Here is a 57671-nt window from a genome sequence, read left to right as displayed (position 1 = left end):
AGGAACCTGCCAGCAGCCCGGCCAAGAAACAGGCGACGGAAAGGACAGCTACAACGGGAATCGACACCCGTTTTTGAAATAGCGGCTGTGTTGGTTTGGCGGCTTGCGGCCCCGCAAGATCTTGTGCTGCGGCCACCGAGGCCGGGAAACTTTCTGCGGCAACGCCTGGCGCGCCTATTGCCGGCAAGGACGTGTCGCGGCGTGCAGGTGGGGACGCCACTTGCTGGAGTTCCTCCACTGCCGGCATCAGAAGATCTTCAACCGCAGACCTGTCATTGTCATCCAGGGTCTCATTGATGCCCGTGTCCGGTGCGGCTGCTAAATTCTCTGGGCTTTCAGGATCCACCGAGACTTTGAAAGCTGGCGCGTAGCTGCCTTTCGGTATTGAAATCCTGACGCTGTCGGATGCGCCCGAGCCCCCATAGTATTTGGCGAGGCGTCGGCGAAGGCGGGCGGCTTCCACGCGCACGATCGGATCGGTCACAGGATTAAAGTCTTCTCCACGTCCGAGCGCTTCAACCGCGATCGTGTAGCCTTTGATTTTTTCGTGCTGGTCTTCAAGCGATGCCCGCACCACGAATTCAAGGAAGGCCCGCAGTTGCGGCGCGGATCCGAACTCCGGGCTTTTGAGCGCGTTGACAAGCGCGGATGTTATTTGTTCATCCGTGCATTTCGGCATAGCGCAGCCGTTCGCGTTACCGGAGCTACCGGCTCCAGCGCCTGACGTGTCTGCTGATTGAAAGGTCGAACGGAGATCCGTTCGTTCGTCATGGGTCCTTTTTGGTGACGTATTCCGACCCGTGTGTACGGCCGCGTGCATGCCAGTCCCCTTATGGTAACCGGTTCTCTACGCACCACGACACATGCCCTAACGTGATCTTAACCAAGTCACAGGTGATTGCAAATGACAAAAGTTACAGCTCCACCGCTGTTTGGCGCTACGAGTGTGAATGGTCGAGCACAGGACACCAAAAGATCGGAATTCACCTGGTAAATGGAAAAACATCGGGTTTGGCGATGCTTAGTCGGGGACAAGTGACGCAATTCACGCCTGAATCGAGCTTGCGGATTCGGAGGCTGCTGTTTCTTAAGGCATGATTGACCGGTAATTTTGATTCGGGTCGGAACTTTCAGACGCCATGGGCCGAACGGGGACCATATTTGTAGCGATATGTATGGCGATCATCGCAGCGTCGTCGGCAACCGTGCTGATTTTTCAGTTCGCACGGCCCTTCGGTGAAGCGGTATCGCTTTCGCTGGCGCTGATGTGCACCATGATACTCATCCATCTTTTGATCGGCCGGGCGCGCGACCGGGGCGCTGTCAGCGAGGCTGTTGATCGCCTTGAGGACCGGATGGCTGATCTGGATGAGGACGTCGGCAATCTCGAAGGGCGTTTGACGGGAATGGAGCACACGATGCCTCGCCGGACCCGTGCTGAAATTGATCCTCTATTTGCCGAAGTCGAAGTTCTGGGTACACTGGTCAAGCAAATGGCGGAAGCCATGTCGGATCTGGAAACCAGGGTCGAGGATCAGCAGGCGCTGGCACCGCCATCACATGCGGGTGCTTTGCCGCATTATGGACAGGCACCCCCGCAGCCGCTCACCGACAGACCCGCGGCCTTGCACCCGCCTCAGATGGCGCCCGCAGGTGCGGTGCCGTTGAACGCAATGCCGGTTGAAGTCAATGCGCCTCGCCACGAGCCGCCGGTACCTCAAGAGTTCCGGCAGGCGTCCGAAGCGGCCGTCAATCCGTTCGTGAACCGGCAGGCAAGTCCGCAGCCACAGGAGAGTGCGGGTCGAGGTGACATGGCTGAGTGGGACCGGAGATATGGTGTTACACCGCCGCGGCCCGCCGTGAACCAGCCGCCGGTACCGGACGGCCCGCCTGTGCCGGAGCATCAGTTCGGCCAGACACTATCGTCCGTGGATGAGTTTCCGCTTGAAGATGACGGACTTATGCAGCCGGAGCCTTCCGGCCCTGAACGTCCGCAACCGAATCTGGCGATGCGGGACCTGATAACGTCTGCACTGAATGCAAACAGGGTCGAACTGCACTTGCAGCCGATTGTCACGCTTCCCCAAAGACAGGTGAAGTACTACGAAGCCTTCACGCGGCTGCGTGATGCCGACGGCAATGCGGTTGAAGCGGCGGTTTTTCTGCCTGAGGCGGTTTTGTCCGGACAGATCGCCCGTATCGACAATCTTTTGCTGTTCCGCTCCATTCAGGTGATAAAGCGGCTGACGTCTCGAAACCGCAACGCAATGCTGTTTTGTAACATTTCGTCAGTTTCGCTTGTCGACGAAACGTTTTTTCCCGGTTTCCTTGAATTTGTGAAGTCCAACCAGACTTACTCGGATGTTCTCATATTCGAGTTTTCGCAAAGCGATGTTGCCAGCATGGGGGCAATGGAGCTTGAAAGCCTGAATGCACTCTACGATGCCGGTTTCCGTTTCTCCATCGACCGCATCTCTGACATGAAGATGGATTTCAATTCTCTCGCAGGCCGGGGCTTCAAATTCGGCAAGCTTCACGCCGACTATCTCATTGGGCGCCGCGAAGCAAACCATGGTCACATTCATCCATCTGATTTTGGTGATTTGCTTCACCGATACGGCATGGAACTGATCACCGATCATGTCGAAACAGAATCGCAGGTTCTGGAACTTCTCGATTATGATGTGAATCTGGCTCAGGGAAATCTGTTCTCGCCACCCCGTCCTGTAAGGGCCGAGGTGCTGCAAGGCGCGCCGGCTCCCGGACCTGGAGCCAGAAAAACGGCGACGGGATAATTCGGCCTCTGTATCTGGGGGTGTTTGTACTCCGGTCTCACTGTGAAGTGCGCTCAGCTTCGGATGAACGCCTCCGTGGTGCGGCTATGAGGCCCTTTTGAAGCTGGAATTCGCAGATCTGGAGAGCGCGAAACTGGTTGCTGTTCCGAAGAGCAGGGCCCAGACAGGCGCGCCGATGCCGAGGAAAGAAACAGCTGAAACCGTAGTCATGAAAGTCACGAGCGCCGCTTCGCGGTCATCGGAACGAAGCAATGCGGCGTTGAGACTTGTGCCGATTGTGTTTAGGAGCGCGAGACCGGCGACCGTAATGACCAATGCCTTGGGCGCCAGCAGAAACAGACCGATGACCGCAGCTCCCAGCAAGCCGAAACCGCAGTAAAACATGCCGGCGACAACGGCCGCCTTGTATCGTGTTTTCGGATTTTCGTCGGCTTCCGGTCCGGCACAAATCGCGGCCGTGATTGCCGCGAAGTTAAAGGTGAAGCCACCGAATGGGGCGAGCAACAGGGTTGCCAGGCCTGTGACGGTCATGCTTGCGGAAACCGGAGGCTTGTAACCGGCAGACTTCAAGGCAACGACGCCCGGCATGTTTTGCGAAGTCATTGTAACGACGTAGAGCGGCAGACCGATACTGATGAGCGCAATCAGTGAAAATTCCGGCACAATGAACTCGGGCTGTGCAACTGAAAACGAAAAAGCCGCGACGGTCTGGAAGGTGCCGGTGATCCAGCAATAGAGAATACCTGACGCGAGCAGCGACAAGATGGCATATCGCGCAAACCATCTTTTCCCCGCCAGGTAAGTGACGCACATGACCGCTACGAGCAGAAAGTCCTCTTCCATGGAGGAAAAGACACCCAGTCCAAAACGAAACAGGATACCAGCCAGAACAGCACTGGCGATCGCGTCGGGAATGAGCCGCGCAAGCTTTTCGAACCAGCCGGTCAGGCCGGTCACGGTCAACAGGGCACCGCAAAACAGAAAAGCACCGATGGCTTCGCTCATCGGGACACCGTCAGCCGAAATGACCAGCAAAGCTGCCCCTGGTGTCGACCACGCCGTCAGGATCGGCATCCGGTAGTACAGCGACAACAGAAGACCGCTCAATCCGGTGCCGAGCCCGAGAGCCAGCATCCAGCTGTTGGCTTGCGCCTGAGTGGCGCCAAGGGTGTCTATGGCCTGAAAAATGATTGCTACGCTGCCGGTATAGCCGACCAGAACGGCGATGAACCCCGAGACAAGGTGTGAAAGTTTCAAACCCGCAATCATATCGATCGTGCCTTTGCCGTTCTGGAAAGCTAAGCTTGATTTGAACAACCAGGCTCGGCAGTTTGTTCGTTATAACGTACGTTCGTTATAACGAACAAGAGATTCAGGCAAATGACGGAAAAGAAAATTCAAATCAAGCTCAGGGATGTCAGGCAAAACGCAGGGCTGAGCCTGTCACAGACTGCCGAATTGACCGGTGTCAGCAAGGCGATGCTCCATCAAATCGAGCGCGGCGACTCCAGTCCCACCATCGCGACCTTATGGAAGCTGGCAAAGGGCTTTCACCTGCCTCTCACCGCTTTCATCGACGACCTGATCCCGCCGAAAGAAACCTTTACCCCTGCTCAGGGCGACCTTATCCGCTTCCCGGGAAGCGTCGGCTTTCACACCATATTTCCGTTCGACCCGGTATTCGGTTCGGAAACCTTTCTTGTCACGCTTGAAGCCGGACAGACCCATACCTCAAATCCGCATGACGCAGGTGTGGTGGAGGATGTGTATGTGACAAAGGGAGAAATGGAAGTTTTGTCGGAAGGTCAATGGAAGCGATGCAGGCGTGGAGATGGCATCAGATTTCGGGCAGATCAGCCTCACGGTTACCGTAATCCGACCAATGAACTGACCCAGTTTCACAACACGCTGCACTATCCGAAGACAACGCCGCCCGGACCTGGAAGCGAAAAGTGAACGGCCAACTGACATTGGCCTCAATTCATTCTGTATTGAAATGAGGTCTGTCGGTCTGCAGAAAGGGTTGAATGGCAATGCTTCGGCCGTCGCGCATGTTATTGCGTTGCAAGTGACACGATACGCGACCGGTTAGTTTCTATCGTTGAAGGACCTTTTTATGACGAGTTCTTCGTCGTTGGCCTTGGGTTCAACCAGATACATTCCAACGACGATGATCGCGAATGCCCCCCAAGCGAGGAATGAAAGCTCCTCGCTCAACAACAGCATGCCCCACACTACCCCCGCGATCGTCATCGCATAGGCACTTTGGCTGTAAAAGACAGCACCTGCGGTCGCTATCAGGTGGAACGCCAGAAGCAGCGAAGACGCCGCAACGATCCCCATAAGCACAACAAGGAACTCAAGTCGGCCAACTTGCGGTCCAAGACTGAGAAGGTCGCCGCTGAAATAGGCCCAAGGCGTGAGCATGATCGCTGAAAATGCCATCATGAGCCCGACTGAAGCGAAGATATCGATGTTTTCGGGCCGTTTTCCTGCCAACACGATTGCCTCAACTGCAAACAGCAGCGGTAAAAGCAAGGCAAAGAGTAGCCAGGCATTCTGGGCACCGTTAGTGCCGTCGAAACGCGTATAGAGAACAAGTGAAACACCGACCAATCCGACAATAAGGCCGATGAGCCGGCGCGGTGACGCTCTTTCCATTCCCGTTATCGCAGCGAAGGCGAACACCATGAAACCCTGTAATGTGACGACAAGAGACAACATCGCCGCTTCCACATGCTCAGTTGCCACGAATGTCGTCATGCGTTGCAGGATGCCGGCGATAATTGCCCAGTAGACAAAGAACATGAATTCTTTGAAGTTTAAGCGCGGAATCTTACCACGATAGGCAGCAATGCTGAGGCAAAATACAGCTGCTATTCCATTCACCCAGATCGCGAGGCCAAGAGGTTGGGATCCAAGTCCTGATGCCATACGAGACAATGCTGGTGTCAAACCCCACACCAGGCCAACGGCAAGCACAAGAAATGTGCCTTGAAGTGTTTGAATTGCTCGCTTGAGCTTGAGCTCCCGCTGATAGATCTCGGCAGCCATCCCCCGAAAGACTGCCGCCAGGCGGCCTAGGGGGTCGTTTTTTTGAGCAAGGTCTTCCAGATCAAGACTTTCGGGATTGAAACGGCCACTTTCCAGAATCTCGGCAGCCACGGTCAATCGCTCTATTCGCCCAAAGTATTCTTTCTCCTGATCGCGAAAGCGCTTCTTCGTCAAAGAGGCACCGACACGCGCGCGCAGGAGAACAGGATCAAAACTCTTGGGCAGGAAATCTTCGGCACCCAACTCTATCGCTTTGACGACACTTTCGGTTTCATCATCGAGGGCGGAGATGACAATGACAGGAACATCACGCATCTCGTCATGTTTTTTCATCTCTGCCAGGACGTCAAAGCCGTCCATCTCCGGCATTATTATGTCGAGCAGGACGACATCGTACGGAGTGGAATTCAGTGCCTCGAGTGCTTCAACACCGTTCTCCGCGACATCGACACGATGTCCCAGATGCTGAACGGCCTTGCGCATTTTCATGCGATTCAAGCGATCGTCGTCGACCACCAGAATGCGCGCCGACGATACTGTTTCCGTCGTCTCCGACAAGTTTACGGTCGAGTCATTCATGCTCTTTTGAAACAATCGCCAATGCACTTCGGGCGCGATCAAGCTCAACGGCGATGGCAGCGACCCGCTTCACAGGGTCATCCACTGTTCCGTCCCGACAGTCATATTCCAGCGCCTCGCATAGCTGTGCGAGCGCGGTTGCTCCAAAATCCCGTCCATTGGATTTCAAGCTATGGGTAGAGATACGCAGCGCATCCAGATCACCTGAGCCTGCGGCCGCCTCCATCTTTTGGAGCGTTTTTGGTGTGGCGTCCTCGAACTCCTCCAAAAGCTCGGCGAGGTCTTCAGGATCTCCGCCAATTACGTCTAGAAGCCGTTGAAGTGCTGCACGGTCAATAACAAATTCACTCGTCAATTCCTGTCCCTTTGGAGTTCGGCGCACTCTACCCGTTGGGGGTGGTCGCGGCTCTTTTGTTTTTCCAATCATTCGCCGAAACGAGACTTTCAGATAAGGCCTCAATGTCGATCGGCTTGCTCAGGTAATCGTCCATTCCCGATTTCAGGTAAGTTTCGCGTTCGGAATTCATTGCATTTGCCGTCAACGCCACGATGAACGGCATTCGTTGAGTTGGCAGGATGGACCGAATGCGACCGGTGGCTGCGATGCCGTCCATGTCCGGCATTTCAATGTCCATCAATACGACATCGAAATCCTGGGCCTGACAGGCTTCAATCGCCTCTTCGCCCGAGCTCACAACCACTGCGTCATAGCCCATACGCTTCAATATCTTGCGACCGACCTTTTGATTTATCGAATTGTCGTCAACGAGCAGAATTTGAAGGTCGATCTCGCTAGACTGCGTATTTCCCGATACGGCTTGCGAATTTTTCCCGGCCAACTCGGCGTCCGGCGCAATTGTTTTGACAAGGGCGCCCAACAGTTGACCCGACTTTGCCGGTTTCGTGAGTGAGGCGGCATAATCCATCTTCGCCACGGAGTCGCGAAACTGTTCTTCCAGCGGTGAAATCGAGCTGAACAGGATCATAGGCGGCGCGTCCGCCCCCAGATGCTCGCGAACGGCGGATGTGAATTCGAAGCCGTTCATCCCGGGCATTTTGTAATCGACGATTATCACGTCGAATACCTCTCCGTTCTTCAACAGATCGAGTGCTTCCTCGGGTTCGCCGCTTGCCCGCGGTTGGAGTTCCCAGCTTCTGAACTTTTCACTCAAGATGAGCCGATTGGTCCGATTGTCGTCGACGATAAGAACGCGCGCACCCGAGATGAGAGCCAATTGTGAGTCGCGCGTGGCCCGCTGCGGCAGTTGCGCAACTTCACCCGGCAGTGTGAACGAGAACGTTGTTCCAACCCCGAGTTGGCTTTCGACCGAGATTTCTCCCCCCATGAGTTCGACGAGCCGTTTTGTTATGACCAGACCCAATCCGGTGCCACCGTACCGCCGGGTTGTTGACGCATCCACCTGACTGAATGACTTGAAAAGCCGATCCATCCGGTCTTCGGGAATTCCGATGCCGGTGTCCCGTACGGAAAAAGTCAACAGCGAGGTCTGACCTGGTTGGGTTGATGCATCCGGCATCATTGTCGAGACGGTCAGAACCACTTCGCCGGTTTCAGTGAATTTCACGGCGTTGTTCAACAGGTTCATCAAGATTTGCTTCAGACGTACCGGATCACCGACAAGAGCTGTCGGGACGTCGGGATTTATCCTGCAGGCAAGCTCAATTCCTTTTTCCGCTGCTTTCGAGGCGACAAGTTCGACCGAAGATTCGATCGTGTCGACAAGATCCATGGGAGTGCGTTCAAGTTCCAGCGCACCAGCCTCGACCTTGGAAAAATCCAGGATGTCGCTGATGATCGTAAGAAGCGTATCTGCGGCAGTCGCGATCGTATCGCTGAAATCCCGCTGCTCTTCGTTGAGTTCGGTTCCGTTCAGGAGCGTGCTCATTCCGATAATGCCATTCAAAGGCGTACGGATTTCGTGGCTCATCGTGGCCAGGAATGCGCTCTTGGCTTCATTGGCCGCCTCCGCTGTGTCCTTGGCCCGTTTCAACTCGTCCGATATGCGCTTGATTTCGGTAATGTCAGAGTGGACGGCGACAGTTCCGCCCTGATCCGTGCGCCGGTTGCTGACCTGCTGCCATTGATTTCCCGCCATCTCCTGAATGTAGGGGGTGCCAGTCGCCTGGTGGCGACCGATCTGACGCTCAATCCAGACAGACTGATCTTCTTTCGCGTTGGGAAAGCGCCCTGTTTCCGCAGCTCTTTTAAGCAGGACCGTATACTCCGTGCCATCCAGAAGTTCGGCATCCGCGTCGCCCAGCATGATCTCGCGGTATCTGCGATTTGCAACGATCAGGCTGTTTTCCTTGTCATAAAGCGCAAATCCTTCGGAGATACTTTCAATCGCATCCGTCAACTGACTGCGTGCTTCACGCGCCGTTGCTTCTGCGCCGACCAGTTCAACTGTTCGTTCCTGTACACGAAGCTCGAGTTCATCATTTGCAGAACGCAGCTGTTGTTCATAAGCAGCCTGCCGATCCTGCATCTCGTTGAATGCCGCCACCACACGGCCAATCTCGTCGTTGCTTGACCATTCGACCCGCCGGCTCGTTGCCCCCGAGCGCTTCTGGTTGATCGACTCCATCATGAGGTTCAGCGGCCGTCCGATAATCCGGCGGTTTGCAGTCAGGGTGGCGCCAATTACCGCAGCCAGAAAGATGCTGGCAAGGATGATAACAAGGGTTAGACGCTCGCGCGCCAGTGCGCCCAGGCGGGTTTCCGTAAGCGCGATACGGAGTGACCCAATTCGTATTTCTTGGTCACCCTCGTCGTAAAGAATGTCGCTTCGTGACGAAAAGCGTGTGCTATCGAACTGATCCGTCTTGCCGGCTTCCGCGACCAGACGGTCTCGTTCGTCGTACACTGCCGCAGCAAGCACATCGGGGTCGGTCAAAAGCGCCGACAGGATCAGTTTGATCTGATTGTCGGCAACATTCCATAGAGATTCGGCAACGACGGCACTTTGTATCTCTACAAGCTTTTCAAGCTTCGTCTGAAGCTGAGTCTCAGCCGAGCGGCGGGCATTCCATTCAAACAGTCCAAAGACGACCATTGTCGACACCAGGACCAGCGGCACGACATAAAGCAGAAACTTGGTTTGTACAGAACGTGCGAGGCCAGTGCGTGTTCGCCGGTCAGTTTTTTGACCCTGGCCCAATGTGTCGGCCATTAGAATTCGTCTTTGAAATAGCTATCGATAATTGTCTCGACATCCACCTGCGCAAGGCCGCTGTTGAACTTGTCCCGCAAGGCCCGCCCGGCTTCATCGTCGTTGAAGCACAGGTAGAGTGTTTTGTCTTCCAGCGGTTTTTCGTTGAACGCGAGTGTTTCCGACAGGCCATCCAGCGACGGTTCCGTTGCAAGAAGATAGGACAGAACCAGCTTGTCAATTACGGCCATGTCGATGCGTTCTCTCGCGAGTTTACGCAAATTGGTCACGTCATCGGGAGCGGGAATGGCCCTGATCCATCCTGTCCCCGCCTTTTCATCAAATTCATCCGTGTTGGCGTAGCCCAACACCGTTCCGACCTTGAGTTTTTGCTTCCCGATATCGTCGACACTTTGCCAGTCGATGGGAGCGTTGACGTTCTGGGCGAACCCCAGCGGACCGTTCCCAATGGGGTCTGACGCAACAAAACCATTCACATGACGGCAATGATATCCAGGATAGTAGGCAACGACGGTATCAGTGTCCTTTGCCATCGAGATCGCTCGTTTCCATGGCAGGATCGTGACGTCTACATCCATGCCGGCAGCCTCGAACGCTTGTTTGACAACTGCCGTAGTCGCTCCCCCTTTGGGAAGATCTCCAGATGTATACGGTGGCCATTCCAGGGTGGAAACCGAAAGTGTTTCAGCAATTGACGCTTGAATAGCCGAAAGGCCTATTACGCCGGCGCAAATCGCCGTCAACAATTGCCTCATGTGACCTCCCCAAAGTCATTAAAAAATAAGTTTAGTCTGCCCAAACGGAAATTGGCAAGCTACTTCAAATTTCGAGCTATTTTCTCATTAGTATGTAGGTAATACAAGTCGTACACGCGTAACAATTTGTCTTGGTTTGGCTCGATTGAGCCCCGGTTGGTCCGATTGTCTGGCAAAACTGGAGTTCGGGCTCAGTTGACGCGGTTGACCGTATGGTTTCCGGAATTCAAATTTGAAAATAAAAGAACGACCCCGCAAGCGAGCAAGCCTTTTGGCCAGACTTTCGCCGCGGGTATCCTGTGCTCAAAACCGGCTGGATTCAGCCTTGTTCCTGACCGACCGTGATGATTGTCGGCTTGTTTTCCGCCAGCAGTCTTTTTGCCACGCGCTGTACATCTTCCAGCGTGACGGCGTTGATTTCGCTGTTGCGGCGGTCGAAATAGTCAATTCCAAGGCCTGCATTTTGCAGGGCGACCAGCTGCCGCGCGATTTTGCCGGAACTGTCAAAGCGAAGCGCGTAAGACCCGGTTATGAAACGTTTGGCCGCATCCAACTCTGCGTTGGAGGGGCCGGTCGTTGCCATGCGCTTGAGCTGATCAAGCATCACTCCAACCGTCTCCGCGGCCCGCGCAGATTGTGTCGCCGCCGACCCGATAAGCAGCCCCGTGTGCCGATAGGGCGAAAGTGATGTGCTTGCGCCGTAGGAAAGTCCCCGTTTTTCACGCACTTCCTGATACATCCAGGAAGTAAAGGTTCCGCCGCCGAGAATGTGGTTCATGACGTACGCCGCCTGATAATCCGGATCGTCTCGCATGAGACCCGGCACAGCGAGAAGAATGGTCGTCTGCGGAACAGTGAGTTCGCGATGGATAGTCTCTCCCGATAGCGGCGCCAGATCCGAAACTGTGGCCAGGTCTGTTTGCTCGGGAAGGCTTGAAAAAACCTTGTCGAGAATTGGGGCGAGCGTTTCAGCGTCAATGGCACCCACAACACCGATGGTCAGGCCCTGCTTCGAAAGGAGCTTTCCGTGTTGCTTCTGAAGGTCCGCTTTTTCAAGTGCCGCGAGGGTTTTGGCAGTCCCCAGAGTTGGCCTGGCATAACGATGATCGCCGAACATGGCGCCCGCAAGCGAACGGCCGGCGATTGCGTTCGGGTCGCTTTCATTGCGTTTGATCTGCGTCTTCAGTTGCGTTTTCATTCGATCGACGGGAGCTTCGTCGAAACGCGGTTCGTTGACTGCAAGCGCAAGAAGATCCGACGCCTCGGCGAGGGTCGGGCTGAGCGTTCTGAGACTGCCGTAGAAGCGATCCCGGCCGGTGTTGAAGCCGATGCTGACGGCAAGTTCTTCCATTCTGCCTTGAAACTCTTCCGAAGACAGGTCGCCGGCTCCCTCATCAAGAGACGCTGCCAGAAGCCGCGTCAGACCTTCTTTTCCGATCGGATCCTGCGTGGAGCCGCCGTCGAAAGAAAAGTTCATCGCGATGATGGGAACCGTATGATCTTCCACGAGCCAGGCTTCGATGCCTTCGGGGCTGACAACCTTTTGGACTTCGACGGCCTGTGCGAGGCGTGACAGTGCGAAAAGCGTAACCAGCGCGGCAGCGGCTACGAGAGCGCTTTTGTAGAAAGGGGATCTCTGGGCCATGGGTCAGGACTTGTCGTTTGTTTTTGCTGCATTTGTCAGGGCGGCTTCGGGCTCGGTCGGTTGTTCGAACCGCAATTCGCCAAAAACCGGCGTCCCGGTAAGATAAGCCCGGGCCGCTTCGAGTACGTCTTGTGTTGTCACTGCATTGATCTGTGCGGGCCAGCTTTGCACATCTTCGATTGTTTGACCGGTTGTCAGTGCTCCTCCGAACAGGCGGGCGAGACCGGACTGGCTGTCCTGCGCGTAGATTGCGCTTGCAATCATGGTGTTCTTTGCCCGCGTGACTTCCTCTTCCGTGACGCCCGTTTCCAGCAGTTTCTTAAGCTCTTTCGAAATCAGGCGCTCCATATCCATCAATGTACGGCCCGGACGCGGCGCGGCATAGACGCCGAAGCGTCCGTCATCAAGCGCCTGGCTCTGGTAATAGGCGCCTGCACCAATGGCGGCTTCCTGGTCCAGGACAAGAGACTTGTGAAGCCGGCTCGAGGGGCCTTCGCCAAGAATATAAGACAAGACATCAAGTGCTTCCGGTGTCCGGCCCCCTCCATTCGACCGGCTGGGAACGACCCAGGTCTGGGAAATCGTTTCCTGCCGGACACGGGGGTCAGATACGGCAATGCGGCGTTCGCCGGAAAGGGGAGGTTCCGTAGGGCGAACGCGCTCCCCGGGCTCAGCGCGTCTCGCTACCTGGCCATAGGTTTCTGCGGCGATCTTTCTGATCTCGTCCACTTCGACATCGCCTGCGATCACCACGACCGCGTTGTTCGGCGTGTAGAAGCGGTCGTAAAACGCGATTGCCGCTTCCTTGTTGAGCGCTTCTATTTCGCTTTGCCAGCCGATGACGGGTGAGCCGTAGGGGTGGTTGACGAATGTGATGGCGTTCATTGCTTCGCGCAGGCGCGAACCGGGTTCGCTGTCGACGCGGCTTCGGCGTTCCTCCAGGACGACGTCGCGCTCAGGTGCGACAATCTCATCCGTCAGAACCAGATTTTCCATCCGGTCAGCCTCGAGCATCATCATGAGGGGAAGATGCTCCTTTGCGACCTTTTGAAAGTAGGCAGTGTAATCAAGACTTGTGAAGGCGTTTTCCTGGCCGCCGCGTTCCGCAATCATTTTCGAAAACGCGCCGTCGGGATAGTTTTCCGTGCCTTTGAACATCAGGTGTTCAAGGAAGTGGGCAACGCCCGACTGACCTTCCGGTTCGTCGGCCGACCCGACCTTGTACCAGATCATGTGTGTGGCCACGGGTGCGCGCCTGTCTGGAATGACGATCACCTGCAATCCGTTTTCAAGCGTGAAACTCTCAAGGTTGGGTGCGATCGTGAGGCCGCTTGAACCGGTTGTCTGGACTTCAGCGCCGGCAACCTGCGCCATGGTGGCTGTTCCAACGAGGACGACGGGCAACACAATAAACCGAACTAATCTGCGCAGCGGGGAAGAAATGGTTTGGCGAAGCGTTTTAGGGCTAAGGTTCACGTAAATCTCCCGTTATGGCCTGAAAACAAAAAACCTCCGGACAAGACCATCCATATAGGAAGGTTAGTCCGAAGGTCCCATTACAATTTCGTCATCCACGATTAATCGTGAAGTGTTTCAGTTACAATATTGATTTTGCCCTTCAAGGCACCGCGGGTCGACCGGCGTGCTGCTGTAGGGATCGTAATTGGTTGCTTTTCTTTGGTTGGCCTTCTTGATGACGTCCGGCATGGGCGCATCGGGAGACGGTGTGCTGTAGGATGTCGGCGGCTCTGTCAGGAAGCGTCGTGTTGCCAGGCCGCTCTCTTCATACCCTGCCTGCTGTGCTCTGATCTGCTGGAGCCTTTCCCACTCTGCGCGCTGTTCGTCGCGCGTCAGCACTTCACCTTCTGTGATGTCGTTCTCGCGCCGTTCCGCGTCAAGGTCCCGGGTTGCCTGACCCGTGACGCCAGTGATCTTGAATCCACGCATCTGCTCAGGCGTCAACGGCTCCTTGTTCAGGCCGCCCGTGCCCGCGTAAACTTCCTTAAGTTCTTGGAATTGTGTGTTTTCTTCCTGCTTCGGCCAATTCGCGGCATCCGTGCCGGCGACGTCGGTTTCAGGTTCAGGAAGTTTTCCGGGTTCAGCCGGCATGGCAAGGGGCGCCCTTGGCTTGTAGTCGATCGGCTTTTCATTGGGGTCGACTGCTCCCAGGCCCTTCATGAAGGAATTCACCAATGCGACGTCCGGCGCCTGAGAAGTCCCGTCAGCCGCCTGACAGGCCGTCAATGCCCCCAGAAGAACGAATAGCGCGCTCTTTTTGACCCAGCTAAGTTTCGTCCGCACCACAGCAGACTCCCCGATATCCTGTTGAAAGAGTGGGATCAAATATCCCCACCGTGCATCCTGTTCAGCCTTAAACCTTCATTTTGCGGCTGAATTAGGACCATTTCCGAAACTGTCATACAGGAGTGCAGCCACGCCTGCAACGATCCAAACATCAGCAAGATTGAACACATACCATGAGAAGCTGCCCACATGGAAATGGACGAAATCGACCACGGCACCGTAGACGATTCGGTCAATTCCATTTCCGATCGCACCTCCGATGATCATTGCGAGCGCAAAGGCGATCAACCTGGACTGAACGCGCGCTGACCAGATCCATAGCCCGACAGTTATGAGCACCGTGAGCGCTACGAGCAGCCAGCGCCCCAAATCGCTGTTTTGCTGGAAAAGCCCGTAAGACACGCCACGATTCCAGACGAGCACGATGTCAAGAAAGGGAAGCAGCGCAACGGGGCCGTTGGTTCCCAGATCGAATACGAATAGTAGCCATAACTTGCTTGCCTGATCCAGCAAAAGTCCGACAAGAGCAATGCTGAGGACAAAAGTGCTCAAGCGGCCCCAAAGCAGGGGCCGCTTGTCAGATGCCGGCACATTTTGAAGTGGCTCGTTCATGCGTTCTTTCGCGATCAGCCTATGCGGCGGCGTGGGCGGCATCCCACTCGCGCAAAGCCTCTGCGTCGCGCAATGTCACTTCGGGATAGTCCGGATCAGAGCCGACTTCCGGCAGGATCTTCCAGGACCTAGCGCATTTTTGCCCCTCGGCCAGGGCCGGAATGACGGCAACGCCCTTGGTATCGTCGAGCGTGAAGGCGCTGTCTGGCGCCGGATCCGACGACAGCGTCAAGCCGCTTGTAATGGCAATATCGGCCATATTCTGCCCTTCCAGGGCAGCCATCAGGTCCGGATCGGTGACATGAACGATCGGATGCGCTTCCAGAGAGGAGCCAATGCGCTTCTCCCGCCGCTCGATCTCAAGCGCGCCCGTGATCACACGGCGCACTGTCCTGATCTTGGCCCATTTTTTGGCGAGATCTTCGTCCTTCCACGCAGCGGGTACGATCGGGAATTGTTCAAGGTGCACGGACGTCTCCTCGCCGTAGCGGGTCACCCAGGTCTCGTCCATGGTGAACGGCATGATCGGGGCCATCCAAGTCACCAGGCAGTTGAACAGTTTGTCGATGACATAGAGCGAGGCCTTGCGCCGTGTTGAGGACGCCGCATCGCAGTAAAGCGCATCCTTGCGGATATCGAAGTAAAAGGCCGACAGTTCGACAGTCATGAACGTGAAGAGCTGATGGGCGACCTTCTTGTAGTCAAATTCCCAATAGGCCTCGCGAACAAGTTCGTCCAGTTCTGCAAGGCGGTGCAGCATCAGTCTTTCAAGTTCGGGCATCTCCGAAAGAGCGACGTCTTCGCCTGTGGCGTGGGCAAGTGATCCAAGCATCCAACGGAGCGTGTTCCGAAGCTTGCGGTAGCTGTCGACGTTGGTCTTGATGATTTCCTGGCCCAGGCGCTGGTCTTCCCAATAATCCGTCGAAGCTGCCCAAAGGCGCAGAATATCAGCGCCGTACTGCTTGATGATGTCTTGCGGAAACACCTGGTTGTTCAGAGACTTGGACATCTTGCGCCCATCCTCGGCCATGGTGAAGCCGTGTGTCAGGACAGCATCGTAGGGCGCCGTGCCACGTGTTCCACAGCTTTCCAGCAGCGAGGAATGGAACCAGCCGCGGTGCTGGTCGGATCCTTCCAGATAGAGCACGTAGTCATTGCCGCCGTCTTTTTTGCGCTTGGGCTTGAGATCGTCCCGCTGCTCCAGAACAAAGGCATGCGTGGAACCGGAATCGAACCAGACGTCGAGAATGTCTGTCACCATGTCCCAGTCGTCGGCATTATGGTCGTTGCCAAGGAAACGCTCCTTGGCACCATCCGCATACCAGGCATCAGCGCCTTCCTCGCAGAAAGCGTCGTAAATGCGGGAATTGACGGCCTCGTCCTTCAGGATCTCCGCCGTATCCTTGTGAATGAATACCGTGATCGGCACACCCCACGCCCTCTGGCGGGAGAGAACCCAGTCCGGCCTGTTCTCGATCATCGAGCGCAGACGGTTCTGGCCACTTCCGGGCACAAAGCGGGTCGCGTCGATTGCATCTAGCGCCCGCGTGCGCAGCGTGTCGCCTTCTCCCGAGAGTGCCTTGTCCATATAGACGAACCACTGTGGCGTGTTGCGGAAGATCACCGGTTTCTTGGACCGCCAGGAATGCGGATAGGAGTGGGAAAGCCGGCCAAGGCCGATCAGGTTGCCGCTCTCCTTGAGCTTTTCGATGACCGCCTTGTTGGCCTTGCCCTTCTCGCCCTTGTGCGTGATGACCTCGTAGCCCTCAAATCCGGGCGCGTCTTTTGTGTAAAATCCGTCATCGGCGACGGTGAAGGGGATCGCGGTATTGATGCCGCGCGCATCCAGGTCGGCCCGTTTCGCCATCCAGATTTCAAAGTCATCCGCGCCATGGCCCGGCGCGGTGTGCACGAAGCCGGTGCCCGCATCGTCGGTAACGTGATCACCGTCGAGAACAGGGACATCGAATTCGTACCCGCCAAGGCCAAGTTCGGCCAGCGGATGCGCACAGGTGATCGTCTCCAATTCGTCGCCGGTAACCGCGCGAACGCGCTTGAAGTCCGATATCCGGGCATTCTTGAAAACGTCTTCCGCCAGCGCGTCGGCGAGGATCAGGAGATCGCCCTTCTGCACCCAGTTCTCGTCCGGCAGTCCATCCTGGGTCACTTCATAAAGGCTGTATTCAATACGCGAGGAAAAGCAGATCGCCCGGTTGCCAGGGATGGTCCAGGGTGTGGTTGTCCAAATGACGAGAGCCGCGTCCAGCAACTGCTCGACCGCGTCCTGGTCACTGCCACCGGCGGTTTCGACCGGAAACTTTACCCAGATCATGTCGGACTTGTGGTCCTGGTACTCGATCTCCGCCTCGGCCAGCGCCGTCTTTTCAACGACCGACCACATAACCGGTTTGGAACCGCGGTAAAGCTGACCGGATGTGGCAAACTTCATCAGTTCCCGGGCGATGATCGCCTCGCTGTCGAACCGCATTGTGAGGTACGGGTTATCCCAGTCGCCCTCGATGCCGAGGCGCTTGAACTCCTGACGCTGAACGTCGATCCAGTGTTCGGCAAACTCGCGGCACTCCCGGCGGAATTCGTTGATCGGAACCTCGTCCTTGTTTTTGCCCTTGGCCCTGTACTGCTCCTCGATCTTCCATTCGATGGGCAAACCGTGACAGTCCCATCCGGGGACGTAATTGCTCTCATAACCCATCATCTGCATCGACCGCGTGACGATGTCTTTCAGGGTCTTGTTGAGCGCATGCCCGATATGGATGTTGCCGTTCGCGTAGGGAGGGCCATCGTGCAACACGAACTTGTCGCGCGTTTTGCCCTGTTCGCGGAGCTTCTGGTAGACGTCAAGCTTCTCCCAGCGTGCAAGGATCTCCGGCTCCTTCTTGGGAAGGCCGGCGCGCATCGGAAAATCCGTCTGCGGTAGGTTGAGCGTTTCGGAATAGTCGCGTTTGTCTGTCTCGGTCATCGTCAATTCGATCCGGTCGTTCGGGAACGTCGCCCGTCAAATTTGCAGGGTGTTGCGCACCTGTGGTCAGGCAGCAAGAACAGGAATATCCCGGACCCTGGCGCCGCGTATGTCGCGTCAGCCGAAGGCCGGGCAAGTAATTCGCGTGATCGCGATCATCTCAAGGCCGATGAATATGAGGTTCTTGTCGTGCATCGCATGGGACATAGCAGCACTTGCCGGGCGAATAAAGAGGTCTGCGGCAATTCGAGGTCTGCCCCTGTCAAAATTGCAGGCTTTCTTTAACGGCTAACGGCTAATGATGGGGCAGTGTTGATCGTGAGGATGGAATGGCCGCCTATTTTTCAGAAGGGCGCTGGGCGACGACGGACCGCCTGATACCCGCCGGGCTGATGGCAATGGCGGCTTACCTGGCCGTGTTGAGCTATTTCTTCGCCCCGTCCGGTCCTGCCGTGACGCCGCAGGGCGTGCCGATCAACGACTTCCTGTGTTTCTGGCTGGCGGGATCGGAGGTCATGCACGGGACGCCTTACGTTGCTTATGACAACGAGGCGTTTCTGGCCTTGCAACGGCCCTATCTGGAGCCTGGTGCGTTCTACCCGTTCTTCTATCCACCGACATTCCTGCTTGTTTTAGCTCCGCTGGGTGCGTTGGCTGCCATCCCCGCCTACGTGGCGTCGCAGGCCGTCAGTCTCGCCTTTGCCGGGGCTGTCGGCGCCCGGATCCTGCGCAGCTGGCTCGGAATGCTGCTGGTTGCCGCGATGCCGGCAACCTTCAATTCGCTGTTTCATGGGCAAAACGCCCTGTTATGTGCAGCGCTCCTGGGTGCGGCCCTCGTCGCTCTTTCCGAGCGCCGCGAGATTCTCGCCGGGGTTTTCATCGGATTGCTGACCATCAAACCGCAGATGGGTGTTTTGATCCCGTTCGCATTGCTGGCGGCCGGATACTACAGAACTTTCTGTTCCGCTTCGCTCACAGCGATCGCTTTTGCGGGCATCAGCTGGTTCGTGCTCGGGTCGGAAACCTGGATGGCGTTTCTGGAGCAGGCCGCATTCACCGGTCAGGCAACTGATGAGGGTATGGCAGGTTTCCACAAAATGGCCTCAGTCTATGCCTCGGCACGCCTGCTTGGATTCACTGCACCGCTTGCCTATACGGTTCAGGCCATTGCGGCTGTGGCGGCGATCTGGCTGGTCTGGAAGGTGTGGCGCACTGGTGCTGCCTTCGGTCTGAAGGCGGCTGTTCTGGTGTCCGCTGGTTTCTTCGCAACGCCCTACGTGCTGCCTTACGATCTTGCCGCATTGGCGATCGCCATCGCGTTTTTGATGCACGCCACAAACGGAAAACAGGGCTTTTCCTACATGTGGACCCTGGTCGCGGTTGCGGTGCTGGTGTCTGCGTCCTCGCGCTACATCGGCGCGGTTTCCGGCATGCCGCTCGGCTTGCTTGCGCCGGCAATCGTCCTTTTCGTTAGCGTGCGTCTTGTCCATCAGGTTCCAACCGGCCACGAACGGGCAGTTGCATGACCAGTCGAAAGCTCACAACAGTGTTTTGGGAAAAAGGTATCCGCGACGGGGCCTGGCTGACGTGGGACCGGATCGGCTTTGCATGTCTGTGTTCGGCGATCGGTCTCAGTCTCGGCCTGGCCTGGCTTCTGCTGGTTCCGAACGCATTTGCTTCTCCGAACGGCACCGTGCTGATGGACTATTTCAGTTTCTGGTTGGCGGGCCGGCAGGTGCTGTTGGGCGCACCGGAAATCGTCTACAACCCGGTTGAATTTTCCGCGCTCCAAGCCGAGATATCCGGCTCCGAAACAGTCTTCGGTTTCTTCTATCCGCCCACCTTCCAGGTCCTGCTGTCGGTGTTTGCCGCGCTTCCCTACAAGGCCGCCTTTGCCGGGTTCGTTCTTTCGACGACAGCATTGCTGTGCCTGTCCTGCAGGCTGATTACCGGAAACTGGTTGCTTGCCGCGTGCCTCATAATCGTTCCCGCTTGCGCGAACAATGCTTTCCACGGTCAGAATGCAGCGTTGACCGCGGCACTTTACGGGTTCTTCCTGGTCGGCATCGAGCGGCAAAGACTGTGGCTGGCGGGCATCGCGCTCGGAATTTTGACGATTAAACCGCAACTCGGGATACTTGTGCCGGTTGCCCTGATCGCAAGCCTCAATTGGCGTACATTTGTCAGCGCGTCCGTCACGACACTTGCCTTTCTGCTGGTCAGTGTCGCGGTCCTGGGATTTGGCGTATGGCAGATCTTCTGGGCACAGGCGCCCGTCGCCTCGGCAATGATGGAAATCGGCGGTGTTGAATGGGGCAAGATGATCTCGGTCTACGGCAGCTTGCGCCAGCTCGGACTTGGCCACATAGCGTCGATGGCGGTCCAGGCGGTGGCAGGGATTGGTGCGCTCGCGTGCGTCTGGAATGTGTGGCGCACATCTGACGACATGGCCGTCAGGTCGGCCGTTTTGGTGGGCGGCACGCTGCTCGTGACACCCTTTGCGCTCTCCTATGACCTGACGCTTCTGGTCATCCCCTGCGCGTTTTTGATCCGTGAGGGGCTCAGGGACGGTTTTCCGCCCTATGAGAAGGTCTTGCTTGCGGTGGTGATCGGCCTGTCTGCTTCAACCCCGCCATTAGCAATCCTCTTGGGGCTGCCCGTTGCGCCGCTACTGCCATTGATCATTCTGTATCTCGGCATGAGGCGCATGCTGTCGGGCAAAGCCGGGCGGCACGAAACCGGTGAACCGGATCACATCTCGGGGACAGTCTCCGCCTGAATTTCCGTTTTTCGCTTGCGTTCACGATGGGCAATATAGAGCCCGCTAGCAATGATGAGAGCAATTCCGACCCAGGTCGGCCCATCCGGAAAGTCCGAAAAGACCAGATATCCGAACAGCGTCGCACTCACGATTTCAACATATTGAAGGGGTGCAAGCGTACTGGCGCTGCCCCTTTGAAACGCGGCGACGACAAGCCCGTGGGCCGCGAAGGATATTAAGCCGATGACCGCGAGCAGCGCGATCTGTGGCCATGAGGGCAAGACAAACCGAAAGCCCTCCAGTTCCGCAAGTGTTCCGGCAAGAAGCGCGGTGCCCAACAAAAGGGCGCCGGAAAGGCCGGCTCCGAACTGGATGGTGAGAAGGTCGTCTTCGACGGGATAAAGCTTGTTGATCAGAAGATAAAAGGAAAACAGAAAAGCGGTCAGGACGGGCAGAAGACTGACCAGGCCGATCTCAGCCAGGTTCGGACGCAGGATCACGATCGCACCAAGCAGTCCCACGAGGATCGCACCGATCCGCCGGATGCCGACTTTCTCTTTCAGGATCAGGGCTGCCAGGATCGTCAGCACCATCGGTTCGATGAAGAAGATCGAAATCGCAGTGGCAACCGACATGTATTTGACCGCAGTGAAGAAGCTCAGGGAGGCCAGCGCGAGCAGAATGCCGCGCACGAAATTGACAATCGGCTGACGCGACTTGAGCCGTGTGGTGCGGCCGGCTGCAAGCGCAATCAGCAGGCAGATCAGAAACTGAAAGAAGAACCGCCCAAAGGTGACCTCAAGTGCCGGGAGCGCAGATGACAGATATTTCGCGATGATATCCATGATGGGCACGATCAGCATGGCTGACGTCATGAGGAAAATCGCGAACATGGGATTTGGGTCGACGGAGGCTCCCGCCGCTGGGGTTGTCACAACGCCAGATCCAGCAGTTTCATGTCGATTTCAGAAAGCGGCTGCAGGGAGTTCAACGCAGCGCGCGCTTCTTCGCTGTCACGGTCCATTTGCGCGATCAGAGCTTCGGCTGACTCAAATTTTTCCTCGCCGCGCAAGTGGGAGACGAGATGGACTCTGAGGGACTGTCCATAAAGATCACCGGTAAAATCGAACAAGAAGACTTCAAACACCACCGCGCCACTGTCAAATGTCGGCCGCCGGCCATAACTTGCAACGCCGTCGAACCAACCGGTTTCGGTCTTCACCTTGACGGCATAGATCCCCTGAAGCAGCGGACAATCATTGCTCATATGAAGATTGGCCGTTGGATAGCCTAGGTCGCGCCCACGCTTGTCGCCGTGTTCCACGGTCGCTTCAAAGAACCAGCGGTACCCGAGCAAGGCGTTGGCCTGGGCAAGATCACCCTCTGCCAGGCTGTCCCGGATCCGGGTGGAGGAAATGACTTCCGCACCCTCGTCCTCTTCGCGCTGCACGATTGTGACGCCGAAGCCATGTTCGGCGCCGGCCATGCGCAAATAGTCGGGTGTTCCCTGCCGGGCCTTGCCGAAATGAAAGTCGTAACCTGTCACGGCATGGGAAATGCCGAGTGTTTCGATCAGGATATTCTGCACGAAGGCGTTGGCTTCGATGCCGGCAAAATCTCTCGTGAACGGCAGGATAAGCGCACCGTCAAGTCCGCAAACTTTCAGCATCTCGACTTTGAGAGGCGGCGGTGTGAGCCGGTAGACCGGCTTCGAAGGATTGAATACCGTTCTCGGATGGGGCTCGAAGCTCATCGCAAAAACCGGGTGATGTGTCCCGTGGCCAAGTCCTAGAGCGGCATCAAGGACCGCTCTGTGTCCCCTGTGGACACCATCGAAATTCCCGATGGCAACAATGCCGCCTTTCAGATCCTCTGGAAATGCGTCCAGATCCTCGACATGCAAGAAACTGGCGGATTGAGACGGGCTCATGCAGCAAACCTTCGCGCTGTGTGTCGGCCGGATCGGCTTCTTGGGAAGTGGCAGTCAGCGCAAGCGCACGCAAGGTGCCCGCAAGCTGACGCTGGCGAGGAACCTGCCGTCTGTGTGCAAAAACGTCAAGGCCGGTCCCTTCGATGAGCGCGGCTGACTGCCTGTTTGATGTCAGGCGAGGGACCTGTCCTCGTCTTTACCGGGAACCTTGACGAGCGCTTCCCCCTCAAGCACCACGGTCTCACCAACGCTGCAGACACATGATAAGCGCGCACGTTTGCCACGCTCCATCAGTTCTTCGACGGTTACGGTCACTTTGACATCATCGCCGATTTTCACGGGTGCTTTGAATTTGAGTGTTTGGGACAGATAGATCGCGCCTGGGCCCGGTAGACGTGTCCCAAGGACCGCCGAAATCAGGCTTGCGGTATAGAGCCCGTGCGCGATCCGCGTCTTGAATGGGGTTCGGGCCGCGAAATGCTCTGAAAGGTGGATTGGATTGCGATCGCCGGAAACTTCGGCAAAGCCGACCACATCGGAAGAACTGACATGTTTGGTCAACTCTTCTCGCATACCGGTTTTCAGGTCTTCAAAATAAAGAGTTTGTAGCTCAAGCATTGTAATTTCCGCCCAGTTTTTCTTGTCACCCGTGGCCGAGGACGCTAGGCGCGCTGCGGTTTTCTGGCAATTATGCTTTCGGCGAAGAAAAAACCTCGCGTTATTAACGGTCTTTTCAGGGGCAGCGCGTAGAGTGTGTCGAGTGTGGGGAGGTGAGGACACGATAACGTGTTGCTCTCCTTCAGAGTCAAATCGCGTTTCCACCGGCCCACGGCCAGGGGCCGCGCTTATTGACAGTATGGAGTAGACAATGGCCCTTGATCTTCAGATGCCGGTCCTCGTGGTCGATGACTACAAAACGATGATTCGCATCATTCGGAACCTGTTGAAACAACTTGGTTTCGAGGACATCGACGACGCCGCGGACGGCACCGAAGCCCTGGAGAAAATGAAGCAGCGCCGCTATGGCCTGGTCATTTCCGACTGGAACATGGAGCCGATGACCGGATACGAACTTCTCAAGCAGGTTCGCTCTGATTCCGGTCTCAGCAAGACCCCGTTCATTATGGTGACCGCGGAATCCAAGACGGAAAACGTCATTGCCGCGAAAAAAGCCGGCGTGAACAACTACATCGTGAAGCCATTCAACGCGCAGACGTTGAAAGGCAAGATCGAGGCTGTCTTCTCCGAATAATTTCCGGCGCTTGTGGAGCCCTGCAAACGGGCTCTTCCACCGGCGCAAACGGAATATCCGGTTCTGGGGCCTGCCGGGTGGGCAGATCCCGGAGTCTTTCCGGAAGAAGAACAGAATGCACGGTTGCCCGGCTGCCGGGACGTGTATTCGGAGGGGCATACATGCGGGGGCCTAAACATAATGGCAAACATGAAGCAGGAAAATGTCGCGCGCGTCATTGACTTCCTGGAACAAAACAAAACCCGTGACGGTGACGTTTCTCTGACGGATGTTATGCATCTCGCAGAGGTCATGTCCGGTTCAATGCACGATTTCCTGTCGACTGTTGAGCCGACAGTGACGGACGAGCTTCGAGCGATCGGCAAGGAAATTTCGCGCATGAAGGAAGAAATCTCCCAGCTGCGCGCGAATGACATGACCGGAAACAAGATACCAGGTGCCGGGCGCGAGCTCGATGCCATCGTGGAGGCGACAGAGGACGCCACAAACACGATCATGGAAGCCGCCGAGGATATCATGGGGGCTGACACTAGCGATCCGGAAGCTTATCAGGAGCTGGTCAGCAACAAGATGATCAGCATCTTCGAAGCTTGCACTTTCCAGGACATCACCGGCCAGCGGATTTCGAAAGTCGTTACGACGCTGAACTACATCGACGAACGCGTATCGTCGTTCATCGAGCATCTGCGTATTCCTGAAGACCTTGAGGCAGATCTGGAAGAAAGCGACGAGGACCGTCGCAAACGCGAGTTGATCCTGCATGGCCCGCAACATGACGGCGAGGGCGTGTCTCAGGACGACATCGATTCAATGCTGATGGACGCTCAGGCCGATATCGACAAGCTGTTCGACTGAACAGGCATCAAAGCTCCAAGACCAAGGCCGCCACTGGCGGCCTTTTTTGTTCTTACCACCAGAGCCTTGACAGCGCCGCACGGGCACGCAGCCCTTCCTCGATCAGGCGTTTGCGGATCAGGTGTTCCTCCGGTGCATCGCTCGGACCAAAATCAGAGGCATGAATGCCGGCGGTGATGAAGAGGACATCGATATCCTGCGAGACCGCCCCCCGAATGTCCGTCGGCAGGCCGTCGCCGATCGCCAGAACGTCTTCCTTGGCGATTGGGGCACCGGAGAGAACCTCCAGCCTTTTCATGGCCGCATGGTAGATCGGTGCATGCGGTTTCCCCAGGATAGCGACTTCACCGCCCAGATCCTCGTATAGGCGGGCAAGTGCGCCCGCGCACCAGACCAGCCGGTCGCCTCGCTCCACGACGATATCCGGATTTGCGCAGATCATCAGGAGGTTCCGGTCGGCCAGTTTCTGGAGCCGGTCCCGGTAGTCGTCAGGCGTTTCCGTCTCATCGTCGACGAGACCGGTGCAGCTGATAGCCTCCGCATCTTCGTCATTTGTCGTGAAGGTTGCTTCCAGGTTCCAGTAGAGCGGCTGATCCCTGTTGGGACCGAGATGCAACAGGGTTTTGCTCCCCTGAGCCTCCAGTATGCTGCGCGTGACATCCCCTGATGTGACGATCTCGTCATATGTTTCTTCGGGAACACCCAGCCGCTCAAGCATTTCGCCGACCTGTTTGGCCGGACGCGGCGCATTCGTGATCAGGACGACCTTGCCGCCGGCCTCCTCACGGTATGTGCGCAGCGCCTTGTGCGCCTCTTCAAACGCTGCTACCCCGTTGTGCAATACCCCCCAGACATCGCACAGGATCCCCTTGTAGAAGGGAGCTACGGCGCGAAGCCCGTCGATCAGAAGTGGTGCAGAAACGGTCATGTCATCTCACTTGGATTGGACTTGATCTGATAAACTTGGGAAAGAATCGAGACAAACTCGGCGCGGACCATATAGGAACAGGGCGCGGTGCGAAACCGAGTAAAGGGAGTTTCATGCAGGTCAGGCAACTAGGCGAACGGGTGATCAACCAGATAGCAGCGGGCGAGGTGATCGAACGGCCCGCCAGCGTTATCAAGGAACTGGTTGAAAATGCCGTCGACGCCGGGGCGAGCCAGATCGAGATTGTAACGGCAGCCGGCGGCAAGACGTTGATGCGCGTCGCCGACGACGGCCACGGTATGCGACGGGAGGATCTTGAACTCGCGATCCGGCGTCATTGCACCTCCAAGATTTCCGACGATGACCTCTTCGATATCCGCACACTCGGCTTTCGCGGAGAGGCCTTGCCGTCCATTGGCTCCGTCGCGCGGCTTGGGATACAGAGCCGACACGCAGATGAAGACCATGCCTGGGCAATCGCGGTCGAAGGCGGCAGGCAGAGCCAATTGGCCCCGGCTGCGCGGGCGAAGGGGACACAGGTCGAAGTGCGCGACCTTTTCTTTGCAACGCCAGCCCGTTTGAAGTTCCTGAAATCGGACCGCGCGGAAGCAGCGGCGATTACCGAAATCGTCAAGCGAATCGCTTTGGCCTATCCTGAAATCGGATTTTCACTGTCGGGTGCCGACCGTCAGCCACAGTCCTGGCCCGCTGCGCGTGGGGATGAACCACAGCTGGCGCGTATTGCGCAGATCCTCGGTCAGGACTTCGTCGAAAATGCCATGGAAATCGATGCGGAACGCGAAGGCGTCCGCCTGACAGGGTTTGCCGGTCTGCCGACCCATCATCGCGGCAACGCCCAGCACCAGTTTTTCTTTGTCAATGGCAGGCCAGTCAAGGACAAGCTACTGCTTTCCGGACTCCGCGGAGCCTATGCAGACGTCCTGGCACGGGACCGGCATCCGGTCGTTGTTCTGTTTATCGAACTCGATCCGGCGCAGGTGGACGTCAACGTACACCCGGCAAAGGCGGATGTGCGCTTCCGCGATTCCCAACTCGTACGCGGGTTGCTGGTCGGTGCGATAAAACACGCACTCGTTCAGGCTGGACATCGGTCTTCAACCTCCAATGCAGCGGTCGCGCTAGATGCCTTGCGCGCGCACGGCGCCAGTCAACAGACGCACAGCCCGTCTTCATTCGGCTCCGGAAACCATCCGTCTGCGGGCAACGCCCGATCGACGGCTTCGGCATTTGCAAGGCAGGTGCCGGAAGCCCGATGGCAGACGGAAGCGTTCAGACCGCTGGAAAGCTCCGAGGTCGTGCCGACCGGATTTTCGGAGGCAGGGCAAAGTCCTTATCAGACACAGAACGGATTTACCGGAATTGCCGTCCCGTCCGCGGATTCAAGAGCGCATCAGGCTCCTGTCGAAACCGAAAAGACCGATCTGCCGTTGGGTGCAGCGCGCGCGCAAGTGCATGAAACATATATCATTTCCCAGACTGAAGACGGCGTTGTGATCGTAGATCAGCACGCGGCGCATGAACGGCTTGTCTACGAGAGGCTCAAGGAAGCACTTGCAAAGAAGGACGTCGCCCGTCAGATCCTGTTGATCCCGGAGATCGTGGAATTGCCGGAAGAGGATGCGATCCGCCTGAATGAAAAGGCAGACGCCCTTGCCGAAGTAGGCCTCGTGCTGGAAGCGTTCGGCCCGGGAGCGATCGCCGTGCGCGAGACACCGGCACTGCTTGGTGACATGGATATCCAGGGGATGGTGCGCAATCTGGCAGATGAGCTCGCTGAATGGGAAACGGCGGACGGGGTTAAGGAAAAACTCGATCACGTTGCTGCGACCATGGCCTGCCACGGGTCCGTCCGTGCCGGCAGGCGCATGCGGCCTGAAGAAATGGACGCACTCTTGCGGGACATGGAAGCAACACCCAAATCTGGGCAATGTAACCATGGACGACCGACTTGGGTTGAACTCAAGTTGACAGATATCGAACGGCTCTTCGGCAGGAAATAAGCCGAAACCTGATCGGTCGCGGTCTGATTGGCGTATGCGAAAAAGACAGAACAAGGAGCAAGCCATGGCGGAGACCGAAACCGGCGGCAATGCAAGCGTACAGGAAAAACCAGCCGGCGCCGGAAGTAAGCTGTTGAGATTTCTCGGAAAACTGATCGTCGTTGTTGTGATCGCCTACACGATGGCTGCCGGTTACATGTATCTCAATCAGCGCAGTTTCGTGTTCGTGCCAAGCGGTGAGTTGGAAACACCAGCCGACAAGGGACTTGATACGGTTTCAACTGAAATCATCGAAATGGCGGATGGCACCAAAATCACTGCCTGGACGGCTGAACCTGCCAAACCTGGAGCCCCGACAGTTATCTATTTTCATGGCAATTCCAGCAATCTCTCGAACCGCTCGCCCCGTTTCAAGCAGATCGTCGACAGCGGCTATGGGCTATACGCACCGACCCACCGCGGCTATGCCGGCAGCGAAGGAAGTCCGTCCGAAGCAGCACTCGTTTCCGACGCGCTGGAACATTACGACCGCGTGGCCGCAGGTGGTACGCCGGTTATCGTCCACGGTGAGAGCCTTGGAACCGGTCTTGCCGCAGCCGTTGGTGCGGAGCGTCCCGATGCCGGGCTTGTCGTGCTGGAAGCACCTTATACGGCACTCGTTGACATGGCGTCGGAAAGCTACCCTTGGCTTCCCGTAAATCTCTTGATGAAAGATCCGATGAAAACCCGTGAGCGGATCGGAAACGTTGCAGCGCCGGTTCTGATACTGCACGGGACGGAAGATGCAGTGATCCCCGTCGAACATGGCAAGCGGCTATTCGACTACGCTAACGACCCGAAGGAGCTTTTGGTCATCGAGGGTGCCGGCCACAGTGACTTGTGGAAGCGTGGTCTTTGGGAAACCGTTCAGGACAAGTGGCAAGCACTGCAGTCATAGAGAAACTGATTTTCGCGTCCCGCAGACCCGGACAATGCGCGCCTGCGGGAACGGCTTTTCCTAGAAAGAACGCTGCATCCGGAAAGTGCCGAACAGCTGATAAGTATCTTCGAGCCCGGATGCATCGCTGAAATCCAGATCACGGTACTGCAGCTCGGGGCCAAGGATAAAGCCAGATACGGGTTCCCAGACCAGGTTGCTGGTTACGCTCCACTGGGTGAAATCGTAGGCGCTGGTGGCGGCATCGACGTTGTGATAGCCGCCTTCGACATTCAGCTCCAGATTGTTCGTCAGGCCTAGGCTCACGCCGCCGAAAACGTTCCAGGTCCTGGTCGTCTCGGTGCTGTTGCCATCCCACACAGCATCGGTGATCAGACTGTTCCAGCCCGTCGATCCATAGGCACTCGCACCATCGGTATAAACGCCCTGAAGCGCTATACTGCCACCGTTCGCCAGTCCGCCGAATTCAATTTCGACACCGGCACCGACTGCCCATCCCAGTTCATCTTCGGAACCGCCGGTTGTGCCGTTGAAGGCAGCTTCCGGATAAACTTGATGCAGGGCGCCCATGATCTGGGCTTCGCCCCAGCCCTGGTTGACGCCGAGTACGCCAATGACGTCAGGCATGCGGGTGCCGCCGTAGCCGAGAACACTTCCGTTGAGTCCGATCCCGGCTTCCCGGTCGGACTGGTCCTCAATGGCTATCGTTGCATTGAAACCGTTTCCGAAAGCATGGGTATAGGCGATCTGATTGAGAGACTGGTCGGAGTAGCTTTCGATCTGGGCGTCGAATGCGTAGCCTGTGAAGAAGTCAAAATTCGAGTTGGTCAGGCCGGCGGTCAGGCCGCCCCACTGGATGTAGGCGTTGTCGATCGAAAAGCCGGCCCTGTCGTTCGTCTGCTGCATGTAGATTTCGAGGAAACCGCGCAGGGTGCCGAATTCGGTCTGCGTGCGGGCGTCTAGATAGAGGTATCCGCGTGAGCGCCACTGGTAACCGTCAGTGTCCCGGTCGCCCCAGGCGTTTTCGGCCTCACCGAAATTGCGGACCCTGAATTCGGTTCTGACGCGCCCGCGAACGCGCAGGCAGGTTTCCGTGCCGGGGATATAGTAGAAGCGCGACCCGTAAGCATCGCAGATGCGCACGTAATCGATCGGTTCCGGCGCAACGGGAAGATCTGCTGCCTGGGCCGAACCGGCAGCGCTCGCAATGCCTGCAAGCAATCCAAGAGCAACAAAACGTGCCATTTTTCTCTCCGTTGCAAATCAGTTGGGGGTGACCGAATTATGAGCGAAGGGCGTGACAGTTAGCTAACGGAAAAGCATCCTGCGAGCGAAACAGTGGGCGAAAAAATAAACTTGTTGCTTCAATGCAACGCAAAATTGTCTCTACCTTTTGGAGGCAAAGAAGTCTTTCAGCAGTGTTGCCGAGCGCGTTTCGCCAATTCCCGAATAGACCTCCGGTGAATGGTGGCAGGTCGGCTGGCAGAAAAACCGCGTTCCATGGTCTACCGCGCCTCCCTTTACGTCTCCGGCGCCGTAGTAGAGACGTCTGATACGGGCAAATGAAAGCGCGCCGGCGCACATCGGGCATGGTTCGAGCGTCACATAGAGATCACAGCCGGCCAGACGTTGCGATTTCAAAAGATCGCACGCCTCACGGATGACAAGGATTTCCGCATGCGCCGTCGGATCGTTCAACTCCAGGGTCCTGTTGCCATTGCGGGCCAGGATTTCACCGTCATTGACAATGACCGCACCGACGGGCACTTCGCCGCGCTTCGCAGCCGCCTCTGCCTCCTCAAGAGCGATGCTCATGAAGGATATCTGGCCGGATTTCGAAGGCGATGCGGTCATAAGGTTCAACTTCAAGGAAACCGTTGTTTGTGCCTCAGTGCGGGAATTGGCCGGTTTTGTCAAAACCGTTTCGACTGCAGGTCGGTATGCGCCATGCGCCAGGAAAAGGGCTCCCTTGCGATTTTGGCAGCCATCAGGCGATTTCCGAAACGCTCAAGCTCTGCTATGACGCATCCATGACGACAAGAAAACCAAATCAGCGGCACCCGCAGCGGCCGAAGGGTCAAGGGTGGACGAAAAGCGCGCAGGCCAAAAAGCAAACGCGGCCTGCCACGCCCAAAAAGATGGACGCAGGATCACAGCGCCTTGAGACCGAAACCCAGGGTGCGCGCGGCGAGCGTATCGCAAAGGTTATGGCCCGGGCCGGATTATGTTCGCGGCGGGAAGCGGAAACCTGGATCGAGGCAGGGCGCGTCGAGCTCAACGGCAAGGTTCTGACGACACCGGCGGTGACGGTCTCAGGAAACGACAAGGTGCTGGTGGACGGGCAGGAACTGCCGACACGCGAACGCACGCGGCTCTGGCTCTATCACAAGCCGAAAGGCCTGGTGACCACCAACAAGGATCCGGAAGGCCGACCGACGGTCTTTGACCGTTTGCCGAAGGATCTGCCGCGTGTCCTGACCGTCGGGCGGCTGGATATCAACACGGAAGGTTTGTTGCTGCTGACAAATGACGGCGGCCTTGCACGTGTGCTTGAACTGCCGTCGACCGGATGGCTGCGCCGGTATCGCGTGCGTGCATTCGGCAAGGTGACACAGGCCGAACTGGATGGGCTGAACGATGGTGTTGCCATTGACGGTGTCCTTTATGGCGCGATCGAAGCGGTGCTCGACAAGGAACAGGGCAACAATGTCTGGATGACCGTCAGCCTGCGCGAAGGCAAGAACCGTGAAGTCAAACGGGTCCTTGAACACCTCGGCCTCACGGTGAACAGGCTGATCAGAGTTTCGTACGGGCCATTTCAATTGATGGACCTGCCCGATGGTGACGTGCGCGAAATCAGGGGCAGGGTTCTGCGGGATCAGCTGGGAGATGCGCTTGCAAGCGAAGCCGGCGCAGATTTTGATGCACCGATCCTGCATCAGCCAAAGCAGGAAACCGCAACGAAGCCATCTGACAAGAAGCGCGCCTCGGGAAGCACCTCCGGGCGTGGAGCCGCGAAGCGTGACCAGAGCCAGGGCAAGTGGCTGACCGCACGGGAGGGAAAGTCGGAGACCGACAAACGCAAGGCTGGAAAAACGGGGGGCTCTGGCCCGAAGCAGTCCAAGCGAGGCAATTCGGGTCCAAGGCAGGAAAAGGTGTCACCGCGCTCTCGATTTCGCATGACGCGGGAACCCGGACCTCGCAAGGATTTCGGCGAGGAGCGTCCTTCGCCCCAAAGGCGCATTTGGAGTGAAGACGGACCTTTGGAAGACAAGCAACAGCAAAAAAGATCAGATCGGTCCGCGGCTGAGCGGCGCGACCCACCCAAGGGCGGCGGCCGTCCGCGTGGAGGCGGGCGTTCGTGAGAATTGTCGCGGGGCGTTTCAAGGGAACCGCGCTTGCAACACCGCGCTCTTCGGCGACACGGCCGACCAGCGACCGGCTGCGCGAGGCAATTTTCAATATTCTGGCACATGGCCTTTCAACGGATCTTGACGATGCGCGCGTGCTGGACATTTTTGCCGGTACGGGCGCACTCGGTTTCGAAGCCATGAGCCGCGGTGCCCGGCATTGCACGTTCATTGAAGAGGCGAGCGAAGCGCGCGGCATAATCCGGCGCAATATGGAAACGCTCGGATTGAACGGTGCCGCGAAAATTTTCCGCCGGGACGCGACACGGCTTGGAAGCGCGGGAACAATTGACCCGTTTGACATCGTTTTTGCAGACCCGCCATACGGCAAGGGACTCGGCGAAGCGGCACTTGTTTCTGCGGCTGGAGGTGGTTGGTTGAAGAAGGGGGCGATTTGTGTCCTTGAGGAAACGGCAACTGCTGAAATCGACGTTCCCACCGGGTTCTCAGGCCTCGACACACGCCGGAGCGGCGACAGTCAGGTGGTTTTTCTGCGTTATCACGCGGACTGATTGAGCGCTTTGGCGATCAGGCGCCACCCGGCATCATGATATAAACGGTTGGTTTTGATGGTAGTGTCGCCCGGCTGGTCACAATCTTGGGCACTTCTGCTCTGACGATCTGGTACCCGGCTTCAAGCGCTCGCTCGGTGAATGCGGGCAGAGCTCCGGCAAAATGGAAATGCATCGGGATGATCATTGAGGGGCCAATACCTTCCAGAACATCCATGAGGCTGTCGAGCCGCAAGGTCGACGAATTGTCGATCGCGGCAAAAACAACATCAATCTGGCCAAGCCGCAGGTAATCGTCCTTTGTCAACCTATGATGCAGATGGCCGAGATGCGCGATACACAGGTCGGCGACCTCGAAGATGAAGATCGAATTTCCAAGGCGCCGTGTCTCCCCATCCCAACTGCGAATATTCGTCTGGATATTCCTGATCCGGACATCCTCGACCGTGATGTCGTGATCCATCGGGCCACCTTCAGGATTCCAGCCATAGAGCAAGTGCTCGATGTTTGGGTCCGGTGAAAGGGAGTAATGCGTCGAATGCGCACCGTTCATCGTCGCGACCGTCGGCGGCAGGAACGGGCGGTGAATATCATTGTAGTCGGTGGCAATGCGTACACCGCCCGGTGTTTCAAGTTCGAAAGTTGAGTGGCCTATGTAGCGGATTTGCACTTCCCCGGCCTCGAGGGCGGCCTGCCAAACCCGCATTTCGCCGGCCTTTGGCGCGCTGACGGGGGCCTGGGCGATAAGCTGGCAGATCGCAAATGCGGGCTGCGCGACCAAAAACAGCGCCAAACCCATGAAAAACGAGGCAATCCGATGCAGCTTCAGACCTCGGCAAAGAGCCAAATCGAAAACGGAAACGCCGAATGCCGCCATGTGCCTCGTCCCAGTTGGTCGCGATCTTCTAAAGAGTAGCGGTCCGGGCGGCTGTGGCAAGGCAGTTTAGACATGGCATGCCCGAGATGATGGTTTCGCAGGCAATTTGTCAGGAAAAGCTCAAAGAAAAGGCAACCGGCCAGCGCGTCAAGGAGCGCGGAGGCGGTTGCCGCAGGTGGGGGCAGGAGGGAGGAAGGAACCCGCCCCGGATGAACTGTCAAACGACGTGAAGGCTGACCGGAGCTTTTCCACCTCTTGGACGGACGCCTGTGTCGAAGTCGTGAACATTGTGCGCTTGGGCTTGAACATGGATAAGTTCACCGGCGTGGCCGGCTTCCATCACCAGAGCTGTTCTGCTGCATAGCGCGGCCAGCGAGAGCCCTAACTGGCGCAAGTGTGATCTGCGATAGCAATAGACCGCCAGGGCGGCCCTTTGATGGTCAGGCAATTGAGACCCGATATCCGATACGACGTGCAGCGTCGCATCAAGCAAGTTCTTGAGAAGATCTTCTGGAACCGGGCAATTTTCCAGATCTGTAGATCCCGATCTGTGCATGTGTCCACCTATATCATTTTTAAGAATACTATCTTACTATCACCTTAAATAAGGATTAATTTGCGCGATATTTACAATAAAAGACGACACAATGGTCAAATATACTTATATCATATTGAAGTAACTCTCGGTACTTCCTCCAACAATTCGGCCAACTTCTCTCGCGTCGTCGCCCGAAGCGATTCTGCATTGTCCAGAATGCGCTCAGCCTTCATGAAATCCAGAACACCCGTCTTGTCATGCGGCGGACGAATCAGGATGTCGGGTTGTTCAAATTTCAGTTTCTGGGCTGTGATTGTCTGCATGAGGATCTGTGCGGAGCCGAACAGCGAATCCAGCATGTTGATGTCCGGCTTGTCGGGGTGCGGGACGGGTGCACCGACAACGTCCACCGCGACGACAATGTCGCAACTGCCGCGCAAGCCGTCAAAGGGCAGCGGATTGACGACACCGCCATCGATCAGGAACCGGCCTTCGTGTCTGACGGGTCGAAAGATGGTGGGAATTGCTATCGACGCCGCCATGGCGGGAAGGAGACGGCCTCTTTCGAAGTCGACTTCTTCGCAGCCGTAGAAGTCTGTTGCGAGCAGGCGCAGCGGGATATCCAACTCTTCGAAGGTCCCCGGCAGGTGCTCCGAAACGAAGACCTCCAGAACACGTACCGGGTCGAACTGGACGAGACCGGGACGGAACATTTCTGAAAAACGTCTGGGCCGCAGCTGCCAGACTTTCGCAAGCACGCTATTGCGATCTGCAAAAGTTTCCAGTGCAATTTCCCTGATTTTTTCGCCGTTGTGGCCGCTTGCGTAGGCTGCACCGATTATGGCCCCTATCGAAGTGCCGGTGATCAGAGTGGGTTTGACGCCCAGGTCGTCGAAAGCTTCTAGAACGGGAATATGCGCAAGGCCGCGCGCACCGCCGCCGCCAAGAGCCAGGCCGATTCGAGGGGCGGTTCGGATAGTCGACGATATTGCGGCCATGCGTTCCGCATTCCTTTCAAGGCAGACTTCCCCGAACATGGGGGTCTTCCCGGAACTTGCCAAGACGTCGACGCATTGAAACTGGTGTTGCTGGCGGAATGGCGAGAAGGCAAGAGCCTTGGTATGTCAGATAACAAAATAAAGGTCGTCGGATGCTTCGGTCATCCATTCGGTCATTTGGTCCAGCGGCATCGGTTCTGCGATCAGGTATCCCTGGATGGAAAAATCGCCCATCATCCGCAGCCGATCGTATTGCGCCTCCGTTTCCACCCCTTCGCAGACGACTGCAATATTCAGTGATCGTGCCAGGTGGATCAGCTGGTTGACGACAGCTTCCTTTCGCGGATCGTCGATCATCTGGTTGGTGAACGATTTATCGATCTTGAGGCCGTTGATCGGCAGATCGGCGACATGTGTAAGCGAAGCGTAACCTGTACCGAAGTCGTCAAGTTCGATATGAACGCCGAGTTCGAACAATTCCCGAAGCGCAGCAATGTGACCTGAGGGATTGTCGCTCAGGAAAACGGATTCAAGAACTTCGGCGGTGATCCGGTCAGGCTCGATCTGGTACCTCTTCATTCCCGCCTTGAAATGATCCACGAGCATGCCGGACGCCAGATGGGCAGGCGATACGTTGACGGAGATGCGCCCGAAATCCAGACCGGAGTCGAGCCAGTATCGAGCGGCCGCGAGCGCCCGGTCGATGATGATTTCACCTATGAGCGGAGCAAGGCTTGTCCGTTCGACGATCGGCAGAAATTCTCCAGGTGACAAGACGCCCCGATCGGGGTGATCCCAGCGTATTAGAGCCTCGATGCCGGTTATGCTTTGAGACCGCAAGTTAACCTGTGGTTGGAAAACCGTGAAAAACTGGTTTTCCTTGACGGCCTTTTGGAGTTCCCGCTCGATCCTTGCCTCTGTTTCGCTCTCCGTCTTCATGCTTTGCCTGAAGAATGTGAAGCGGTCTTTGCCGTTATCCTTTGACTGGTAGAGCGCAAGGTCGGCGTTGAAAAGCAGGTCTTCGAAATTGGTCGAGTCTTCAGGGCAAAGCGCTATTCCCATGCTGACCGTTGGCCAGAAACGATGGCCGTTGAAATCCATCGGCAGGCGCATGAGGCGCCGCGCACGCTCGCACAGCTCATTGGGGTCGGATGTACTGGATTCCGCAATGACGACGAATTCGTCACCGCCCCAACGGTAGGCTGTTGCAAGACCTCGAGAGACTTCCCGCAATCTGCGTCCCGTTTCTTCCAGGCAATAGTCTCCCGCGAGGTGACCGAGCGTGTCGTTCACCCGTTTGAAGTTATCCATATCGACATGAACGATAAACGCCGGCTTGTCGTCTTGTGCAAAGCGATGTTTCGCATCGCGCTGGCATCCGGCGCGGTTGGACAGTTTCGTCAGCTGGTCGAAATAGGCGAGGCGCTCCGCACGTACCCTTGCCTCCCGGGTTTCGGTTTCTCGCATCACGCGCTCCGTCACATCATTTGCAATGATGACGAAGAGCGTATGGTCCTTGTCCTTGAACAATTGCACGCGAAGATCGACGGGATATTCGGACCCGTCTCGGCGCTTGTGAAGGCTCTCTGCGGCAATGCCTTCAAGCTCTCCGCTCAGGAGGGGTCTCACCTGATGCTGGATCGCTTCCTTGTTATAGAGCGGATTCACGTCCCACAGGCGCAGGGACTTGAGTTCGCCGATCTGGTAGCCGAGATTGTTGAGAGCACATTTGTTGGCATGCTCAATGCGGAAGGTTTCCGCCTCGACGATATAAATCTCGTTCAAAGACGATTCCAGAATATCGGCCAGAAGGTTGTTCTTCTGTTCTGCCTGGGTGCGCTCGGTAATGTCATGAACCGTGCCAACGACCCGGGCACCGTTTCCGTCTGGACCAGGTAGCACGTAACCGCGAATGTGGAGCGCGCGGGGCGGTTCGGCACCGGTCACCAGTGAGTGTTCGAAGTCGAATTCGCCGCACGTGTCAATCGCGTTTTGAACCATCAGTTTCGCGGCTTGCGCTTCGTGTTCGGGAATTTGGGAATAGACCCGTTCAATGATTTCGTTCGACGGCAATCCCGACGGAATATTCATGATCCGGAAATACTCTTCCGTCGCACTGACCTCGTTCGTGGCAACGTCGCGTTCCCAGCTTCCTACGGTCGCGATACGTTGAGCCTCCAGAAGCTTTGAGGCATTGTTTTCAAGCTTGTCCGTATAGTCGCGAACTTCTGCTTCCAATCGCTCCCGTGTCACCTGGACGGAGTTCTGCAGCCGCGACAACAACCGGTGAATGACCGCCCACGCGATCAAGGACAGGCCGACACCGACCAGAACGGAAATGATGACACCGTTGAAGAACGCCCAGACATTTCCCGTGATGTCCTTGACCAGCAGCAGTTTGAATTCGTGATCGCTTTGCGCCACGGCAATTGGCAGGTCGCGGACCATGAAGATCCTGCTGTCCTGCAGATAAAACGGATGGATGCGCGCCAGATCCTGTGCGCCGGCTGTAAACGCATCAAGGTTCATGCCCGCGGGTGAAAGGTTTCCAAGGACCTTGAATGTTGTGGAGCTGGTCCTTCCCTTTCCAGGGCCGGTCAATTCGCAAATCTTGACGATTTTCGCGTCCAGTGCCGTGCTTGCAAGCGCCAGGGAATTCTCAATATCGATCGCAATTTTCAAATAGCCTTGCAATTGATCATTGGAAAGCCAAGGCTTGACCACAGTAACCGCAAAGCGATTGCCGGGACCAAGCTCGATGCCGCCGCTTTGGCCGTCCAAAACTGAATTTTTGTCAGCATTGATGGCCGGCCGAGATACAGACTGAGGCGCCGAGCCGGGTGCTTCGGAAAGCTTTGTTCCGTCGGCGGCGAATATGTCCAAAGCCAGGATATTGAGGTCGTCAAAGGTTCCGGTTGTGACGTCGGCGGCAAACTGCTGGATTGTGCCCGTGTCCTTGGCCTGGATTGCCATTTGGAGCTCGGCGTCTTCTTCGATTGCACTGACAATTTCATCAATTGCGTGCGATCCGAGCGCCTTTTGCTGCATCAAAATGCGTTCCGCCGTCGCGACAATTGCGTCCTGCGGTCCCCGCAGATTGCGGTATTCCGAAACGATGATCTGCACCGTGAGAACAAAAACGGTCACCGCCAGGAACGACAGGAAGATTATCCGGAGCGGTTGTTCGAAATTCTGGTCATCCGGACAAAGGCGTTCAACGATACGGTCAAGAAAGGTGACGCGTTCGTTCCTGCGCGGGTGATGCCCCTGCAGCTCGCCGCCTTTCGCCGCCTCTCGATCGCCAAATTCCAGCACAAACACCCCCGGCAGCCGAAGCTGCGAACTCACTGGTCAGGATGCCCACGCTCGGCTGCCGGATGTCTTGTCTCCGCATGCTGATGCAAGCTGTCACTGCCATTTTTATTAATAAAATAAAATAGTTAAATTGCATTGAATGAAATTCTTAAGAGGCATTAAGCGAAAATTCGCCTTTCGAGAGAAGAAATGCAATTTTAGAGGGAAAATAACACGCGTTATTTCGATTTCGGAACAAGTAATTCGAATTTTATTTAAATAAAAACAGATCAATCACTGAAAAAAGCACGAAGCGCCGCCGCCGTTTCCTTGGAGGCTTCTTCGGGAAGAAAATGGCCGCAGGGAAGGGAGCGTCCTTGAACATGCGGGCACCAGGTGCGCCAGACGGCCAAGGGGTCATCCACGCTCATCGCGATGCCTTTGTCACCCCATAGTGCGAGCAAGCTGCCCTGTATCGTCTTGCCGCTTTCTTGATCCGCACGGTCGTGCTCATAGTCGATTGTCGCCCCGGCTCTGTAGTCTTCGCAGCAGGCCGAGATCCGGTCCGGTTCGCAAAACCAGCGCCTTGTGTGCTTGAGGGCTCCCGGTGTGAAGCAGTCGAGATTCTTGCCGGCGGTCCAGCTTGCCAACGTGTGCTCGAGATAGCGGATTGGCGCAGCCGCAATCATCTTCTCCGGAAATGGAAAGGGCTGTGCGAGAAACATCCAGTGATAAACCTTGAGCCCGAAAGCACGGTCAAGGCGGTCCCAGTAGTCGGATGTGGGCAGGATATCGAGTACGGCCAGTCTCGGGACGGTTTCCGGATGGTCAAGTGCGAGCCTGTAGGCAACCCGTCCGCCGCGATCGTGACCGGCCACGAAAAAGTGGTCATGGCCAAGCGTGCGCATCAGTTCACGCATGGCGGATGCCATGACGCGTTTCGAATAAGCTTCGTGAGTAGCAGATACGGCTGGAACGGATGATGACCCGTATCCCGGCAGATCGGGCATCACGAGTGTGAAATGCTCGGCAAGCTCAGGCGCCATCTCGTGCCAGATCACGTGGGATTGCGGATAACCGTGCAGCAGGAGCAACGGCGGGCCGGACCCGCCGACCCGGCAGAACAATCCGGTCTGGTTCGCCTGTACGACCTTTGTTTCAAAGCCGGGGAAGAGATCCGGTAAATCTGATTTCAAATCATTCTCCCGCGCAAACTCCGAAAGCACCCTAACTTCGCGACACGCGGAGGGCAAAGCGCGATTGCCACCCGCCTGGAATGTTCCTGCCGACCCGCCCGTCGGCTTGAAACCTCAGGATTTGAGTTTTGTTTCCCGCTCAATAGCGCGCCAGCCAATGTCGCTGCGGCAAAAACCCTCCGGCCAATCGATCTTCTCGATTGCTGCATAGGCACGCGTCTTGGCCGCGCCTACGGTGCTTCCCAAAGCGGTGACGTTCAGAACCCGGCCGCCAACGGCCAGCAGCCGGTCTTCTTCGCGCTTTGTGCCCGCATGAAAGACTTCGACCGTGTCAGAACCGGCATATTCCAAACCGCGGATTTCCGTGCCTTTTTTGTAGGAAGCCGGATACCCATTAGAGGCCATGACTACTGTCAGGGCGCTGTCCGCATGCCACTCAGCCTGCTGGTCAGACAAGGTTCCATCAACGCTTGCCACAAGGAGATCCAACAGATCGCTCGTCAGGCGCATCACCAGTACCTGGCACTCCGGATCGCCGAAGCGGGTGTTGTACTCAATCAGCTTCGGGCCTGCGGACGTGATCATGAGGCCGGCATAAAGAACGCCTTTGAATGGTGTTCCACGGTCCGCCAGCGTCCTGATAGTCGGGTGGATGATCTCGTCCATCACCTGCGAAATCAGGTCTTGTGTCATTACAGGTGCAGGCGAATAGGCGCCCATACCCCCGGTGTTGGGACCGGTGTCGCCGTCAAGAACCCGTTTGTGGTCCTGCGCCGTCGCAAGCGGCAGAGCGTTGATGCCGTCCGAAAGCACAAAGAAACTTGCCTCTTCGCCTTCGAGGAACTCCTCTATGACCACTTCCGCACCCGCGTCACCGAATGAACCGTCGAAACAGGCCGCAACCGCGTCCTCTGCCTCCTGCTCTGACATGGCGACGACCACGCCTTTTCCGGCAGCAAGGCCATCTGCCTTGACCACAATGGGAGCCCCTTTGGCTTTGATGTAGGCGAGTGCGTCGTCCAGATTGACAAATCGCCCGTATCCGGCCGTCGGAATACCAGCCTCGTCACAAACACCCTTGGTAAAGGCCTTGGAGCCTTCCAGTTGCGCGGCTGCCTTGCTGGGGCCGAAGGCCTTGATACCCGCTCTTTCCAGATCATCGACCAAACCGGCGACCAAGGGCGCTTCAGGACCGACCACGACAAGGTCGATCTGCTCGGTCTGGCAAAACGCGATCACGGCGTCATGATTTTCGACATCCAGCGCAACGAGTTCGGCAACTTCGGCGATACCCGCATTTCCGGGCGCCACAAGGAGTTTTGTGAGTCTGGGAGATTTTGCCAGAGCCCAAGCGAGAGCGTGTTCACGCCCGCCGGAGCCGATAAGCAGGATATTCATAAATCGCAGGTCTCTTGATACGGTCGTTTTAGCTGGCCCGGTACGGAACGGGCCAACGCTTTCACGCGGGGTCTAACACGGCCCCCCCGATTCCTGCAATCGGACGCTCACCGCGCCTAGCGGCCGTCAGCATGGCTCAACGTTCCCGTCCGGTCGGTGATACGCCTTCCAATTCAGTTTCCAACGGTTGTGCGGCAATAAAGAACATTGTCCTTTTCCAGATCAGCACCCCAGATGAGTTTTGCCGACGGAGCCCAGTCGATCCGGTCGTAACCGTCCTTTGGCCTGACTTCTGATTCACGATGGACCACGGCTGCTGGCCACGAGCTGTCGTCGAACCCGGGTTGCATCCAGTCGCTCGGCACCGACGTGAGCGTTTCAGCGCAATTGGGAAGGGACACGTCGGGACTTTCTTCGCGTTCGCAGGACCGGTCGGCGGGTGCGGACTGCACGACCTGACAGCGCCAGTCGGGGCCGCTTGCCGCCAGGAGGTCGCCGCTTGCAAGATCCCGGAACTGAGCGATTGTGCCGCCGTCACCCATCTGTTGACGCCGGGAGCCGATATACTCCAGACCGGTTGTGTTTTCCATGAAATCGCGAAACTCGAACGCGATTGTCATTGGCAGATCCGCCTCGAATTCGAACCTCTCTGCATTGAAGGAGCGCTCCGTCGTGATCGGCACACTGTCTTCGATCAGCTCGTTTCCGTTGATGTAGAGCTTGAACCAATTGTCGACCCAGACTTCCGCACGGATTTTGTGCGTGCCGGTTGTATCCAGAGTGGTTTCGTTGACATCCCTGCCTCCAGGTCGCGGTGGCGGGGCTCCGCCTTCCGGTTCTGGCGGCCTGGCGCTGTCCGCAGGGCGCGGTGGAGGTGGTCCCGAGCCGGGACGCGGTGGCGGCGGGTTTCCGTCTCCAGGTCTGGGGGGCGGCGAAGCGTCGCCTGGACGCGGCGGCGGAGGCGGAGGATCTTGTGCAATGGAAACGGTTGACGCGTTCACAAGACCTAGCGCGATTGCAAAAAAGGCAGTTCCCAGATGTCTGAGTGGAAAGACCACAGTGTACTCCGTCTTGATAGACTTTGTTCAGAAGCGGCAAACGATGCTTTGCACTGCTGCTGAACCCATAACCCACGACGATGACACTATGGCTACTTGCCGCGTGTAATCCATCGCCAATGTCTGTAGAAGGTCCGAATTCGAAGAGGGTGCACAATGTTTTTTTCCACCAAGGACACCGGACCGGTCGCAGATGCGGTCAAGCGGCATTGGGTCGATACGAAACTGCCCGCTGCTCTGCGTCCCTATGCAAGGCTCGCAAGGTGGGAGCGGCCGATCGGTTGGTGGTTGCTTTTGTGGCCTTGCTGGTGGTCCGCGGCGCTTGCCGCCATTGCGGCCGGAAACAGCTTTCCGAATATATGGCATCTTTTCCTGTTTTTTGCCGGTGCCGTTGCAATGCGCGGGGCCGGGTGCACCTATAACGACATTGTCGATGTGAACATCGATGCCCAGGTTGAGCGAACACGATCAAGGCCCATTCCTGCCGGGCAGGTCAGCCGGACGCAGGCCAAGGTTTTTCTGGTCGTACAAGCGCTCATCGGTCTGTTGGTTCTCCTGCAGTTCAACACCTTTTCGATCGTTTTGGGCATCGTTTCACTCGTGCCGGTGGCGATTTACCCGTTCATGAAACGCATCACGAACTGGCCGCAGCTGTTTCTGGGCTTCGCGTTTTCCTGGGGCGCATTCATGGGCTGGGCGGCGGAGTTCGGATCGCTGTCGCTTGCGCCAGTGCTCCTTTATCTCGGCGGAATCTGCTGGACTATCGGATATGACACGATCTACGCCCATCAGGACAAAGAGGATGACGCGCTTGTTGGTGTGAAATCGACGGCGCGTCTATTCGGAACCCGGACGAAACCGGCCCTCATCGCGCTTTATGGACTTGCCACGTTGTTTTTCGCTTCAGCGGCGGTTCTTGCTGATGCGGGGCCTGCTGCTTTTGCCGGAATCCTGGCAGGGATGGTACATCTGGGATGGCAAATAGTTGTTCTGGATATCGACGATGGGGACCAGTGCCTCAAGCTCTTCCGATCCAACGGCACTTACGGCTGGATCCTGTTCGCGGGCTTTGTCGCAGATGCGCTCATCGGCGCCGGTCTTTGAGACAACGTCTTCAACGCGGCCATCGCCGCATAGCTCAAGGTAGTATTGGCTCAGGTGCGCGCGATGATTTCACGCTCATTCGCGAAATTTTCGCGCGAGCGGTTTGTTCGACCCGGTGCCCTCTTGTTGAGGAAACGCGGACGGCGGCCCGTAAGAAGGCGTAACTTGCGGCGCGGGGCCGGTCCGGCAGCCGGTGTGGCGCTGAACGCCTCGATCGGCTTGACCTCGCCGCCGAGATCACACACGAGCATGGGAAGTTTGAGCGTCTCCGCCCAACGGCTCCACAGAACGGCGAGTTCGTCTGAAGTCTCGGTCTCCGCCAGTGTGATCGACAGCGCACTGTCAGGGTGTTTCAGGATCAAGGCCGCGGAGATGTTTCCGGGCGACGATCCTGGAACGATACGAACCATGACACCGTCGAAGGCGCTTGATGGCACGACCACCCTGACGGGGACGCCGGCAACACGCCGCTTGATGATGACCCTGTTCTGGTCAAGGAAGATTTCCGCGGGAAGCGAAGGTGTTCCGGGTCGGGATTCGAGTCTTTGTTCAAATCGGACCGGGAGACAGCCGGGGTGCAGTATTGTTTCTGCATTATCCCCGGCCGTGTTCGGCACCTGTATTTCTGTTTGACGTCTCAAATGACTCTCCGTCGGACCTTTTGGTCTCTTGATGCACGCAAAGCTAGCGCACAAAGGTCGTGAACCACTTAAGATACAAAGTTAAAAAACTCTGATTTCAAAGAGGGTTACCGGAGTGTAAGCGCGATGAGAACGGACTGTTCACGCCTGTGGTTAAATTGGGGCGCGACGGAATTCGGGAACTGGATCAAAGGGTTTCGGGATCACATACGGTTGCGATTTGCCGCAAATTGTTGCGCGGCTCCGAAGCTGGGCGTAAACAACAGCCGGAGTGGGGCTGAAACTAACAAACCCGTTAAGGCGGATTGAATGTCAGAAGTTATTGATCAAAGCGAATTGCAGTCTCGCGCTGTCCGTCTCGTCGAGGCCGCCCGAAAGGCCGGGGCTGATGCCTGTGACGCCGTTGCGGTGACCGGCGTTTCACTGTCGGTGGACGTCAGAGAAGGCAAGGTTGAGGAAACCGAGCGTGCGGAGGGCGACGATGTCACCTTGCGTGTATTTGTCGGCAGGCGCACAGCGGCCGTCTCCGCCAATCAGATGGACGATCCGCAAACGCTTGCCGAACGCGCGATCGCTATGGCCAAGGTGGCTCCGGAAGATCCTTATGCAGGTCTGGCCGACCAGGACCTGCTGGTGAAGCAATTGCCTGACCTGGAGCTTCTCGACAGCCGTGAAATGACGGCTGAATCACTGACGGAAATCGCGCTGGAAGCCGAGGAAGCGGGACTTGCCGTAAATGGTGTGAGCAAATCCGGCGGCGCAGGAGCATCCTGGCGGTTGGCCGGTGTTGTTCTGGCGACAAGCCACGGGTTCCAGGGCGCGTACATGTCCTCCCGGCACGGCATCGCCATGACGGCGGTCGCCGGAGATGGCACCGCGATGGAGCGGGACTACGATTTTGACAGCAGGACTTTCTTTGAAGATCTCGACAGGCCGGCTGAGATCGGCAGGAGAGCGGGCGAACGGGCCGTTCGCCGGCTGAACCCGCAGAAACTGTCGACGCGAACGACCGATGTGATTTACGAGGCACGCGCGGCCAGGAGCATTCTGGGCCATCTGACCGGCGCGATAAACGGCGCTTCGATTGCCCGCAAGACGAGTTTTCTCAAGGACAGAATGGGGGACGCGGTTTTCGCGCCTGGAATTCAGGTTGTTGATGACCCCTTCAAGCGACGCGGTGCTGCCACCAGACCATTTGATGGCGAGGGAACCGCCGCATCTGTATTGAACGTTATTGAAGACGGCGTGCTCAGTCACTGGTTTCTCGACGGTGCCTCGGCCCGCGAACTTGGGCTTAGCCCCAACGGCCGCGCGCATCGCAGCGGCAGCGGAACGTCCCCGGGGGGCACGAATGTCACCTTGATGCCGGGCGAGAAGTCTCTTGAAGAGCTTATGTCAGATGCAGGAAGCGGCTTGCTCGTTTCCGACCTTATCGGCCATGGCGTTAACGGTGTAACGGGGGATTACTCGCGCGGCGCTGCGGGCTTCTGGTTCGAAAACGGCGAAATCGTGGAGCCGGTCAGCGAGATAACCATCGCCGGCAATCTCAACGACATGTTCAAGCGACTGGTCCCAGGAAGCGATCTCGACAACCGGTATTCCGCGGCAACGCCCTCTGTTTTGATCGAAGGAATGGCGCTTGCGGGAAGCTGACCAGAGCATACGCGACAAGGACCTTCAAGCGGATCTTCAACTACTGGAAACGGCGGCCCGTCAGGCTGGCGAACTTGCTCTGAGTTTCTTCGGGCAGGGGCTTGAGACCTGGTACAAGGGAAAGGGTAATGAGTCCCCGGTGTCGGAGGCGGATATCGCCGTCGACCGTTTTCTTGCCGACAGACTGACCTCTGCCCGACCAGACTATGGCTGGTTGTCTGAGGAGACCGCGGATGACAAGGCGCGCCTTTCCTGCAGCCGCGTATTCATCGTCGACCCGATAGACGGCACGCGGGCATTCCTGGCCGGAGGCGACGAATGGACAATCTCGCTTGCCGTTGTCGAAGACGGACGCCCGATCGCAGGCAGCGTATTTTGTCCCTGTCGCAATGAGATGTTCCTGGCGTGCAGAGGTGGTGGCGCATGGCTGAACGGCACTGAAATCAAGGTATCTGAAAAGAAAGAGATTGCCGGCGCGACTTTGACCGGAACGCATTCGATTGTCTCGAACACGGACGTGATTGCGGCGGGATTTGAGAAAGCGGAAATCCTGAGATCCCTGGCCTACAGGCTCGTGATGGTGGCTGCCGGCCGCATCGATGTCGGCGCGGCGCGTGGCGGGCCAAGCGACTGGGATCTTGCTGCGGCGGACCTTCTGGTCGAGGAAGCCGGTGGCTCTGTCATGGGCCTTTCCGGACAGCCATTGACCTATAATCGTGCCCGGACGGGTCACCCGGCATTGATCGCAGCATCAACCACGCTTATAGGACCAGTGTGCGCGGTGCTTAAGGACATAATCCGATAAGCAGCCGTGATGCCCGGATGAACTCAGCGAGGACGCTTATGAGCGAGACTGACGCTCCCAAACAGCTTTTGCACCTGGTTTTCGGCGGTGAACTGGAAACACCGGAAGGGCTGACGTTCCGGGATCTGGACGAGCTGGATATCGTCGGCATCTATCCGAACTATGCGGAAGCTTATGCAGCCTGGAAGGCGAAAGCCCAGGCGACCGTGGACAACGCCCACATGCGGTACTTTATCGTTCACATGCACCGTCTGCTGGATCCGGAAACGGCAACATAGACACGTAAACGCAGGCGATAACAAAAATGATCAAACGCCTTGGCCGCCAACCCTGGGTACTTTCGTGTGTGGGCTCCGCTCTCGCGGGTTACCTGAAGCTGGTCTACCATACCAACCGTTTTGTTGTTGTACCGGAAGGCGTACACGACGAGACCGAAAAGCAACTGCCCGTTATCGTGGCAATGTGGCACGGTCAGCACTTCATGGTCCCTTTCGCGAAACCGGCACACTGGCCCGCCAAAGTCATGATTTCCAGATCTGCAGACGGCGAAGTCAATGCCATTGCGGCAAGCAAGTTCGGGCTCGGTCTGATCAGGGCCTCCGGTGGAAAAAACGCGCGCCAGATCAAGAAACGCGGCGGAATGCGTGGTTTCATCGAAGCTGTAAGAGCGTTGAAGGACGGCTACAGCATTGCCATGACCGCCGATGTCCCCAAAGGGCCGGCGCGTGTCGCGGGCGAAGGCATCGTACAGTTGGCGAAACACTCTGGACGTCCGATATTGCCAGTTGCCGTTGCCACCAGCAGAAGCATTGAGCTTAACAGCTGGGACAAGGCAAGCGTAAACTTACCCTTCGGAAAAGGCAGCATTGCAGTCGGCGACATGATCTGGGTCCCAGGCGACACTGAGGATGAAGCGCTCGAGAGCTATCGAAAGCAGGTCGAAGACGGTTTGAATGCGGCAACCAGGCATGCCTACCAACTCGTCGGCAGGGCGAATGGCTGAGCAAAGACCCATCCTGCTCAGTCTCTACCTTGCGGCCGCACAGGCACTGTCGCCGCTGTTTCATATACTCTTCTGGACAAGAAGCCGATCGGGCAAGGAAATTCCGGAACGCAAACAGGAGCGTTTCGGCAGATCGTCGATTGCGCGCCCGAACGGAAGCCTGATCTGGATCCATGCGGCGAGCGTCGGCGAGACGACGTCAGCCCTGGCACTTATAGAAACACTGACCGCCGAGGGGCACACGGTTTTGCTGACGACCGTAACCGTGACCGCTTCCGAGTTGGCCGCAAAGCGCCTCCCGGACGGGGCAATGCACCAGTTTGTACCCTATGATGCTCCAGCTCCCCTGAAGCGTTTTCTCGATCACTGGTCTCCCGATCTGGCAATGGTTGTCGAATCGGAAATCTGGCCGTGCCTGTTCGATGAATTGAATCGCCGTGCGGTGCCTTTCGTCCTGCTGAATGGCCGGCTGTCTGACGGGTCGCTCAGGAATTGGTCGCGTGTTCCCAAGACGTCCCGGTTCATCTTCGATTGTCTCGACATGGTCCTTGCTCAAAGTCAGGAAGACGCGGCCCGGTTCAGGAAACTGGGATGTAAAAACGTGCAGGTGCCGGGCAACCTGAAATTCGATGCGTCCGAGCTGGCCGCAGACGAAGCAACGCTCCTGCAGCTAAAGACGCAGATCAGCAAGCGTGCCATCTGGCTGGCGGCCCTGACGCATCCCGGGGAAGACGAAATCGTTTTTGACGCCTTTTCGCAATTGCTGCGCGAAATGCCGGACTTGCTTCTGATTCTTGTTCCCAGGCATCCCGCGCGGGCAGAGGAAATCAGAAAGGAAGCTGAATCACGCGGCTTTTCACTGGTGACACGCAGCTCCCGGAATTCAATTACGCCTGAAACCCAGGTTTTTCTCGGTGATACGCTTGGCGAAATGGGGCTCTTCTACCGCTTGGCGCCCGTTACCTTCCTGGGGGGATCGTTCATTGACGTCGGCGGACACAATCCCGTTGAAGCCGCACTGGCAGGATCCGCTCTTGTTACGGGACCCAAAGTCGCAAACGCACGCGCGGTCTACAAGGATTTCTGGAGCGGCGGGGCGGCAGTCAGGGTAAGCGAACCTTCAATGCTTGCCGGACAGATTGGAGTGCTTCTGAAGGACGCAGGCCTTGCGCGAACCCAGGCTCAAACGGCGAAAACGCTGGTCGAAGCTGGGCGAGGTGCGCTCGGCAAGTCTCGTGAATTGCTGCGCCCCTATTTGAACAAAGAGAATTTGCGACAGTCTTCGGAGGCTTCCAATGAAGAAGGCTCCTGATTTCTGGTGGCAGCCCTCAGGCTCAATCCTTTCGTCTTTACTCATGCCGGCCGGTTGGATTTATGGTCTGGTGTCCGGCCGGAGAATGTTGTCGAAACCCAGGGCCAAAAGCCGTCTTCCTGTGATCTGTATTGGAAATTTCGTTGTCGGGGGCACCGGCAAGACACCATTTGCGATCGAACTTTCGCACCTCTTGCGTGAAGAGGGCCACAATCCGGCATTCCTGTTGCGGGGGTATGGCGGCCGGGAAAAAGGTCCGGTTCTGGTCGACACGGCGCTGCATGGCAGCGAAGACGTCGGCGATGAAGCACTGCTTCTGGCAGAGCATGGGCCGACCATCGTGTCTTCCGACAGGGCGGCGGGGGCACGGCTTGCGGAGAACCAGCCGGTCGACATCCTTGTCATGGATGACGGCTTTCAGAACCCGTCGCTCGCCAAGGACCTGAGTGTCGTTCTGGTGGATTGTGCAACCGGTTTCGGCAACGGTTCCTGCATTCCGGCAGGTCCTTTACGGGCACCGGCACATCAGCAGATTATCCGGACCGACTGTCTTGTTCTTGTAGGCAAAGGTGAGGCTGCAGACGAGGCTATCCACTTGGCCGGGCGCAAGGGACTGCCGATTTTGCACGCTCATCTTCGCGCGCAGGCCAACAGTAACCTGGAAGGGGTGAATCTCTTCGCATTTGCTGGCATCGGCCGTCCGCAGAAATTCTTCAATGCTTTGAAGGAGCTTGGCTACAGGGTCAAGAAAACACAGACCTTTTCCGACCATCACCGATACACCGAAGCCGATGTAAGCAGCTTGTTGACCGACGCTGAAAATCAAGGTCTGCAACTGGTGACGACTTCCAAGGACATGGTCCGGCTGGCGACCTTGAATGGCGAGCTTTTCCGGTGGATCGCAGCCCGGGCCGAAGTTCTTGATGTGGCAATGGAAATAGAGGCTCCTGAACGGCTAATGGCGTTGATCCAGGAGAGGTTGCGTGCAAGGGCGTTCGTAAACTAGACGCGTATCAGCGCGTTTCCAGATACCGTTTCATCGACGCTTTGGCATCGACATAGGCTTCCTGGTGCTCCACTGACCAGTATTTGAGCTCATCCAGCGGAATGGCGGCACCAGTCACCGCGCAGCGGACAAAGGTTCCGGGCGTTTCAACCTGATAGTCGCCATCCAGGTAACGGACACGGGCTTCACTCGGTATGCGCGGGTTTTCGTAACGGTTCATTGTCGCCGGTATACTGTCTGTTGCACTGGTTCTCGCCGTCTTTTACGGTAGTTTGCACCTTCCCGGCAAGTCGCCAGACGAATAAACAATAAGACAACTTAGAATGCAGGTGCACCGCGGCGGTCTTTGCCGATGAGATACCTGCAGCGCGACATGACGACGACGGGTTCCGGCAATGCCCGCTTCACCCGGTACATTTCCGCAGCCCTGTCTTGACGGCAGGTCTCGACATCAGTCCAGCGTTTGGAATTCACCGACATGTCCTGGCAGATCAGAAGGTCCGGCTGACAGGCAACGAGGTGCATTGCAACAAGAACGGCATTCATCTGGTGGCTTCTTTCTGATCGTCGCGGGACGACGGCAACTTGCCAAACTGCACAGGAATGACGTTTGCGCTGTTCGTCTCGCTGTCGGCCAGCGGCCCCGAAACGGAGCCGGTTTTCGCCAGGGCTTCAAGAAGAAACGGATGAAGTCCTTCGCCGCGCTGCGCGGCAAGCTCCTGAAACAAATTGATGCTGCCCGAGGCAGGCACCCCCTTTGATGCTGACATGCGAATACACTCTCCTCACGCGGTCAAGCGTGACGGTTCGGTTGAATTTTCTTGGATGTTGGCTCGGCCCTGAAACGGGCGGGGCTATTGAGTACTTCTCTTTGGAGGAGAAGATAACATGAGTTTTATATTCAGGTTAAAATAGCCGCAAGTGGATTTTTGGGCTTTTGAAGTGAAAAAAGGACGCAAGGCACCTATGTTCGTTACAAACAATCAATTCGCTGCCTGAAAAAGCGCGCATATGGACGTCTTCTTTTTCGAAGACGAAGACAGGATACAGAAATGACCCTTTCGACAACGGATCTCATCGAAACGTCCGGCCTCGGGCTGGACGCTGCAAAACGGATTACCAAAGACGCTCTGGCAGGTGCAGATGATGGTGAGCTTTTTGTCGAGTACCGGCAAACGGAAGGCCTCGTTTTTGACAACGGGCGGCTCAAGGGCGCGAATTACGATACGGCTCAAGGGTTCGGTCTGAGAGCTGTGGCGGGCGAAGCGGCGGGATATGCCCATGCCGGTGACATTTCGGAACAAGCGCTCAAGCGCGCAGCCGAAGCTGTCAGCGCTGTCAAGAAAGGCTACTCGGGAACCTACGCCGCCCCACCAGCGCGCACAAACCACTCGCTTTACACCGACGCAAACCCGCTTGGTGGTCCGAGTTTCGAGGAGAAGGTCAAGCTTCTCCAGGAGATCGACGCCTATGCGAGAGCAAAAGACCCGCGCGTCAGACAGGTCACGGCCTCCGTCGCAGGTTCTTGGCAGGTCGTGGAAATCCTGCGCGCCGACGGACATCTGGTACGCGATGTTCGCCCGATGGTGCGGCTTTCGATTTCTGTCGTTGCCGGAAATGACGAACGCCAGGAAAGCGGATCATTCGGCTGCGGCGGCCGGGAAGGGTTCGAGAAGTTCATCACGACCGAAAATTGGCAGGGCGGCGTTGACGAAGCGCTGCGCCAGGCACTGGTAAACCTCGAAGCCGTCCCTGCACCGGCAGGCTCCTTCGATGTTGTTCTCGGCCCGGGCTGGCCGGGAATCCTCCTTCATGAAGCCGTCGGCCACGGTCTGGAAGGTGATTTCAACCGCAAGAAAACTTCCGCTTTCGCTGGCCTAATGGGCGAGCGAGTCGCCTCGCCAGGCGTGACGATCGTCGACGATGGCACGATCCCGGACAGGCGCGGATCCCTCAGTGTTGACGACGAGGGTACGCCCGCAAGCCGTACCGTTCTGATCGAGGACGGCATATTGAAAGGCTATATGCAAGACAGACAGAATGCGCGGCTGATGGGAATGGAACCGACCGGCAACGGCCGACGGCAGTCCTTCGCGCATATCCCGATGCCGCGCATGACCAATACCGTGATGATGGCGGGTGACAAGGATCCCGAAGAAATACTGAGTTCCGTCAAGGATGGGATCTATGCCGTTTCCTTCGGCGGCGGACAGGTCGACATCACGTCTGGAAAATTCGTGTTTTCCTGCACGGAGGCCTACCGTGTTGAAAACGGCAAGGTCGGTGCGCCTGTAAAAGGGGCAATGCTGATCGGTAATGGACCCGATGCGCTCACCCGCGTTTCGATGATCGGTAATGACATGAAGCTCGACCCGGGCATGGGCATCTGTGGAAAGCAGGGACAAGGTGTTCCTGTCGGCGTTGGCCAGCCGTCCATGCGCATCAACGAAATGACGATCGGCGGAACGGCGGTCTGATAAGCTGCGCGTGGAGTTGAAAATGCCTGACATCAGGTTTGTCGTCTTCGACATGGATCAGGTGCTTTATGACTACGATCACCAGACCCGTTTGAAACTCCTGGAACAGCTCACCGGCCGAGCGGCCGCAGAGATTGACCGGGCGGTGTGGGGCGGACCGCAGGAGGCGGCGGCGGAAGCTGGATCGCCCGACACACCGGAGGGCTACCTCGCACAATATGCGGAGTTGCTCGGCTACCCGATTGATTTCGGCACCTGGGCGGATATCCGGCGCAAGATGATGCGGGCCCGACCGGACGTGCTTGAGCTGGTGCGCCGGTTGAAACCGGGCGCCGATCTGGCTCTGTTGACCAACAACGGCATGATGCTGAAAGCGGCATTGCCAACCTGTGCGCCGGAAGTCGTCGAAATATTTGGAGAAAAAGCGCACGTCTCAGCTGAGTTCAAGGCTCGGAAGCCAGATCCGTCCGTCTATCTGCGCCTATGTAAAAAATACGGCTACGCTCCGGAGGAAAGCGCGTTTATCGACGACAATCCGGCAAATGTTGCAGGCGCGGTAGAGGCTGGAATGGCAGGACATGTCTATACGACCGTCGACGAGCTTCTAGGGTTTCTCGGGCGTCATAACCTGGTTTGATCTCCAAAGGGACGCCGATTGGCTGCAGCCGCCCGAACCACAGCGAGAGTACGGACGCGATGCCTGTTTAGGCAATTGCGAAACCTGTAAACCCGCGCGGCCAAGTCACCGCCCTCAAGACTTTCTCGATGGAAAATGACGATAATTCTTTACGTGTTTCTGCTTAGTCTGCTTTCAATTCAGAAATTGGCTCTTTGATTTAGCAGCTCTGTCCATTTTTTGATCTCTTGTTGCTGCGTTTTTTTTGGTTTTGTCAAAGTTAAACCACTTGAGTTTTGTTAAGATGGAATCAACTCCCTGGCTGTCATGCTGGGGGAGGGGATTTTCAGCCTGACGGCAGGGGAGATGGGATGGCAGCAGAGGGCGCACCTCCGTTTTTTGCCGAAGCGATTGTGTTTCTGGCTGCCACCTGTGTCGCGGTGCCGATCGCCAAGCGGCTTGGTCTGGGTTCGGTTGTGGGCTATCTGGCGGCTGGTGCGGCGATCGGGCCACACGGCTTACAGCTCCTGGGCTCCGGGGAAGATGTTCTTCATGTTGCGGAGCTCGGGGTCGTTCTCCTGTTGTTTGTCATCGGGCTGGAACTTGATCCGCAAAAACTCTGGCGCATGAAACGGGACATTTTCGGGTTGGGAACGGCGCAGGTCGTTCTGACCGGTATCTGCCTGTTTGCGGTCGCGCGGCTTTTCGGGATGCCCTATTCAACAGCTTTTGTTGCCGGGTTCGGACTTGCGCTGTCATCAACGGCATTTGCACTGCAAATCCTGCAGGAGCGCGGCCAGCTTTCGTCTCCCTACGGGCAGCGCGCATTCGGGATCCTTTTGCTGCAGGACATCGCTATCGTTCCGCTGCTGGCAATGGTTGCCATTCTTGCGCCGGGCGAAGGGCCGTCCACGGCGACAGAAATTGCCAGCGAGGTCATGATCGTTCTCGGCGCCGTTGCGGCGGTTATCTTGACCGGACGCTATCTTATCTCGCCAATCTTTCTGTTCCTGGCGGCAAGCCGTGCACGCGAAGTCATGCTTACCGCAGCTCTCCTTGTGGCCCTCGGGAGTGCCGGGATCATGCATTCCGTCGGCCTGTCGATGGCTCTCGGAGCATTTCTTGCCGGCGTTCTATTGGCCGAATCCAGTTTCCGGCACACGCTTGAAGCCGACATCGAGCCCTTCCGCTCCTTGTTGATGGGGTTGTTTTTTGTTGCCGTCGGCATGTCGCTCGATGTGTCGCTGGTGATCGAGAACTGGCTACTCGTTGCCGCAGGTGTTGCGATTGTCATGGTGCTGAAGGGTGTTTTCCTTTGGGCACTGTCGCGGGGAACCGGCTCGTCGAATTCGGACGCGATGCGCATTGCCGTAACGCTGCCGCAGGGCGGGGAGTTCGCATTCGTTCTGTTCACTGCTGCCGTCAGCAACAGCCTTTTGAACTATCAGACCGCCAACCTGCTGAACGCCGTGGTCATCCTGACGATGCTGCTGACGCCGCTCGCATGCCTTGGTCTCGATAAGCTGGCCGCCAGGGCCAAGGCACGGGGAGTTGAAAATCCGTCGATCGAGACCTTTGAGGAGGCAGCGCCAACAGTGCTTGTCATTGGTTTTGGCCGCTTCGGCATGGTCGTCGCCCAGATCCTGACCTCGGAAGGGCTTGAAATCACCGCCATCGACAATCGGCCCGACCGTATCGATTACGCCCGCAAGCAGGGCTACAAGGTTTACTACGGCGATGCCACAAGGGCAGATGTTCTGGCTGCGGCTGGGGCCGGCAAATCGGCGCTCGTTGCCATGTGCATTGAAAATGACAAGGTCATGGCAAGGTCGATCGATCAGATCCGGGACGGTTTTCCCGATGCTCTGATCTTTTGCCGCGCAACCGACAGGGCACACGTGATGGACCTTACCCGGCGCGGTGTGGATTTCCAGATCCGCGAGACGTTCGAATCAAGCGTTGTCTTCGGACGCGCCGCGCTTGAAGCACTTGGAACGCCGCTCGACCGGATCGACCAGATCGAGGAGGACGTGCGCAGGCGGGATGAGGAACGCCTTGCAGTTCAACTCGAGAAAGGCATGTTCGCCGGGTCGGACCGGTTACACAAGGTGACCCCTCGCAAGCCCAACAAGGACCGGCAGGACGCTCCTGCCGAATAGTCCTCTTCGGAAATCCCCTTTCGGTGAGGCTTGCCGGATCCGTAAAGTCTAGGGCAGGGCGTCGAAACCGGCTGAAAATCCATTCAGGGAAATCGGAATGCCGATGCCTTCTTCGGGTGTCTGGAAAATGATGAATGTGGCCTGGGCGCCACCCTTCAGTTTTGTCAGCAACTCATCTTCCAGGATCACCTCGGCGATGCACCCGTTAGGCAGGCAACGGACAAAACCGGCGCGCCCGATATCGGCGTTATCGACACGCAATCCGAGGCCGGACGGCAGCAGAACACCGAGCGGTGCAAGGACGCGAAGAATTCTTGCCTGCTTGTCCGCTGTTTTCAGCACGATCACCGAAAGACCGACGTTCTCCCGGTCGGATGCGGTCACGTTTTGAATCAGGGCACATTGTTCGCCGGCAGCGCCCGGTGGCGTGTCACAGCGCATTTGCCAGTCTCCGTGCGAAGCACGGACTTCGCCCTGCGCCATGGCCGTCGGCGCTCCCTGGACGAATAAACCGAACAAGAGTCCGGCAACGACAGCGAGTGTTGAAAGTGACGGCTTGAAACGGTCAGCGCCGCCGGTGTTGAAAGACTGCTGCGTGTGTGTTGACAAGAATTCCTCCGGTCAATCTTTATCCGATTCTTCTGCGCTCAGATCCGGCTGAAAACCGCCTGCTCCGCGAATCATGGTGTTATCCCGGCCAGACCTTGCCGCATGATGGCGTGCGATTCCAGTCTCACAGGGGGCTTGACGGTCGATTAGCCTTGTTTTTTGTCCAAATTCCACGTGTCCTTGATATGCCTCAATCGCAAGAGACCTCCGGACGTGGCCGAAAAGTTGGAAATATCGTTGCGGCTCGGCGTTTCTTGTGGTTTTTGTGCGGCACAATGGTGTTGGCAGGGTGATGCGGCAGATCGCCGCTCTGGCCGAATGTAACCATCGCCCTTCATATAGGTTTATGGTTATATTCCGATTACCTGAATGGGCTTTCCGGTTTATGGTGCCAGTGGATTCAGGCTTGCGAAGTTGCGTCAAGCCCGTTACTGCCCCACCAGAATGGAATGGATCGTAGGTCCGGGATGTATGCATGTGCCGCGTTCGTGCGGCTGAGGGAAGGGAGCGCAGACGTGAAGGCTATCTTCAAGCGTCTCATGACAATCGCCAGTATGGCGGCAACTTTCGCTGGAGTGTCCACCGCGGCTCTTGCAGCTGAATCCGGCATGACGAACTGGCAGCTGGGGTTTCAGGCCTCGGTGTCAGACATGATGGACGATATCACCTGGTTCAACGCCTTCACGTTGATCATCATTACGGTGATCACCCTGTTCGTTCTCGCTCTGCTGATCATCTGCATTGTGAAATTCAGTGCCAAGGCCAATCCGGTGCCTTCGCGCACGTCGCACAACACCATGATTGAGGTGGCCTGGACGGTTATCCCGATCCTCGTACTGGTCGTGATCGCGATCCCGTCCTTCCGCCTGCTGTACAAGCAGCTCGATATTCCGGACTACGAAATGACCGTGAAGGCCATCGGTTATCAGTGGTACTGGGGCTACGAGTATAACGACGAAGGTATGGGTGACCTTTACTTCGATTCCTACATGCTCGGAGATCCGCTTGATCCTGAGGCCGATGTGGTCGCGCGTCAGGAAGTCGCCACGGAGCGTGGCGTGACCATCAACGAGGTTCCGCGTTTGCTCGCCGTCGACAACGATCTCGTGGTTCCGGTCGACACCACGGTACGCCTTCAGGTCACCGCGGAAGACGTCATTCACGCTTTCGCGATGCCGTCCATGGGCCTCAAGATCGACGCTATTCCGGGCCGCCTGAACGAAACTTGGTTCCGTGCTCGCGAGGAAGGTGTCTACTACGGACAGTGCTCGGAGTTGTGCGGTGTCAACCACGCGTTCATGCCGATTGCGATCCGTGTAGTTTCCAAAGAGCAGTTCCAGACCTGGGTTACTGCGGCACAGGAAGATCTGGACGGCGCGAACAAGCAGCTGATGGCGTCCATCAACGAACAAAAGAAGCTTGCGGCTGGCAAGCTTGAAGACATCTCAGTCGCCGCGAAGTAACGCGGCGGCTTTCGTTTGTCAGGCACCGCGCGATAAGACGCAGCGCTGCTGAAGGAATTTAAAGAGGGAGCCCCAAATGGCTGCGAGCGAAGCACATGCGGCACATGACCATCCCTATGGATGGCGCCGGTGGGTCTATTCGACCAATCACAAAGACATCGGATTGATGTATCTCATGTTCGCGATCTTTGCCGGGATCGTGGGCGGCGCGCTCAGCGTCGGGATGCGAATGGAACTGCAAGAACCTGGAATGCAGATCTTCAGCAACCCGCACATGTTCAACGTGTTCACTACGGCTCACGGCCTGATCATGATCTTCTTCATGGTCATGCCGGCGATGATCGGCGGCTATGCCAACTACTTCGTGCCGATCATGATCGGTGCGCCGGACATGGCGTTCCCTCGCATGAACAACATCTCGTTCTGGCTTCTGCCTCCGGCGTTCCTGCTTTTGCTCCTGTCTCTCTTCGTTGAAGGCCCTCCGGGCGGAAACGGCGTCGGCGGCGGCTGGACAATCTATCCCCCACTGTCAACGTCAGGGCAACCGGGACCGGCAATGGATCTTGCAATCCTGTCGCTGCACATTGCCGGTGCTTCGTCGATCCTGGGTGCAATCAACTTCATAACCACGATCTTCAACATGCGTGCACCGGGCATGACCCTGCACAAGATGCCGCTGTTTGCGTGGTCGGTTCTGATCACCGCGTTCCTGCTGCTTCTGTCGCTGCCGGTTCTCGCTGGTGCGATCACAATGCTTCTGACGGACCGTAACTTCGGTACGACCTTCTTCGATCCTGCCGGTGGCGGTGATCCGATCCTGTTCCAGCACCTGTTCTGGTTCTTCGGTCACCCTGAAGTGTACATCCTGATCCTGCCGGGCTTCGGCATCGTCAGCCACATCATCTCCACCTTCTCGCGTAAGCCGATCTTCGGTTATCTCGGG

52 protein-coding genes (2 of these 52 only partly in view) are annotated in these 57671 nt (G+C 57.0%); 23 read left to right on the top strand and 29 right to left on the bottom strand.

All coding sequences use genetic code 11. The features are described from left to right. A protein-coding gene (locus Q0915_RS25025) for a hypothetical protein (RefSeq protein ID WP_299480557.1) crosses the window boundary here: on the bottom strand, positions 1–820 show its 5' portion. It extends 8 nt beyond the left edge of the window; the window shows 820 of its 828 coding nt (coding positions 1–820); the start codon lies at positions 818–820; its stop codon lies off the left edge, out of view. 355 nt (positions 821–1175) lie between these two features. Here Q0915_RS25025 and Q0915_RS25020 point away from each other — a divergent pair, with 355 nt between their 5' ends. Then, a complete protein-coding gene (locus tag Q0915_RS25020) occupies positions 1176–2795 on the top strand; it encodes an EAL domain-containing protein (RefSeq protein ID WP_299480554.1) in 1620 nt (539 codons plus the stop codon). 84 nt (positions 2796–2879) lie between these two features. On the opposite strand, the gene Q0915_RS25015 is transcribed toward Q0915_RS25020, so the two are convergent. After that, complete coding sequence (locus tag Q0915_RS25015; protein WP_299480551.1) at positions 2880–4052, bottom strand: benzoate/H(+) symporter BenE family transporter; 1173 nt, start codon at positions 4050–4052, stop codon at positions 2880–2882. A 123-nt stretch (positions 4053–4175) separates the two neighbouring features. Here Q0915_RS25015 and Q0915_RS25010 point away from each other — a divergent pair, with 123 nt between their 5' ends. Then, positions 4176–4751 (top strand): XRE family transcriptional regulator, encoded by a 576-nt coding sequence (locus Q0915_RS25010; protein ID WP_299480548.1) that lies wholly within the window; start codon positions 4176–4178, stop codon positions 4749–4751. A gap of 132 nt (positions 4752–4883) precedes the next feature. Here the strand turns inward: Q0915_RS25010 and Q0915_RS25005 are convergent, their stop codons facing one another. From Q0915_RS25005 to ileS, 9 genes are all read right to left on the bottom strand, one after another. Continuing rightward, the gene (locus Q0915_RS25005) at positions 4884–6428 is read right to left on the bottom strand and encodes a response regulator (RefSeq protein ID WP_299480545.1); all 1545 of its coding nucleotides are present in this window, start codon (positions 6426–6428) and stop codon (positions 4884–4886) included. Beyond that, the gene (locus Q0915_RS25000; RefSeq protein WP_299480542.1) at positions 6421–6783 is read right to left on the bottom strand and encodes an Hpt domain-containing protein; all 363 of its coding nucleotides are present in this window, start codon (positions 6781–6783) and stop codon (positions 6421–6423) included. Before Q0915_RS25000 ends, Q0915_RS25005 begins: the two co-directional genes overlap by 8 nt. 28 nt (positions 6784–6811) lie before the next feature. After that, complete coding sequence (locus tag Q0915_RS24995; RefSeq protein ID WP_299480539.1) at positions 6812–9619, bottom strand: response regulator; 2808 nt, start codon at positions 9617–9619, stop codon at positions 6812–6814. Further along, positions 9619–10374 (bottom strand): transporter substrate-binding domain-containing protein, encoded by a 756-nt coding sequence (locus Q0915_RS24990; RefSeq protein ID WP_299480536.1) that lies wholly within the window; start codon positions 10372–10374, stop codon positions 9619–9621. The genes Q0915_RS24995 and Q0915_RS24990 overlap by 1 nt, the downstream gene beginning before the upstream one ends. Before the next feature lie 319 nt (positions 10375–10693). After that, positions 10694–12019 carry a pitrilysin family protein gene (locus Q0915_RS24985; protein ID WP_299480533.1) on the bottom strand — a complete coding sequence of 442 codons (1326 nt, stop codon included), beginning with the start codon at positions 12017–12019 and terminating at the stop codon, positions 10694–10696. Positions 12020–12022: 3 nt separating this feature from the next. Then, positions 12023–13393, bottom strand: a complete 1371-nt coding sequence (locus Q0915_RS24980) for a pitrilysin family protein (protein WP_299480530.1) — start codon at positions 13391–13393, stop codon at positions 12023–12025. A gap of 219 nt (positions 13394–13612) precedes the next feature. Next, positions 13613–14320, bottom strand: a complete 708-nt coding sequence (locus tag Q0915_RS24975; RefSeq protein ID WP_299480527.1) for a hypothetical protein — start codon at positions 14318–14320, stop codon at positions 13613–13615. A 78-nt stretch (positions 14321–14398) separates the two neighbouring features. Then, positions 14399–14935, bottom strand: a complete 537-nt coding sequence (lspA, locus tag Q0915_RS24970) for a signal peptidase II (protein ID WP_299480524.1) — start codon at positions 14933–14935, stop codon at positions 14399–14401. Between the two features lie 19 nt (positions 14936–14954). Beyond that, positions 14955–17915: an isoleucine--tRNA ligase gene (gene ileS / locus Q0915_RS24965; protein ID WP_299480521.1), complete on the bottom strand. Its 2961-nt coding sequence runs from the start codon at positions 17913–17915 to the stop codon at positions 14955–14957. Between the two features lie 329 nt (positions 17916–18244). Here ileS and Q0915_RS24960 point away from each other — a divergent pair, with 329 nt between their 5' ends. Both Q0915_RS24960 and Q0915_RS24955 read left to right on the top strand, forming a co-directional pair. Continuing rightward, positions 18245–19441, top strand: coding sequence for a glycosyltransferase family 87 protein (locus Q0915_RS24960; protein ID WP_299480518.1), 1197 nt, complete (start codon positions 18245–18247; stop codon positions 19439–19441). Continuing rightward, positions 19438–20694, top strand: coding sequence for a glycosyltransferase family 87 protein (locus tag Q0915_RS24955; RefSeq protein WP_299480513.1), 1257 nt, complete (start codon positions 19438–19440; stop codon positions 20692–20694). Before Q0915_RS24960 ends, Q0915_RS24955 begins: the two co-directional genes overlap by 4 nt. Here Q0915_RS24955 and Q0915_RS24950 read toward each other — a convergent pair. Together Q0915_RS24950 and Q0915_RS24945 are read right to left on the bottom strand one after the other, a co-directional pair. Continuing rightward, positions 20667–21611 carry a DMT family transporter gene (locus tag Q0915_RS24950; protein ID WP_299480511.1) on the bottom strand — a complete coding sequence of 315 codons (945 nt, stop codon included), beginning with the start codon at positions 21609–21611 and terminating at the stop codon, positions 20667–20669. The two genes, Q0915_RS24955 and Q0915_RS24950, sit on opposite strands and share 28 nt — an antisense overlap. Further along, complete coding sequence (locus tag Q0915_RS24945; RefSeq protein ID WP_299480508.1) at positions 21608–22606, bottom strand: bifunctional riboflavin kinase/FAD synthetase; 999 nt, start codon at positions 22604–22606, stop codon at positions 21608–21610. The genes Q0915_RS24950 and Q0915_RS24945 overlap by 4 nt, the downstream gene beginning before the upstream one ends. Between Q0915_RS24945 and Q0915_RS24940 the strand changes: the two genes are divergently transcribed. Next, positions 22605–22763 (top strand): hypothetical protein, encoded by a 159-nt coding sequence (locus tag Q0915_RS24940; protein ID WP_299480506.1) that lies wholly within the window; start codon positions 22605–22607, stop codon positions 22761–22763. The two genes, Q0915_RS24945 and Q0915_RS24940, sit on opposite strands and share 2 nt — an antisense overlap. Before the next feature lie 14 nt (positions 22764–22777). On the opposite strand, the gene Q0915_RS24935 is transcribed toward Q0915_RS24940, so the two are convergent. Beyond that, the gene (locus Q0915_RS24935; protein ID WP_299480503.1) at positions 22778–23224 is read right to left on the bottom strand and encodes a MaoC family dehydratase; all 447 of its coding nucleotides are present in this window, start codon (positions 23222–23224) and stop codon (positions 22778–22780) included. 250 nt (positions 23225–23474) lie between these two features. Between Q0915_RS24935 and Q0915_RS24930 the strand changes: the two genes are divergently transcribed. Together Q0915_RS24930 and Q0915_RS24925 are read left to right on the top strand one after the other, a co-directional pair. After that, a complete protein-coding gene (locus Q0915_RS24930) occupies positions 23475–23858 on the top strand; it encodes a response regulator (protein WP_029063701.1) in 384 nt (127 codons plus the stop codon). 180 nt (positions 23859–24038) lie between these two features. After that, positions 24039–24713 (top strand): chemotaxis protein, encoded by a 675-nt coding sequence (locus Q0915_RS24925; protein ID WP_299480496.1) that lies wholly within the window; start codon positions 24039–24041, stop codon positions 24711–24713. A 52-nt stretch (positions 24714–24765) separates the two neighbouring features. Here the strand turns inward: Q0915_RS24925 and Q0915_RS24920 are convergent, their stop codons facing one another. Next, positions 24766–25641, bottom strand: a complete 876-nt coding sequence (locus tag Q0915_RS24920; protein ID WP_299480493.1) for a TIGR01459 family HAD-type hydrolase — start codon at positions 25639–25641, stop codon at positions 24766–24768. A gap of 113 nt (positions 25642–25754) precedes the next feature. Between Q0915_RS24920 and mutL the strand changes: the two genes are divergently transcribed. Together mutL and Q0915_RS24910 are read left to right on the top strand one after the other, a co-directional pair. Beyond that, positions 25755–27662: a DNA mismatch repair endonuclease MutL gene (gene mutL / locus Q0915_RS24915; RefSeq protein ID WP_299480490.1), complete on the top strand. Its 1908-nt coding sequence runs from the start codon at positions 25755–25757 to the stop codon at positions 27660–27662. A 64-nt stretch (positions 27663–27726) separates the two neighbouring features. After that, positions 27727–28599 carry an alpha/beta fold hydrolase gene (locus tag Q0915_RS24910; RefSeq protein ID WP_299480487.1) on the top strand — a complete coding sequence of 291 codons (873 nt, stop codon included), beginning with the start codon at positions 27727–27729 and terminating at the stop codon, positions 28597–28599. A gap of 60 nt (positions 28600–28659) precedes the next feature. On the opposite strand, the gene Q0915_RS24905 is transcribed toward Q0915_RS24910, so the two are convergent. After that, positions 28660–29844 (bottom strand): porin, encoded by a 1185-nt coding sequence (locus Q0915_RS24905; RefSeq protein WP_299480483.1) that lies wholly within the window; start codon positions 29842–29844, stop codon positions 28660–28662. A gap of 141 nt (positions 29845–29985) precedes the next feature. Beyond that, entirely contained in the window at positions 29986–30453 is a 468-nt protein-coding gene (locus tag Q0915_RS24900) for a nucleoside deaminase (protein ID WP_299480480.1), read from the bottom strand. Positions 30454–30539: 86 nt separating this feature from the next. On the opposite strand from Q0915_RS24900, the gene Q0915_RS24895 reads away from it, so the two are divergent. Both Q0915_RS24895 and rsmD read left to right on the top strand, forming a co-directional pair. Beyond that, entirely contained in the window at positions 30540–31964 is a 1425-nt protein-coding gene (locus Q0915_RS24895; protein WP_299480477.1) for a pseudouridine synthase, read from the top strand. Then, entirely contained in the window at positions 31961–32521 is a 561-nt protein-coding gene (gene rsmD / locus Q0915_RS24890) for a 16S rRNA (guanine(966)-N(2))-methyltransferase RsmD (RefSeq protein WP_299480474.1), read from the top strand. Before Q0915_RS24895 ends, rsmD begins: the two co-directional genes overlap by 4 nt. Before the next feature lie 16 nt (positions 32522–32537). On the opposite strand, the gene Q0915_RS24885 is transcribed toward rsmD, so the two are convergent. The 7 genes from Q0915_RS24885 to Q0915_RS24855 form a co-directional block, all read right to left on the bottom strand. Then, entirely contained in the window at positions 32538–33398 is an 861-nt protein-coding gene (locus Q0915_RS24885; protein ID WP_299480471.1) for an MBL fold metallo-hydrolase, read from the bottom strand. Between the two features lie 217 nt (positions 33399–33615). Continuing rightward, a complete protein-coding gene (locus tag Q0915_RS24880) occupies positions 33616–33954 on the bottom strand; it encodes a hypothetical protein (protein ID WP_299480468.1) in 339 nt (112 codons plus the stop codon). 110 nt (positions 33955–34064) lie between these two features. Next, the gene (locus Q0915_RS24875; protein ID WP_299480466.1) at positions 34065–34973 is read right to left on the bottom strand and encodes a patatin-like phospholipase family protein; all 909 of its coding nucleotides are present in this window, start codon (positions 34971–34973) and stop codon (positions 34065–34067) included. An 87-nt stretch (positions 34974–35060) separates the two neighbouring features. Next, positions 35061–38282, bottom strand: a complete 3222-nt coding sequence (locus Q0915_RS24870) for an EAL domain-containing protein (RefSeq protein WP_299480463.1) — start codon at positions 38280–38282, stop codon at positions 35061–35063. Between the two features lie 236 nt (positions 38283–38518). Then, on the bottom strand, positions 38519–39424 hold the full coding sequence (locus Q0915_RS24865; RefSeq protein ID WP_299480460.1) for an alpha/beta hydrolase: 906 nt from the start codon (positions 39422–39424) through the stop codon (positions 38519–38521). 114 nt (positions 39425–39538) lie between these two features. Continuing rightward, the gene (gene purD / locus Q0915_RS24860; protein WP_299480457.1) at positions 39539–40822 is read right to left on the bottom strand and encodes a phosphoribosylamine--glycine ligase; all 1284 of its coding nucleotides are present in this window, start codon (positions 40820–40822) and stop codon (positions 39539–39541) included. Between the two features lie 173 nt (positions 40823–40995). After that, entirely contained in the window at positions 40996–41880 is an 885-nt protein-coding gene (locus tag Q0915_RS24855) for a PEBP family protein (RefSeq protein ID WP_299480454.1), read from the bottom strand. A 156-nt stretch (positions 41881–42036) separates the two neighbouring features. Here Q0915_RS24855 and ubiA point away from each other — a divergent pair, with 156 nt between their 5' ends. After that, on the top strand, positions 42037–42984 hold the full coding sequence (ubiA, locus tag Q0915_RS24850) for a 4-hydroxybenzoate octaprenyltransferase (RefSeq protein ID WP_299480451.1): 948 nt from the start codon (positions 42037–42039) through the stop codon (positions 42982–42984). 50 nt (positions 42985–43034) lie between these two features. Here the strand turns inward: ubiA and Q0915_RS24845 are convergent, their stop codons facing one another. Further along, positions 43035–43625: a DUF6101 family protein gene (locus Q0915_RS24845; RefSeq protein ID WP_299480449.1), complete on the bottom strand. Its 591-nt coding sequence runs from the start codon at positions 43623–43625 to the stop codon at positions 43035–43037. Positions 43626–43934: 309 nt separating this feature from the next. Here Q0915_RS24845 and Q0915_RS24840 point away from each other — a divergent pair, with 309 nt between their 5' ends. The 6 genes from Q0915_RS24840 to lpxK are packed head-to-tail and all read left to right on the top strand — an operon-like array spanning position 43935 to position 49404. After that, the gene (locus Q0915_RS24840) at positions 43935–45278 is read left to right on the top strand and encodes a TldD/PmbA family protein (RefSeq protein WP_299480447.1); all 1344 of its coding nucleotides are present in this window, start codon (positions 43935–43937) and stop codon (positions 45276–45278) included. After that, positions 45265–46083: a 3'(2'),5'-bisphosphate nucleotidase CysQ gene (locus tag Q0915_RS24835; protein ID WP_299480444.1), complete on the top strand. Its 819-nt coding sequence runs from the start codon at positions 45265–45267 to the stop codon at positions 46081–46083. The genes Q0915_RS24840 and Q0915_RS24835 overlap by 14 nt, the downstream gene beginning before the upstream one ends. A 38-nt stretch (positions 46084–46121) precedes the next feature. Continuing rightward, positions 46122–46361: a DUF4170 domain-containing protein gene (locus Q0915_RS24830; protein ID WP_299480441.1), complete on the top strand. Its 240-nt coding sequence runs from the start codon at positions 46122–46124 to the stop codon at positions 46359–46361. 26 nt (positions 46362–46387) lie between these two features. Beyond that, entirely contained in the window at positions 46388–47086 is a 699-nt protein-coding gene (locus Q0915_RS24825) for a lysophospholipid acyltransferase family protein (RefSeq protein WP_299480438.1), read from the top strand. Further along, entirely contained in the window at positions 47079–48398 is a 1320-nt protein-coding gene (locus tag Q0915_RS24820; protein WP_299480435.1) for a 3-deoxy-D-manno-octulosonic acid transferase, read from the top strand. The genes Q0915_RS24825 and Q0915_RS24820 overlap by 8 nt, the downstream gene beginning before the upstream one ends. After that, positions 48382–49404, top strand: coding sequence for a tetraacyldisaccharide 4'-kinase (lpxK, locus tag Q0915_RS24815; protein ID WP_299480432.1), 1023 nt, complete (start codon positions 48382–48384; stop codon positions 49402–49404). The genes Q0915_RS24820 and lpxK overlap by 17 nt, the downstream gene beginning before the upstream one ends. Positions 49405–49411: 7 nt before the next feature. Here the strand turns inward: lpxK and Q0915_RS24810 are convergent, their stop codons facing one another. The 3 genes from Q0915_RS24810 to Q0915_RS24800 form a co-directional block, all read right to left on the bottom strand. Further along, on the bottom strand, positions 49412–49624 hold the full coding sequence (locus tag Q0915_RS24810) for a DUF2093 domain-containing protein (RefSeq protein ID WP_299480429.1): 213 nt from the start codon (positions 49622–49624) through the stop codon (positions 49412–49414). A 98-nt stretch (positions 49625–49722) separates the two neighbouring features. Next, entirely contained in the window at positions 49723–49950 is a 228-nt protein-coding gene (locus tag Q0915_RS24805) for a hypothetical protein (protein WP_299480426.1), read from the bottom strand. Continuing rightward, complete coding sequence (locus tag Q0915_RS24800; protein ID WP_299480423.1) at positions 49947–50174, bottom strand: hypothetical protein; 228 nt, start codon at positions 50172–50174, stop codon at positions 49947–49949. The genes Q0915_RS24805 and Q0915_RS24800 overlap by 4 nt, the downstream gene beginning before the upstream one ends. Before the next feature lie 282 nt (positions 50175–50456). Here Q0915_RS24800 and tldD point away from each other — a divergent pair, with 282 nt between their 5' ends. The 3 genes from tldD (at position 50457) to Q0915_RS24785 (ending at position 54656) form a co-directional block, all read left to right on the top strand. Further along, the gene (tldD, locus tag Q0915_RS24795; RefSeq protein ID WP_299480420.1) at positions 50457–51881 is read left to right on the top strand and encodes a metalloprotease TldD; all 1425 of its coding nucleotides are present in this window, start codon (positions 50457–50459) and stop codon (positions 51879–51881) included. 22 nt (positions 51882–51903) lie between these two features. Next, positions 51904–52518, top strand: coding sequence for an HAD family phosphatase (locus Q0915_RS24790; RefSeq protein WP_299480418.1), 615 nt, complete (start codon positions 51904–51906; stop codon positions 52516–52518). Between the two features lie 350 nt (positions 52519–52868). Beyond that, positions 52869–54656, top strand: a complete 1788-nt coding sequence (locus Q0915_RS24785; RefSeq protein ID WP_299480416.1) for a monovalent cation:proton antiporter-2 (CPA2) family protein — start codon at positions 52869–52871, stop codon at positions 54654–54656. A 48-nt stretch (positions 54657–54704) separates the two neighbouring features. Here the strand turns inward: Q0915_RS24785 and Q0915_RS24780 are convergent, their stop codons facing one another. After that, the gene (locus tag Q0915_RS24780; RefSeq protein WP_299480618.1) at positions 54705–55175 is read right to left on the bottom strand and encodes an invasion associated locus B family protein; all 471 of its coding nucleotides are present in this window, start codon (positions 55173–55175) and stop codon (positions 54705–54707) included. Positions 55176–55804: 629 nt separating this feature from the next. Between Q0915_RS24780 and coxB the strand changes: the two genes are divergently transcribed. Beyond that, positions 55805–56728 carry a cytochrome c oxidase subunit II gene (coxB, locus tag Q0915_RS24775; protein ID WP_299480615.1) on the top strand — a complete coding sequence of 308 codons (924 nt, stop codon included), beginning with the start codon at positions 55805–55807 and terminating at the stop codon, positions 56726–56728. Positions 56729–56804: 76 nt separating this feature from the next. Beyond that, a protein-coding gene (ctaD, locus tag Q0915_RS24770) for a cytochrome c oxidase subunit I (protein WP_299480414.1) crosses the window boundary here: on the top strand, positions 56805–57671 show its 5' portion. It continues 729 nt past the right edge of the window; the window shows 867 of its 1596 coding nt (coding positions 1–867); the start codon lies at positions 56805–56807; its stop codon lies beyond the right edge, outside the window.

It is taken from the genome of uncultured Roseibium sp. (assembly GCF_947494555.1).
In the GTDB taxonomy this organism is placed as follows: domain Bacteria; phylum Pseudomonadota; class Alphaproteobacteria; order Rhizobiales; family Stappiaceae; genus Roseibium.
The sequence above is the reverse complement of the archived record's forward strand: the minus strand, read 5'-3'. Positions and strand labels throughout refer to the sequence as shown.

Bases quoted from the DNA above. Each gene is read 5' to 3' on its own strand.
- Q0915_RS24810 (WP_299480429.1), bottom strand. From the start codon at position 49,624: ATGAACCGTTACGAAAACCCGCGCATACCGAGTGAAGCCCGTGTCCGT.
- Q0915_RS24840 (WP_299480447.1), top strand. From the start codon at position 43,935: ATGTCAGAAGTTATTGATCAAAGCGAATTGCAGTCTCGCGCTGTCCGT.
- Q0915_RS24825 (WP_299480438.1), top strand. From the start codon at position 46,388: ATGATCAAACGCCTTGGCCGCCAACCCTGGGTACTTTCGTGTGTGGGC.
- Q0915_RS24790 (WP_299480418.1), top strand. From the start codon at position 51,904: ATGCCTGACATCAGGTTTGTCGTCTTCGACATGGATCAGGTGCTTTAT.
- Q0915_RS24905 (WP_299480483.1), bottom strand. From the start codon at position 29,844: ATGGCACGTTTTGTTGCTCTTGGATTGCTTGCAGGCATTGCGAGCGCT.
- Q0915_RS24785 (WP_299480416.1), top strand. From the start codon at position 52,869: ATGGCAGCAGAGGGCGCACCTCCGTTTTTTGCCGAAGCGATTGTGTTT.
- Q0915_RS24955 (WP_299480513.1), top strand. From the start codon at position 19,438: ATGACCAGTCGAAAGCTCACAACAGTGTTTTGGGAAAAAGGTATCCGC.
- mutL (WP_299480490.1), top strand. From the start codon at position 25,755: ATGCAGGTCAGGCAACTAGGCGAACGGGTGATCAACCAGATAGCAGCG.
- Q0915_RS24800 (WP_299480423.1), bottom strand. From the start codon at position 50,174: ATGTCAGCATCAAAGGGGGTGCCTGCCTCGGGCAGCATCAATTTGTTT.
- Q0915_RS24935 (WP_299480503.1), bottom strand. From the start codon at position 23,224: ATGCTTGAGCTACAAACTCTTTATTTTGAAGACCTGAAAACCGGTATG.
- Q0915_RS24830 (WP_299480441.1), top strand. From the start codon at position 46,122: ATGAGCGAGACTGACGCTCCCAAACAGCTTTTGCACCTGGTTTTCGGC.
- Q0915_RS24930 (WP_029063701.1), top strand. From the start codon at position 23,475: ATGGCCCTTGATCTTCAGATGCCGGTCCTCGTGGTCGATGACTACAAA.
- Q0915_RS24940 (WP_299480506.1), top strand. From the start codon at position 22,605: ATGCAGCAAACCTTCGCGCTGTGTGTCGGCCGGATCGGCTTCTTGGGA.
- Q0915_RS24990 (WP_299480536.1), bottom strand. From the start codon at position 10,374: ATGAGGCAATTGTTGACGGCGATTTGCGCCGGCGTAATAGGCCTTTCG.
- Q0915_RS24985 (WP_299480533.1), bottom strand. From the start codon at position 12,019: ATGGCCCAGAGATCCCCTTTCTACAAAAGCGCTCTCGTAGCCGCTGCC.
- Q0915_RS24895 (WP_299480477.1), top strand. From the start codon at position 30,540: ATGCGCCATGCGCCAGGAAAAGGGCTCCCTTGCGATTTTGGCAGCCAT.
- lpxK (WP_299480432.1), top strand. From the start codon at position 48,382: ATGAAGAAGGCTCCTGATTTCTGGTGGCAGCCCTCAGGCTCAATCCTT.
- ileS (WP_299480521.1), bottom strand. From the start codon at position 17,915: ATGACCGAGACAGACAAACGCGACTATTCCGAAACGCTCAACCTACCG.
- ubiA (WP_299480451.1), top strand. From the start codon at position 42,037: ATGTTTTTTTCCACCAAGGACACCGGACCGGTCGCAGATGCGGTCAAG.
- Q0915_RS24920 (WP_299480493.1), bottom strand. From the start codon at position 25,641: ATGACCGTTTCTGCACCACTTCTGATCGACGGGCTTCGCGCCGTAGCT.
- Q0915_RS24960 (WP_299480518.1), top strand. From the start codon at position 18,245: ATGGCCGCCTATTTTTCAGAAGGGCGCTGGGCGACGACGGACCGCCTG.
- Q0915_RS24820 (WP_299480435.1), top strand. From the start codon at position 47,079: ATGGCTGAGCAAAGACCCATCCTGCTCAGTCTCTACCTTGCGGCCGCA.
- Q0915_RS24925 (WP_299480496.1), top strand. From the start codon at position 24,039: ATGGCAAACATGAAGCAGGAAAATGTCGCGCGCGTCATTGACTTCCTG.
- Q0915_RS24980 (WP_299480530.1), bottom strand. From the start codon at position 13,393: ATGGCGCAGGTTGCCGGCGCTGAAGTCCAGACAACCGGTTCAAGCGGC.
- Q0915_RS25020 (WP_299480554.1), top strand. From the start codon at position 1,176: ATGGCGATCATCGCAGCGTCGTCGGCAACCGTGCTGATTTTTCAGTTC.
- coxB (WP_299480615.1), top strand. From the start codon at position 55,805: ATGACAATCGCCAGTATGGCGGCAACTTTCGCTGGAGTGTCCACCGCG.
- tldD (WP_299480420.1), top strand. From the start codon at position 50,457: ATGACCCTTTCGACAACGGATCTCATCGAAACGTCCGGCCTCGGGCTG.
- Q0915_RS24900 (WP_299480480.1), bottom strand. From the start codon at position 30,453: ATGACCGCATCGCCTTCGAAATCCGGCCAGATATCCTTCATGAGCATC.
- Q0915_RS24885 (WP_299480471.1), bottom strand. From the start codon at position 33,398: ATGGCGGCATTCGGCGTTTCCGTTTTCGATTTGGCTCTTTGCCGAGGT.
- Q0915_RS24910 (WP_299480487.1), top strand. From the start codon at position 27,727: ATGGCGGAGACCGAAACCGGCGGCAATGCAAGCGTACAGGAAAAACCA.
- Q0915_RS24945 (WP_299480508.1), bottom strand. From the start codon at position 22,606: ATGAGCCCGTCTCAATCCGCCAGTTTCTTGCATGTCGAGGATCTGGAC.
- Q0915_RS24875 (WP_299480466.1), bottom strand. From the start codon at position 34,973: ATGTTCGGGGAAGTCTGCCTTGAAAGGAATGCGGAACGCATGGCCGCA.
- Q0915_RS24880 (WP_299480468.1), bottom strand. From the start codon at position 33,954: ATGCACAGATCGGGATCTACAGATCTGGAAAATTGCCCGGTTCCAGAA.
- purD (WP_299480457.1), bottom strand. From the start codon at position 40,822: ATGAATATCCTGCTTATCGGCTCCGGCGGGCGTGAACACGCTCTCGCT.
- Q0915_RS25005 (WP_299480545.1), bottom strand. From the start codon at position 6,428: ATGAATGACTCGACCGTAAACTTGTCGGAGACGACGGAAACAGTATCG.
- Q0915_RS25010 (WP_299480548.1), top strand. From the start codon at position 4,176: ATGACGGAAAAGAAAATTCAAATCAAGCTCAGGGATGTCAGGCAAAAC.
- lspA (WP_299480524.1), bottom strand. From the start codon at position 14,935: ATGAACGAGCCACTTCAAAATGTGCCGGCATCTGACAAGCGGCCCCTG.
- Q0915_RS24805 (WP_299480426.1), bottom strand. From the start codon at position 49,950: ATGAATGCCGTTCTTGTTGCAATGCACCTCGTTGCCTGTCAGCCGGAC.
- Q0915_RS24995 (WP_299480539.1), bottom strand. From the start codon at position 9,619: ATGGCCGACACATTGGGCCAGGGTCAAAAAACTGACCGGCGAACACGC.